This is a genomic window from Ralstonia psammae (assembly GCF_958405935.1).
GTDB classification, from domain to species: domain Bacteria; phylum Pseudomonadota; class Gammaproteobacteria; order Burkholderiales; family Burkholderiaceae; genus Ralstonia; species Ralstonia psammae.
The window spans coordinates 1-54964 of sequence record NZ_CATZBU010000018.1; the positions used below are offsets into that span (position 1 = coordinate 1).

Here is a 54964-nt window from a genome sequence, read left to right on the forward strand (position 1 = left end):
GCGCTGACGGGGGGGGGGGGCTGGGTGGTGGCGTGCGTGTGGGGGGGCGTGGGGGTGGGGGTGGGGGTGCGCAGGGTGGCGCTCAACGGCTTCGATCCGGCGCGCGCCGAGTGGTTGGATGCGGACGTCTTCAAGTCGTTGCGCAACTTCCGCGCAGAAGGCCGCCAGTTTGACCTGATCGTGCTGGACCCGCCCAAGTTTGCGGCGTCGGCGCAGCAGGTCGATCGCGCGGCGCGGGCGTACAAGGAAATCAACCTGGTCGGCATGCAGTTGCTGCGCCCGGGCGGGCTGCTGTTTACGTATTCGTGCTCGGGCGCGATCGACGCGGACCTGTTCCAGAAAATCGTCGCGGGCGCGGCCGCCGATGCCAAGGTGACGGCGCGCATTCAGCGCCGGCTGGCCGGTGGCGTGGACCACCCGCTGCTGACGAGCTTCCCGGAAGGCGAGTACCTCAAGGGGCTGCTGCTGCAAGTCGGCTAGCAATTTGTCGCAATTTTTGGCTTGTCCCGGCAAGCCGCCATTGCGAAGATGCGGTCCTTCGTTTTCCGCATCACGTCGATGGCATCCAATGCTGCCCATCACGCGACGGGCTGGGCGGCAGGTTTGATTGCCGCCGCCCTCGTCGCACAGGCTTCCCACACCTCTGTCGAGCATCTCGGCAGCATCCTGGCGTTTTGCGCGGCGGTTGCCGGCAGCACCGCGCCTGACTGGATGGAGGTTGCCTGGTGGACCCGTGCACGCCGCCTCTGGATCACGCACCGCACCGCCACCCACTGGGGCGTGGGCTGGGTCGCGGTGCTTGTTCTGTCGTACCAGGCGCTCGGCCACGCTCACCTGTGGGCGCCGCTCCTGTTCGGCTTCGCGTGCGGCGGACTGATGCATTTGCTGGCGGATTGGCCCAATCCGTTGGGCGTGCCCTGGATCTGGGGGCGCCATTCCCTGAATTTATGGAAGAGCGGCCGCTGCGACCTGATCGTGGTGATCCTGGCATGGGCCGCGGCATGCTGGCTGGTGCGGCCGCTGTGGGCCGCGACGGCAACTCGGGTAGTTGGATGGTTAGCGCACCAGGCGCGATGAGGCGACCGTATCGGCATTGTCCGATGGAAGCCGGGCCCGCGAACGACTAAGTTGGAACCGCCGGACGCCACGCGTCCGAACTCAACTCCGTTTGCGCAATGCTTGCGCAAACGCCCTCACCGGGAGTCGTCGATGACACTGGATGTGACGCGCCAGGACCCTCGCTACAACACGCTCAAACATGGTTTCAACCTGCGCTGGCCGGCGACGGATGCGCAGGCCGCCAGCCGCATCGCGCTCATAGAAAAACCCGACGATGTGGCGCCCGCCGTGCAGCGCATCATCAACGCGGGCCAGCGTCCGACGGTGCGCAGCGGCGGGCATTGCTATGAGGATTTCGTCTCCAACAACCCGGACGGCACGATCGTCGATCTGAGCCTGCTCGCCATGCCCGAGGTGCTCGCCGACGGCTCGGTGCGCATTCCGGCCGGCACGCAGAACTGGAACGGCTATCTGGAGCTGTACAAGCGCCGCAACGTGACGCTGCCCGGCGGCTCGTGCTATTCGGTGGGTGCGGGCGGGCATATCTGCGGCGGGGGGTATGGGCTGCTCTCACGGTTGCAGGGGCTGACGGTGGATTGGCTCTCGGCCGTCGACATCGTCACGGTCGACAAGACGGGCAAGGCGGCTGCCCGCACGGTGGATGCCGTGCACGAGCCGGATCTCTTTCGTGCGTGCCGCGGCGCAGGCGGCGGCAACTTCGGCGTCATCACCGGCTACACGTTCGCCAGGCTGCCCGAGGCGCCACGGGAAGTGGCGCTCGCCACCGTGGCCTTCGACTGGGCCACCATGACGCCCGGGCGCTTTGCCGAACTGCTGCGCATCTACGGCGAATACTGGGAGACGCGCGGCAAGGAACCCGACACGTGGGGCATGTTCTCGCTGCTCAAGCTCACGCACAAATCGTCGGGGCAGATCGTCCTGCTCACGCAGTTCTGCAACCCCGATGGCACGTGCCGCGATCTCTCCGTCCTCAATGATTTTCTGAGCCGCTTCCAGGCCTGCGCCCCCACGCCGGTCAAGGGACGTCCGCCCGGGTACGGCCCCGCGCACAAGCAGGGTGTGGGGCAACTGCTCTGCTCCAAGCCGCACACCATCGTGCAGTACGACTGGCTGACCGCCACGCAGTATCTGAACGGTTCGGGTGCCAATCAACGCGGCAAGTACAAGTCGGCCTACATGAAACGCGGCTTCACCGCGCGCGAGGCGCAGCGCATCTACACGCACCTCACGCGGACGATGCCGGGCGTGGACCTGAGCCAATCGCTGCTGCAAGTTGATTCGTACGGCGGCGCCGTCAACAAGGCCGAGCGCATGGGCGATACCGCTGTGCCGCAGCGCGCGTCCATCATGAAGCTGCAATACCAGACGTATTGGGGTGCCCCCGCCGATGACGCCGGCCACCTGCGCTGGATCAGCGATTTCTACCGCGACGTCTACGGCGCGCCTGATGTGCCCGCACCGCACAGCGGCACGCCATACCCCGGCGACCGGTACGAGGGCTGCTACATCAACTACCCCGACGTCGACATGCTCGCCTACCCGTTCTGGCCGCAGCTCTACTACGGCAGCGGTGACCTGTACGCGTTTCTGCAGGATGTGAAGCGCCGGTATGATCCGAACAACATCTTCCACCACGCGATGTCCGTGCGTGTTTGATGGAGCCATCCCATGACCAATCGTCTTCGTCGAACTTTCATGCAGTGGACTGGTAGCTTGCCTTTGCTGGGCGCTCTTCCCAAAACCGTCACGGCCCAGGCGGGTGAGCAACCCGCCGCGTCGGGGGCGCAGCCCGCGGGCAGCGTCCGCCCTCCCCGCTTCGCCTATGTCGGCACCTACACGTTCAACGCACCTGGCGGCACCGCCGGTGGCCCCGCAGCACTCGGCATCTATGTGCTCGCGCCGCGCGGAGATGCGTGGACGCAGGTGCAGGTGGTCGAGAGCGCCAATCCGTCGTTCCTGGCCGTGCACCCAAATCAGCGGTTCCTGTACGCCATCAATGAGCTTGAGGTCTACGAGGGCCGCCCGAACGGCAGTGCCGAGGCCTACGCGATCGACCCGCACGACGGCAAGCTGATGCTGCTCAATCGCCAGCCGCTGTCGCTGTCGGGAACGAACCCCGCGCATGTGGTCGTGTCGCCGGATGGGCGGCACCTGTGCGTGTCGATCTACAGCGGTGGCGCGTACAATCTCCTGCCGATCGGCGAGGACGGCAAGCTCGGCACCGTATCGGGCATCTTCAAGGACACCGGCTCCGGCCCCCGCCCGGAACAGGAAGCGCCGCACGCGCACATGATGCTGTTCGACACCACCGGCCAGCACGTGATCGGCACCGACCTGGGTACCGACCGCATCAACGTGTTCGCCATCGAGGGGGGCAAGCTCGCTCCGCGGGATCGCGCGCAGCTCAAGCCCGGCAGCGGCCCGCGCCACCTGGCGCTGCATCCGCAAGGCAAGCTGCTCTACGTCATCAATGAACTCGAGGGCTCTGTCGCCTGCCACGGTTACGACCCCGCCACCGGCCACGTGCTGGAAGAACGCCAGCGCATCTCCACCACCCCCGCCGACTACACCGGCCAGAAGAGCGGTGCAGAACTGCTGATGCATCCGTCGGGGCGCTTTCTCTACGCCAGCAACCGCAAGCTGAAGTCCGACCACCCCCTGGCCGACAGCGTGGCGGCCTTCAGCATTGACGTCTCGGGCAAGCTCGCGCCGCTTCAGTACTGGAGTGAAGGCGTGCGCTTCCCGCGCGCGATGACGATGGCGCCCGACGGCAGTCACCTCTACGTGCTCAACCAGAAGGGCGACACGATCCTGCGGCTGCGCATCGACGGGCAGACCGGCAAGCTGGACCAGCCCGTGGTCGTGGCGAAGGTGCCGACGCCAGTGTGTCTGGCGTTTGCGGCATAAGCGGAAACCAAACGCAAAGAGAAACACTGGGCGGTGCCGGGCCGCCCAATTGCAACTCAATTGCAGCAACCGGCGCCCCGTGGGACAATCCCGCGCATGAACACCCCGGCCTCGCGCGACGATCTCGCCACTTCGCATTCCCATTCGCCTGAAGAGGCTGCCCGCGCGCGTCTGCGCGGCCTGGGCAGCCGTGTGACCGAGCCCCGCGTGCGCGTGCTGGCGGTGCTGATGCAGGGCGCCGATCCGCTTTCGCACCAGGCCGTGTGCGACGCGCTGCCGGACGATTCCGGCATCGACCGCGTGACGGTCTACCGCGTGCTCGACTGGCTCGTGGCAGGTGGCATCGTTCACAAGACGGCGGGGGCGGATCGTGTCTTCCGCTTCAGCCTGGCCGAGCACGACGCCGCGCGCGAAGCGGCGCACCGCTCGCATAGCCACTTCCACTGCATGCAATGCGGGCGCGACTTCTGCCTCGAAGCCGCCGAGCCGCCGGCCATGCCGAAGGCCGCCCTGCCCGCCGGCTTCGCGGCCGATCATGCCGAACTCACCATCAAGGGCGCTTGCGCGGATTGCGCGCATCTCGCGGCCCATCACAAGACAGGAAACCCATCATGTCCAAAATGATCCCGGTCACCATCCTGACGGGCTTTCTCGGCAGCGGTAAGACCACGCTGCTCAAGCGCATCCTGACCGAACAGCACGGCATGAAGATCGCCGTGATCGAAAACGAGTTCGGCGAAGAGAACATCGACAACGACATCCTCGTGCAGGACGGCAACGAGCAGATCGTGCAGATGAGCAACGGCTGCATCTGCTGCACCATCCGGGGCGATCTGGTGGCGGGCCTGTCGGATCTGCTCACGCGCCGGGACAAGGGCGAAATCCAGTTCGACCGCGTCGTCATCGAGACCACCGGCGTCGCCAACCCCGGCCCCGTCGCCCAGACGTTCTTCATGGACGACGAAATCGCGAGCCGCTATCTCCTGGATGCCGTCATCACGCTCGTCGACGCCAAGCACGGCAACATGCAGCTCGACAAGCAGGAAGAAGCGCAGCGCCAGGTGGGCTTTGCGGATGCCATCTTCATCACCAAGAGCGATCTGGTTTCCGCCGACGATGTGGATGCGCTGCGCCACCGCCTGCTGCACATGAACCCGCGCGCCCCGATCCGCACTGCCAATTTTGGCGACACGCCGATCGACACCATCTTCGACCTGCGCGGCTTCAACCTGAACGCGAAGCTGGAGATCGACCCCGACTTCCTGCGCGAAGACGATCATGACCATCACCACGATCATGATCACGACCATGCCTGCTCGACCGACTGCGATCACGACCATGGCCATCCCCATGGGCAGGGCCACCACCATCACCACGGCCATGCGCACCACACGGACCGCATCGCCTCGTTCGTCTTCCGCAGCGAACGGCCGTTCAATTACGCCAAGCTGGAGGAGTTTCTCTCGGGCGTGCTGAACATCTATGGCGAGAAGCTGCTGCGCTACAAGGGCGTGCTCTATATGGAAGGCGTCGACCGCAAGGTGGTGTTCCAGGGCGTGCACCAGCTCATGGGCAGCGACGTGGGCGGAAAATGGGACGGCGAGACCCCTTCCAACCGGATGGTGTTCATCGGCGTGGACCTGCCGCGCGAAACGATTCTGAAAGGATTGGAGAACTGCCTGGCCTGATCCTGCCGTTTTCCCCCTCCTTTTGGGTGGCCCCGCCGCGCGCTTTCAGGCAGAATCCGGGCCGGATTTTCTGTCCGTGTTTCTCCGATAGTTCGGTTAATATCGTTCAGCTACAATAGATTGATTTAGAAGCACGTCGTCCGAAGCACGTCCGGTAAGGAGAGCAGGCGATGGTGACTAAGACCAAGGAAGGACGCGGCGCCAACGGTGGTACCGGGCGGTCCGTAATGGAGTCGGCAGCAGCCCAGGCTGCGCCAGCCACCCGAAAAAAAGCGGCAGGGGGCGCCGCTGCGGGAGAGGCAAAAGGAGGCGCGCGGGGCGGCAAGTCCGCCGCCAGCCAGAATGAGTCCGGCGCATCCCCGCGCAAGGACGACGCGATAGCCGAGACGGCGCGCGATTTACCAGGATCATCTGCAGCAACCATGAGCAGCAAGAAACTACTCACCGAAGCCGAAATCCTGAAGATGAGCGACAAGGATTACATGAACGAGGCGCAGCTCGCCTTCTTCAAGGACCGGCTTGTAAAAATGCGCGACGAAATTCTCGCGAACGCCAACCAGACCACCGAGCACCTGCGCGAGACTGTGATCGTGCCGGACCCGGCTGACCGTGCCACCATTGAAGAGGAGCACGCGCTGGAGCTGCGTACGCGCGATCGCGAGCGCAAGCTGCTCAAGAAGGTCGAGCAGTCGATCGCCCGCATCGATGCCAATGACTACGGCTACTGCGACGAAACCGGCGAGCCGATTGGCATTCCGCGCTTGCTGGCTCGCCCGACGGCCACTCTGACGCTGGAGGCGCAGGAGCGCCGCGAAAAGCGCCAGAAGTTGATGGGTGACTGACGCGCGCGTCGCATTTGTTTGAATCTTGCAGCCCGGTAACTCACCGGGCTGTTTGCTTTGTTTGGCCACAAACCAAGGCCACTGATCATGTCCCGTCCGCTTCCCGTTACCGTGCTGTCCGGCTTTCTGGGCGCCGGCAAGACCACGCTGCTCAACCATGTGCTCGCCAACCGCGAGGGCAAGCGTGTGGCCGTGATCGTCAATGACCTGTCGGACGTCAACATCGACGCGCAGCTCGTGGGCGACGGCACGGCCACCAGTGCGCAGCTCTCCCGCACCGATGAGCGCATGGTGGAGCTGTCCAACGGTTGCATCTGCTGCACGCTGCGCGAGGACCTGCTCGACGAGATCGCGCGCCTGGCCCGCGAAGACCGCTTCGACTATCTGCTGATCGAATCGACCGGCGTGGCCGAGCCGCTGCCGATTGCCGAGACCTTTACGTTCGAGGATGTTGAAGGCGACGTGCTGTCCGACCTCGCGCGCCTGGACACCATGGTCACCGTGGTCGATGCCCAGCACTTCCTGGCCGACTACGACGCCGCCGATTTTCTGTCCGATCGCGGTCAGGCGCGCGATGAAGACGACGACCGCACCGTCGTCGACTTGCTGATCGAGCAGGTCGAGTTTTGCGACGTGATCGTGCTCAACAAGGTCGACCTCGTGAGCGATGCCGAGCGCGAGCGCCTGGCTGGCATCCTGCATTCGCTGAACCCGCGGGCGCGCATCGTGCACGCATCGTTTGGCGCGGTGCCGCTGGATGAAATCCTCAACACGCACCGCTTTGATTTTGATGCTGCGTCCGCCGCGCCTGCATGGCTTGCCGAGCTGCGCGGTGAACATGTGCCCGAGACGGAAGCGCTCGGTATCCGCAGCTTCGTTTATCGCCGACGCGTGCCGTTCCATCCGCAGCGCCTGTGGGACCTGATGCACACCGAATGGCTGCATGAGCATGGTCGCGTACTGCGCTCGAAGGGTTATTTCTGGCTGGCGTCGCGTATGGACACGGCCGGCAGTTGGGGTCAGGCCGGCGGCGTGATGCGCCACGGCGGCGCCGGTGCATGGTGGGCTGCGGTTGATGAAGCCGAGTGGCCCGACGAAGAAGAAGCCCGCGCGGACATTGCGGACAAGATGCACGACAACGGTGCGCCCGCGCAGTGGGGCGATCGTCGCCAAGAACTTGTGTTCATCGGCACGGACCTGGATGAAGCCGCGCTCGTAGCGCAGCTCGATGCCTGCCTGTTGACCGACGCCGAGATGGCTGCCGGCCCCGAAGCGTGGGCTGCGCTGGCAGATCCTTTCCCCGCCTGGGCCTACGACGACCACGACGATGACGACCAGGGCGACGACCATGACCACCAACACGGTGACGACTGCGACTGCGGGCACCATCACTGAGCACGCAGACCCCCTGCTTCATCGACGTTGACACCGGCGTCGTCCGGTCCTGACAATCCCCGAACGTTTTGTTTTCGTCATGAACCATCGGGGAGTCGTCATGCCGGTCCTGCGTCTGCTGCGCGCCGCGAACCTGGTCGCCGCGCTGTCTCTTGCCACGGCGCTCTCGGCGCTCACACCGATTGCGGCGCATGCCCAGCCGGCATCCACGCTGGTGATTGGGTTGTCGAGCGACATCACTTCGCTTGATCCGCATTTCCATAACGTCACGCCCAATTCGAACGTTGCCGAGCATATGTTCGAGGCGCTGATCGCCAAGGACGAGCGGATGCGCCTCAAGCCAGGCCTTGCCATGTCGTGGAAAGCCCTGAGCGACACGCTGTGGGAGGTCAAGCTGCGTCCCGGCGTGCATTTCCATGACGGCAGCGAGTTCACCTCGGCCGATGTCGTCTATTCGCTGGCGCGCCCGGCCACCATCAAGAACAGCCCATCGCCATTCACGATCTACACGCGTGGCTTCAAGGAGGTGACAGCGGTCGACAAGCTGACCGTGCGCATCACCACCAACGGCCCGTACCCGCTGGTGCCGAACGACTTGTCGACGATCTACATGGTGTCGAAAAAGGCCGTCGAAAAGGCCGGCCCGGACGACTTCAACAATGGCCGCGCGATGGTCGGCACAGGGCCGTACAAGTTCGCCTCGTTCACGCGCGGCGATCGGGTGGAACTGACGCGCTTTGACGGCTACTGGGGCAAGAAGCCGCAATGGCAGCACGTGACGCTGCGCATCCTGACGGCGGACGCCCCGCGCGTGGCGGCGTTGCTGGCGGGCGACGTGCAGGTCATCGAGAACGTGCCGAGTTCGGACATCAAGAAGCTGTCGACCAACCCGGCGGTGTCGGTGTTCAAGATGCCGGTGTTCCGCATGATGTATCTGCACATGGATTCGAACCGCGATGTGTCGCCGTTCGTGACCGACAAGGCAGGCAACCCGCTGCCGAAGAACCCGCTCAAGGATGCACGCGTGCGCGAGGCGATCTCGCTGGCGATCTCGCGCTCAGCCATCGTCGACCGCGTGATGGAAGGCGCGGCTGAGCCGACCGGCCAACTTGTCAACAGCGCACTGTTCGGCCACGTGCCTGGCCTGAAGGCTCCGGTTGCAGACCCGGCCGCAGCGAAGAAACTGCTCGCCCAGGCCGGCTACCCCGATGGTTTTGCGATCACGCTGCACGCCACCAACAACCGCTACCCGAACGATGATCGCGTCGCTCAGGTGATCGCTTCGATGCTTTCGCGGGTGGGCATTGCGACCAAGGTCGAGACGCTGCCGTCAGCGTCGTTCTTCACGCGGGCGAACAAGCTGGATTTCTCGTTCCTGCAAGCCGGCTGGGGCGCAGATACAGGCGAAGCCAGTTCGAGCCTCAAGGCGCTGCTGGCGACCTATGATCCGGCGCGCGGCTGGGGTGCATCCAATCGCGGGCGCTATTCGAACCCGGCGCTCGACGCGAAGCTGGCCGAAGCCCTGCAGACCCTCGATGACAGCAAGCGCGAGAGGCTGCTGCAGGAAGCTACGGAAATCGGCATGCGCGATAGCGGCGTGATTCCGCTCTACTTCAATATCAACGTGTGGGCGGCGCGCAAGGGCTACACGGTGGTGCCGCGTCTGGATGAGCGTACCTACGCGTTCGATGTGACGCACTGAAACGGTAGAAGCCCAGAAAAAAGCGGTTTTCGACGCACAAAAAGTGTGCGTTGTGGAGGAAAACAGGCTTGAAATCCTCCGGGCTGGCGTCAAGTATGAAGTTCTTTGGCCGGCCCGCTGGGGGCCGCGCCAAGCCGGACCCCTAGGAACAAGCGCATGGAACAGTATCACGGCACCACCATCGTCAGCGTGCGGCGCGGCAATCAGGTCGCCCTCGGCGGCGATGGCCAAGTCACGCTGGGCAACATCGTGATGAAAGGCTCTGCCCGCAAAGTACGCGCCATCTACGATGGCAAGGTGCTGGTCGGCTTTGCCGGCGCGACCGCCGACGCCTTCTCCCTGCTCGACCGTTTTGAGGCCAAGCTGCAGAAGCACCAGGGCAACCTGCTGCGCTCCGCCGTTGACCTCGCCAAGGACTGGCGTACCGATCGCGCCCTGCGACACCTTGAAGCGATGCTGATCGTCGCAGACCGCGACACCACGCTCGTCATCACCGGCAACGGCGATGTGCTCGACCCGGAAGGCGGCATTGCTGCCATTGGTTCGGGCGGCTCGTATGCCCAATCAGCCGCCAAGGCGCTGATGGAGAACACCGACCTCGCGCCGCGCGATGTGGTGGAAAAATCGCTGCGGATCGCCGGCGAGCTTTGCATCTATACCAACACCAATTTCGTGATCGAGACGCTCGAATAAGCGAGCCCCCTCATCGACAGGATTCCCATGTCTGAAACCATGACGCCGTCGGAGATCGTCTCCGAACTCGACAAGCACATCATTGGCCAGCACAAGGCCAAGAAGGCCGTGGCCGTGGCGCTGCGCAACCGCTGGCGCCGGCAGCAGGTCGGAGACCCGCTGCGCCAGGAAATCACGCCCAAGAACATCCTGATGATCGGACCGACCGGCGTGGGCAAGACCGAGATTGCGCGGCGCCTGGCCAAGCTGGCCGACGCACCGTTCATCAAGATCGAAGCGACCAAGTTCACCGAGGTGGGCTACGTCGGCCGCGACGTCGACACCATCGTGCGCGATCTGGCCGAGATGGCCGTCAAGCAGACGCGTGAATCCGAGATGAAGAAGGTGCGCGCCAAGGCCGAAGATGCGGCCGAAGACCGCATTCTCGACGTCCTGATCCCGCCGCCGCGCGACATTGGCTTTGCGCAGCCGGAAGAAAAGGACTCGACCGCGCGCCAGACCTTCCGCAAGAAGCTGCGCGAAGGTCAGCTCGACGACAAGGAAATCGAACTCGAAGTGTCGGCTGGTACGCCAAGCATGGACATCATGGGCCCGCCCGGCATGGAAGACATGACCGAGCAGATCCGCTCGATGTTTGCCGGCCTGGGCCAGGGCAAGAAGAACCGTCGCAAGATGAAGGTGAAGGAAGCCTTCAAGCTGCTGATCGACGAAGAGGCCGCGAAGCTCGTGAACGAAGATGAGCTGAAGCAGAAAGCGGTGGCCAACGTCGAGCAGAACGGCATCGTGTTCCTGGACGAGATCGACAAGATCGCCAGCCGCAGCGAACACGGCGGCGGCGAGGTGTCGCGCCAGGGCGTGCAGCGTGACTTGCTGCCGCTGGTGGAAGGCACGACCGTCAACACCAAGTACGGGATGATCAAGACCGACCATATCCTGTTCATCGCGTCGGGCGCGTTCCATCTGTCCAAGCCGAGCGACCTGATTCCGGAACTGCAGGGCCGCTTCCCGATCCGCGTGGAGCTGGATTCGCTGTCGGTGGAGGATTTCCGCGCGATTCTCACGCAGACGGACGCCAGCCTCACCAAGCAATATCAGGCGCTGCTGAAGACGGAAGGTGTCGATCTCGTATTTGCCGAAGACGGCATCCGGCGCCTGGCCGAGATCGCATGCTCGGTCAACGAGAAGGTCGAGAACATCGGCGCACGCCGTTTGTACACGGTGATGGAGCGGCTGCTTGAAGATCTGTCGTTTCACGCGCACAAATCGTCCGGCGAGACGGTGACCATCGACGCTGCGTACGTCGACGAGCGCTTGAACGAGCTGTCGGGCAACGAAGATCTGTCGCGCTACGTGTTGTAAGCATGTAAGCAACGCATTCCATATGCCCTGCGGGCCGCATCGGAGACGATGCGGCCCGTTTTGTTTGGGCGCCCGCCAAGCCAAGCCCCGCAAGGGTTTGGTCAGGATCGTGCGTGGTCAGGTCCGTTATCTGCTGAAGAAGGTGGTGCCGCACAGACAATGCGCGCTGCGCACCTAGCGTGCGCGATTCCAACCACGACAAGGAGAGAAGCGTATGAAACCGATCCAACGCCTGGCCCTGTGTTGCGTGCTCGCCTGCGCCCCGTTGGGCATCGCCCACGCCCAGCTCACGCCCGCGCCAACCACGCACACCGGGGCCTCAGCACCGAACGATGCGAAGCGTGCCGCTTACGACAGTGCCGTCAAGCAAGCCGATGCCAATTACAAAGCCGCCAAGGACAAGTGCGATGCGATGAAGGGCAATGATCGCGATGTCTGCCGTGCCGAGGCCAAGGGCGAGTACAACGTCGCCAAGGCCAATGCGGTGCTGGAGCGCGATGGCACTGAAGCCGCCCGCAACCGCGCCGCCAAGGAAAAGGCCGAGGCCGACTACGACGTCGCCAAAACCAAGTGCGATGCCCTGAAGGGCAATGACAAAGACACCTGCGTGAAGGACGCCAAGGCCGCCTACACCCGTGCCAAGGGCGGTGACGAGGTGAGCCACGCCAAGGCCACGGGCACGGCCAAGGACGTCAGCGAAGCGCGCCGCGATGCGGCCAAGGACACCAACGACGCCAACTACAAGGCCGCCAAGGAACGATGCGATGCCCTGTCGGGCGATGCCAAGACGAAGTGCCAGAACGACGTCGCCGCCAAGTTCAAGAAGTAAGCCGCACGGAACTGTCCACATGGGGGAGGCCTGCGGGTCGCCCCTGCTTTATCTCAATCGCAATGGAGGACGTATGAACTGGGACCAGATCGAAGGTAAATGGGATCAGGCCAAGGGCAAGGTCAAGGAGAAGTGGGGCCAGCTCACGGACGATGACCTGACCGTGATCCGCGGCAAGCGCGACCAGCTTGCCGGCAAGATCCAGGAACGCTACGGCTATACGAAGGAACGCGCCGAAGACGAGCTCAAGGCGTGGGAGCGCGATACGCGCTGGTAATGCGGCGCTGATGTCGCTCCAGGCGGCGGGTCGCTTATTTGGCGACCGGCCGCTTGCCGAGCTTGCGTTGCAGCGTGCGCCGGTGCATGTTGAGCGCCCGCGCGGTGGCGGAGATGTTCCCGCCGTGCTCGGCCAGCACGCGCTGGATGTGTTCCCACTCCAGCCGCGCGACCGACAGCGGCGCGGGGTTTTCCATCGTCTGCTCGGCCACGGCTTCAGACACGCCCACCTGCAGCGCCAGCAGAATCGAATCGACATTGGCCGGCTTGGCCAAGTACTCGTCCGCCCCCAGCTTGACGGCCTGCACGGCGGTGGCGATGCTCGCGTAGCCTGTGAGGATCAGCATGCGCGCGTCGGGCAGCGCCTGGCGCAGTGGCGTAATCCAATGCAGACCCGAATCCGTGCCGCCATGGGGCATCAGGCCCTTGTCACTGGCGGCCAGATGCAGATCGACGGTGACATACGAGAAGCGCGTCTGGCGTGCCAGGGTCAACGCTTCGCCGCCGGTGTGGGCAATCTGCGGAGCGAAGCCGCGACGCGTGAGCGCGCGTGCCAGCGTCTGCGCAAAGACATCGTCGTCATCAAGGATCAGAAAGGGGGCGGGTTGCTGCATGGTGTTCTCCGGGGCCGTACGTGCACGGGGGCGGCGTCAGGCGATCTCGTTATGTGAAGAGGGTGGGCGCGCCGATGATGGGCGCCCCCGCGTGTTCCATCGGACCGCCAACCGGCAGTCGGAGTTCGGCAATGGCGCCTTGGGGCGGGTTCGGACGTAGCACCACGGTACCGCCCAGGCGGCGCGCGGTGGTGGAGGCCAGATACAGCCCGATGCCGTGACCGCCGTGCCGGCTTCGTACCGGCGTGCGGCCGAGCGAGGTCCGCAGGTCTTCCGGCAAGCCCAACCCTGTATCGACGATGGACAGCACGATCTGGGGCGGCATATCGCGGAGCACGTCCGGGTTGGCGTCGATCTTGGCGGTCAGCAGCAGCGGCACCAAATCGCGCCCTGCATGCTGCTGGCTGCGAGCAGCGTTGTCCAGCAGGATGGTGAGGATCTGGCCGACGTTCACCGCATCCAGTTCCACCGCTTGCGCCGCGGGCGACGTCTCCGTGTGGAGGCGGATGTCTGGATGCCGCAGCTGCCACGTCTGCGTGAAATCCGGTAGCCATTGGCCGAGCGGCTCTGGCGCGCCGTCGTTGGGTTTGCGCTGCAGGCGCGCCAGCGCGGCGCGGCACAGTTCGAGTTGCTGTTCGATGGCGCGCAGGTCTTCGCGGTACGGGGCGAGTGGGGAATCGGGCTGCTTCGCGTCGTGCTGCAGCTCGCCGGCGATGACGGCCACGGTGGACAGCGGCGTGCCCATTTCGTGCGCCACGCTCGCGCCTTGCGACATCAGTGCTTCGATGCGCTGCTCGCGCAGCAATCGCTCGCGTGCCTCGGTCAACTGCGCATCGCTCTCGCGCAGCGCGGCGGACAGGCGTGCCGTAAAGCCGGCGATCATCGCGCTGCTGGCCACGAAATCGATCCACATGCCCGCCAGGTGATACGCCACCGCATCGGCCGGGTTTGCCAGCTTCAGCGGGATGTAGTTGCCGAGCATCATGCTGTAGGCGGCCAGCGCGTACAGCGTCAGGCCCACCACGTGTGCGATCGGCAGCATGGCCGCTGCAATTGCCAGCGCGGGCAGGTAGAACGATACGAATGGGTTGGTTGCGCCGCCTGTGAAATACAGCAGGGCGGACAGCGCGGTCAGGTCCACCATCAATTGAACGGTGATCTCGATATGCTGCACGGGCCGGTTGCGCCGCACGCGCCATCCGGTCAGCAGGTTGAACAGCGCATGCAGGCCCATCACGCTCAGCAGCGGCAGCACCGGCAGTTGCACGCCAAACACCAGCGGCGCGAGCAACATCAGGACCAGTTGGGTGGTCAGCAGGCTCCATCGCAGCCAGAAGAGGCGGCGTAGACTGGATGCGTCCAGCAGCGGCGCGGCAAGAGACAGGGTGGAAAGCATGGTGGACAAGTGTAAACGTGCGCACCGCGCGGCTCTCGGTGCGGCGATGCGTCAATCAGCCGCACAATTGTGCACCCAACCGATCTCCCCACAGGCGCTGTGCTTTAATGCGCAGCACGTTTGTCCCCGACAGGAGCCCTTGATGATGACGTCCCGATCGATCCGTTCTTCCGCTCGCCTGGCTGTGCTCACTGCAGGCCTGCTCGCCAGCGCCGCCGCTTTCGCACAGGTCACGGTGCAAGACGCCTGGGTGCGCGGCACGGTGCCCGGCCAGACGTCCAGCGGCGCGTTCATGACGCTGCAATCGGCCGAGGGCGCCAAGGTGGTGGGCGTGAGCACGCCAGTGGCGGGCACGGCAGAGATTCACGAGATGAAGATGGAGGGCGACGTGATGCGCATGCGCGCGATGCCCTCGCTGGAGTTGCCCAAGGGCCAGACCGTGCAGCTCAAGCCGGGCGGCTACCACGTGATGTTGATGAATCTGAAGCAGCCGCTGGTGAAGGACACCACCGTGCCCATCACGCTCAAGGTGGAGCTGGCCGACAAGCGCGTCGTCGAACAGAAGGTGGACGCCCGCGTGCGCGACCTGACCGCCGGCAACATGTCCGGCATGAACCACGGCGGCGGACACAAGCATTGATGGCTTGCGGCGAGTGTCGCTTCAAGCCACGTAAGGAAACCCTCCCATGGCGAACAAGACACTGGGCACTCGCCAGAAACTGACTTTCCGCATCGAGCCTTCAACGCGGGCCGGCACTGCGCGCCCGCGCAACGTTCTGGTACCGCTCGCCCGCGGCCGCAAGGCCGGCGCTCACACCGAAGGCGGCCACGCTGAACGCCAGCGCGGCCGGGCCGACGTCCGCCGTGCACTGCGCACGCTGGACGACGACAGCCAGGACAACGACTGATCCGTTAGTTGGATTCAGCGGCTGCCCGTGCCTGCGCAATGGCTTCGCGCAGGCAGCGCTGGCAGCGGCACCCCTGCCCTGGGCGCCGCGCGCTGGCAGGCAGCGTTTCTTCGGTCATGCACCAGCACGTCGCGTCGGGCTGCGTGCCGTCACCGATGGCCGCGCAGCGCAACGCCGCGCCGCAGATTGCACACACGGTGTTGGCGGCCGACGGGGTCACGCGTGGTTGCTCCCGTCGTCGTCTTGCCCGAGCTTGTGCATTGCCTGGCGCAGCAACCCCAGCTGGTGCGAGAACCGCGTGCATGCATCGCACGCAAACAGGTGCACGCGCAGGCGCAGGCGTTCACCCGTGCGCAGGTCGCGGTCCATTCCGCTTACCAGCACGCGGTGCGCTTCCTTGCAGGTCAGCATTCCCCAACGGTTCGGCATGTGGTCTTTCTCGGTGGTGCAACAGATAAGCGACTCAGGCGGCGGCCGGCTGATTGCCGAACCAGTGCAGGTCAAGGCACTCGCGCAGGCGCATGCGGGCGCGATAGAGCAGTGCCCAGGCATTGGTCGCGGTGATCTGCAATTCCTGACAGATCTCCTCCGTCTCCAGCTCCAGCCATTCGCGCATCATGAAGACGCGGCCAACGCGCGGCGGCAAGCGATCAACGCACATTTGCAGCACGTCGAAGAACTCGCGCCGTGACAGCGCGGCATCGGGGTCACCCCAATCGGACGGCGGGCGGCTGTAGTGGCCGTCGGCGGCGAACAGGCTGTCGAAGACGGCTTCGTCGGAACGCAGGCCGGCCTCGTCGGATTCGCCGCCCGCAAGCAGCGAGACGCGCACTTCGCGCCGCCCCGAGCGGATCGCATCGATGATCTTGTGCTTGAGGATGCCGATCACGTACGTCTTGAGCGAGGCGTTGCCGGCAAAGCGCTCCGGATGTTCGAGCACCGCCAGAATGGTGTCAGCCACCGTGTCTTCGGCCAGGGCCGTGTCACGCAATTGCAGTTGCGCAAAGCGCAGCAGGTGAGGGCGCAGCGCGTCGAGTTGGTCGGGTGCGATGGCCATGTTTCCCCTGGGTGTTCTTTCGTGGCAACGGTATGGCAGGCACGCAAGGTGCGCTACCAGACCGTAGCGCCTTTTCTTGTAAAATCGCGCCTGCCGAAAATGGGCTGCTTCGTTTTTTTTGTAGCACGCGACATTCGGCGCTCCATCATACCCGCCCAACCGGATGTCACCGTCATGACCGCTTCTGCTGCCCCCGACCCTGCTGGCCTCGCCCCCGAACTCGCGCATATCGCGCCTGCGCTGAAGGCCGAGATTCTCGCGCAGGCGCTGCCTTACATTCGCAAGTTCCACGGCAAAACCATCGTCGTCAAGTACGGCGGCAACGCCATGACGGAGGAAAAGCTCAAGCACGGCTTCGCGCGCGACGTGATCCTGCTCAAGCTTGTCGGCATGAACCCGGTGGTGGTGCACGGCGGCGGCCCGCAAATTGACGAAGCCCTGAAGAAGGTCGGCAAGCAAGGCACCTTCATCCAGGGCATGCGCGTGACCGACGAAGAGACCATGGAAGTGGTCGAGTGGGTGCTCGGCGGCGAAGTCCAGCAGGACATCGTCATGCTGATCAACCAGTACGGCGGCCAGGCGGTCGGCCTGACTGGCAAGGACGGCGGCCTGATCCGTGCCAAGAAGCTGAAGATGCCGGATCGCGAACGTCCGGGCGAGTTCATCGACATCGGTTTCGTGGGCGACATCGAGGCGATCAACCCGGCCGTCGTCAAGGCGCTGCAGGACGACGCGTTCATTCCGGTCATCTCGCCCATCGGCTTCTCCGATGACGGCCAGGCCTACAACATCAACGCGGACGTCGTGGCCGGCAAGATGGCCGAGATCCTGAAGGCCGAGAAACTGGTCATGATGACCAACATTCCGGGCGTGATGGACAAGCAGGGCAACCTGCTGACGGACCTGTCGGCGCGCGAGATCGACGAGCTGTTTGCCGATGGCACGATCTCGGGCGGCATGCTGCCGAAGATTTCGTCTGCGCTGGATGCTGCCAAGAGCGGCGTGAACTCGGTGCACATCGTCGATGGCCGGATCGAGCACTCGCTGCTGCTGGAAATCCTGACCGAACAGGCGTTCGGCACGATGATCCGCTCGCACTGATGCGACCCGCCCGAGCGGTGCGGGTGCGCCATGCTGCGCGCACCTGGCCGCGCGAGGTGCCGGCGGGCTCCGAGCCCGCCCGGCAGCCGGTCTGGCTGTTCGACCTCGACAACACTCTCCACCACGCATCGCACGCGATCTTTCCGCAGATCAACCGGCTGATGACGGCGTATGTGGCGCGCGTGCTCGGCACGGACGACGCCACCGCCAGCCAGGTACGGGTGGACTATTGGCGCCGCTATGGCGCGACGATTCTCGGCATGGTCCGCCATCACGGTGTCGACCCCGATGATTTCCTGGCCGAGGCCCACCGCTTTGACGACCTGCGCGCCATGGTGCGCGCCGAGCGCGGCCTGGCCCAACTGCTGCGCGCCCTGCCGGGGCGCAAAATCTTGCTGACCAACGCGCCCGTCGCTTATGCGCGCGAGGTGCTGCGGCTCATTGGCCTGAAACGCGCGTTCTTGCGCGAAATTGCCGTCGAGCACATGTGGGTGCACCGGCGCCTGCGCCCGAAACCCGACCCGCTGATGCTGCGCCGGCTGCTGGCGCGCGAGCGGATTGTGCCGTCGCGTGCCATTCTGGTCGAAGACACGCTTTCGCACCTCAAGCGCTATCGGCGCCTGGGGATCGGCACGGTATGGGTGACGGGCTATCTTCGGCGCGTGGCACCCGGCGTGCAGCCGACTTCCGCTGCCGATGCATTGCATCCAATGCAAGCGGCGGCAATGGACGCGCGTGCAAATTCGCCACATCAACCGACCGCCACACCGATTTTGTTCGCCAACCGGCCCGGCTATGTGAGCGTGAAAGTAAAATCGGTGCTTCAACTAAAACGAAGGCTTGTTCGACGCGGCTAGGCAGTGGTAACTCCGCGCTCGGAACGGGAGAGGGGCCAGGAAGTCATGAGCAACGCGCAAACGGAGTTTCCGACCGCCGAGCCGGTCGCGGACGTCGCCATAGAGGCACCACCGGTACGCAAACGACCCCGCCCGGGCGAGCGCCGCGTGCAGATTCTGCAGACGCTCGCCGGCATGCTCGAGCAGCCACGTGGCGAAAAGATCACAACCGCAGGATTGGCCGCGCGGCTGGACGTCTCCGAAGCGGCGCTCTACCGCCACTTCGCCAGCAAGGCGCAGATGTTCGAAGGGCTGATTGAATTCATCGAGCAGACCGTCTTCGGCCTCATCAACCAGATCACGCTGCGTGAAGAGCATGGCCTGCGCCAGGCGCACGCCATCGCGCACATGCTGCTGTCGTTTGCCGACAAGAACCCGGGCATGACGCGCGTGCTGGTGGGCGATGCGCTGGTCGGCGAAGACGAGCGCCTGCCCGAGCGCATGGCGCAGTGCCTGGACCGCATCGAGGCGTCGCTCAAGCAGAGTCTGCGCATGGCGGTCACGCAGGGCGCCTGGCCGGCAGATACCGACATCGCTTCGCGCGCCAACCTGCTTGTGTGTGCGGTGCTGGGGCGCTGGCATCGGTATGCCAAGAGCGGTTTCCGGAAGTCTCCGGTGGAAGGTGCAGATGCGCAGTTGCGGGTGCTGTTGGCCTGAGTGCGCATCGCTCAAGCAAATGGCAAAGAGGCCCCGCGGTGCGGGGCTTTTTTGTGGGTACAGCGTGGGCTAGCCAATGGTGCGCACCGCCTCCGCCAGCGTATGGAACCGCGCCGCAATCTGCTCCGTTTCCACATGGCCATAGCCAAGCAGCAGTCCGGGCAGGCGGCGCGCATCGTCCTGATAGTAGCGAGAGAGCGGGCGCGTGACCACGTCATTGGCGAGTGCCAGGTCAGCCACGGCCACATCGTTGGTGCCGGCCGGTAAGCCGAGCACGAGATGCAGGCCCGACGCGCCGTCATGCACGGGCAGCGCGTCGCCGAACTCGCGGCCGATGGAGGCCAGAAGCGTTTCGCGCCGCTGCGCGTATACGCCGCGCATGCGCCGGATGTGGGAGACGAAATGGCCCTCCGCAATGAAGTCCGCCAGCACGGCTTGCGTGAGGATCTGGCCGCCGCGGAACATCTCCGACAGCCCCGTCGCAAACGCATCGGCCAGCGCGGGCGGCACGACCAGATAGCCAATCCGCAAGCTGGGGAACAGCACTTTCGAAAACGTGCCCATGTAGAGCACGCGCCCGCCTTCATCCAGCCCTTGCAATGAAGGCAGCGGGCGGCTGCCGTAGCGGAATTCGCTGTCGTAGTCGTCTTCGACAATCCACGCATCGGTGGCGTGGGCGGTGGCCAGCAGCGCGCGGCGTCGCGCGAGGCTCATCACCGAACCCAACGGGTATTGGTGCGAGGGCGAGACCACCATGAGCTTCGGCGGCTTGCTGCGCTGGCGCCCGCGCGAGGGGATGTCGAAGCGCATGCCTTCGTCGTCCACCGGCAGCGGCACGGTGCGCACGCCTGCGGCGGTGAGTACGCTGCGCACGCCCCAGTAGCCCGGATCTTCGATCCACGCGGTGTCGCCGGCGTCGCACAGCAGTTGCGCAATGAGCTGGAGCGACGGGTGGATGCCTGCAGTGATGATGATCTGCTCGGGCTCGCAGCGCACGCCACGCGCGGTGCGCAGGTAATCGGCCAGTGCGGTGCGCAGCGGCAGGTAGCCCGCGCCAACGGGATACGTCAGCAGCGCGGGCGACGGTTTGCGCAGCAGCCGGTTGTGCAGGCGCGACCAGATGCGCGCCGGAAACATCCGCACCTCGGGCACGCCCGGCATGAAGGCGCCCCACTGGCGTGAGCTGGCGCCTGCATCGCGCACCAGCGCACGGCCGCGCGTGGAGAGCATCGGCGCCGACGGCGTGGCCGCTTCGGTCATCAGCGCGGCCGGCACGGCGGCAACCGCCGCGGCCGGCGCGGGCGCGGCGTCCAGCCGGTCCGGCGCGGTATCGGCGACGAACGTGCCGCTGCCCACGCCCGCCGAGACGTAGCCTTCCACGCCGAGTTGTTCATAAACGTGGATGACCGTGTTGCGCGCAATGCCCAGCTCAGTGGCCAGCTGCCGCGATGACGGCAGGCGGGTGCCCGGCTGCAACTCGTCGCGCAGGATGCCCTCTTGCAGCACGCGATACAGGCGGCGGTGGTCGGGTTCACCGCCCGGTTCTGCTCGGTCGAATCGGCGCTGCAGATAGTCGACCAGCATGCTGGCGCGGTGGGTGGGGGCGTGATCGGCCATGGTGTGCGATGGAACCGAAGTGGTTCCAAAAGAAAAACCTGATTGGGTCTTATTGTATAGAGCCAATGACGCCACACTGGCTCGCATCGCATCTTCTTGACCCAACGCACACGACCGCCATGAACGCCCGAGACCCGCAACAGAACGCCCAATGGAATGCCCGCCGCCTGGCCGCTACGCCGCGTGGCGTTGGTGTGATGACCGACCGCTACGCCGAGCGTGCCGAGAATGCCCTGTTCTGGGATGTGGAGGGCCGCCGCTACATCGACTTCGCGGCCGGCATTGCCGTGGTCAACACGGGCCATCGTCACCCGCGTCTGGTGCAGGCCGTGCGCGAGCAGCTGGATCACTTCACGCACACCGCCTTCCAGATCGTGCCGTACGGCTCGTACGTCGAGCTGGCCGAGCGCCTGAACGCGATCACGCCCGGCTCGCATGCCAAGAAGACCGCGTTCTTCACCACCGGCGCCGAGGCGGTGGAAAACGCCATCAAGATCGCCCGGGCGCACACGGGCCGCCCAGGCGTCATTGCGCTCACGGGGGCGTTTCACGGTCGCACGTTCATGGGCATGTCGCTCACGGGCAAGGTGGTACCGTACAAGACGGGCTTTGGACCGTTCCCGGGCAGCATCTATCACGTGCCGGCGCCGGTCGCGCTGCATGGCGTGAGCACGCAGGACGCGCTCGATGCCATCCAGCGTCTGTTCAAGGCGGATATTGATCCGCGCCAGGTTGCGGCCATCATCTTCGAGCCGGTGCAGGGCGAGGGCGGCTTTTACCAGATGCCCGCCGATTTCGTACGCGCTGTGCGTGCGCTCTGCGATGAACACGGCATTGTGATGATCGCCGACGAGGTGCAAACCGGCTTTGCCCGTACCGGCAAGCTGTTCGCCATGGAGCACACCGGCGTGCTGCCGGACATCACGACGATGGCCAAGGGCCTGGCCGGTGGCCTGCCGCTGTCCGCCGTCACGGGCCGCGCGGAGATCATGGACGCGCCTGCGCCCGGCGGGCTCGGCGGCACCTACGCCGGCAACCCGTTGGCGGTGGCGTCCGCACATGCGGTGCTCGACATCATTGCCGACGAGAAACTCTGCGAGCGCTCCGCCGCCCTGGGTGCACGCCTCGTCGATGCCCTGAACGCTGCCAAGGCCACGCAGCCCCGCATTGCCGAAGTGCGTGGCGTAGGCGCGATGGTTGCTGTTGAGTTCAATACGCCGGACGGCAAGCCCGACGCCGATTTCACCAAGCTCGTGCAGCAGCGCGCGCTCGAAGCCGGCCTGCTTCTGCTGTCGTGCGGCGTGTACGGCAACGTGATCCGCTTCCTGTTCCCGCTCACGATTGAAGACGCGGTATTCGAAGAGGGCCTTGCGATCCTGCAACGCGCACTGGAGGGCTGACACCATGACCCGCACCGATTTGCCGAGCGCGCCGGTTACGCCACCTATCGCACTGAAAGACCCCGGCCTGTGGCGCACGCAGGCGTTCCTCGCCGGCACATGGGCCGATGCCGATGGCGGCGCCACGCGCGACGTGACGGACCCTGCCACCGGCCGCAAGATCGGCACCGTGCCCGGCATGGGCGCTGCCGAAACGCGCCGCGCCATCGACGCCGCACAGGTTGCGCAACGCGCCTGGCGCAAGGTGAGCGCACGCGATCGCGCCAAGATCCTGCGCAAGCTGGCTGATTTGATGATGGAGCATCAGCAGGATCTCGCCGCCATCCTCACGGCTGAGCAAGGCAAGCCGCTGCCGGAAGCCGCCGGCGAAATCGCCTACGCTGCCTCGTTCATCGAATGGTTTGCGGAAGAGGCCCGACGCATTTACGGCGACACGATTCCCTCGCCGCAGGGCGATCGCCGTATCGTCGTGCAGAAAGAGCCGATTGGTGTGAGCGCGGCCATCACGCCATGGAATTTCCCCATCGCGATGATGACGCGCAAGGTCGGTCCGGCGCTGGCGGCCGGCTGCTCGATGGTGGTCAAGCCTGCGCTGGAAACGCCTTACTCAGCGTTGGCGTTTGCCGAGCTTGCGGCGCGCGCCGGCGTGCCGGCGGGCCTGCTCTCGATCGTCACGGGCGATTCGCAAGCCATTGGCGGCGAGCTGACGTCCAACCCCATCGTGCGCAAGCTCAGCTTCACGGGCTCGACCGCCGTTGGCCGCTTGCTGATGCGCCAGTGCGCCGACGACATCAAGAAGCTCTCGCTCGAACTGGGCGGCAACGCGCCGTTCATCGTGTTCGACGATGCCGATGTCGATGCGGCCGTGGAAGGCGCGATGGTCGCGAAGTACCGCAACGCGGGCCAGACCTGCGTGTGCGCGAACCGCTTCTACGTGCAGCGCGGCATCTACGACGCGTTTGCTGCCAAGCTGGCTGACGCTGTGCGCGCGCTGCGCGTGGGCAACGGCACGGAGCCCGGCGTGCAGCAGGGCCCGCTGATCCACATGCGCGCGATGGACAAGGTGCAACAGCACCTGGACGACGCCGTGCGCCAAGGCGCTCGCGTGCTGGCGGGCGGCAAGCCCCATGCGCTGGCCGCGCAGGGCGGCGCGTTTTTCGAGCCGACCGTCGTGGTCGATGCGAAGCCCGGCATGCTGCTCACGCATGAAGAAACGTTCGGCCCGCTGGCTGCGCTCATTCCTTTCGATACGGAAGATGAAGCCGTGGCCGCCGCCAACGACACCGAGTTCGGCCTGGCCGCGTATTTCTACACGCGCGATCTGGGCCGCGCATGGCGCGTTTCCGACGCGCTGGAGTCGGGCATGGTCGGCGTCAATACGGGTCTGATCTCGACGGCCGAAGCGCCGTTTGGCGGCGTCAAGCAATCGGGTCTGGGCCGCGAAGGCTCGAAGTACGGCATCGACGAATACCTGGAGATCAAGTACATCAACATGGCCGGCCTTTGATCTGGCCTTTGACCCAGCGTGTGGCCGGGATCGGACGCATCACGAGGCGGTGATGCGTCCGCCGCCGCTTGCTCTATAATCATTCCCCTCTGGCGCGCCGATTTGACGACTGGCTTGCGGGCGCGCGGGAGTTCAGGCTGCACAAATGTGTCTCTGGGCTCTCATTACAAATGCGGCTAAAGAGGTTCGGTCAGAGCGGAGGTGGTGAAAGCAAGTGCCCCACGTGCGCCACATGAGAACCCGATTGGTTGCGTGAACAGCGTTGCCGGTCGGGTTTTTTCTTTGGTGCCATGACAGATATCCAGGCTGACCCCGCGGTCACCGCAGCCGATGCGGCCCAGGCCGATACATCCTCTCCCACGGCACATCAGGGCAAGCCACCCAACGCCATCGGCCTGGTCGTGCCCGAGCGCATGCACTTTGCCGAGCCACTGCAATTGCGCAACGGCTCGCAGATCAGCGGCTACGATCTGATGGTCGAAACCTACGGCACGCTCAACGCCGACCGCTCCAACGCCGTGCTCATCTGCCACGCGCTCAATGCCTCGCACCACGTAGCGGGCGTGCATGCCGAGGGCGAGGTCGGCTGGTGGGACAACATGGTTGGCCCCGGCAAGCCGGTCGACACCAACCGCTTCTTCGTCATCGGGGTGAACAACCTCGGTTCGTGCTTCGGCTCGACCGGCCCCATGAGTCCGCATCCGGAAACCGGCCTGCCGTACGGCGCGCGCTTCCCCGTGGTGACGGTCGAAGACTGGGTGAACGCCCAGGCGCGCGTGGCCGATCGCTTCGGCATCCAGCAATTCGCGGCGGTGATGGGCGGCAGCCTCGGCGGCATGCAGGCGCTGGCCTGGAGCCTGATGTATCCGGAGCGGCTGCGGCACTGCGTGGTGGTGGCGTCCACGCCCAAGCTGTCGGCGCAGAACATCGCCTTCAACGAGGTGGCGCGCAGTGCGATCTTGTCTGACCCCGACTTCCACGGCGGCGATTACTACGCCCACAACGTCAAGCCCAAGCGCGGTCTGCGCGTGGCCCGGATGATCGGCCACATCACCTATCTGTCGGACGAAGACATGGCCGCGAAATTCGGCCGCGAGCTGAAGGCGGAAGACATCCGTTTCTCGTTCGACGTCGAATTCCAGGTCGAGAGTTACCTGCGCTACCAGGGCGACAAGTTTGCCGAGTACTTCGATGCAAACACGTATCTGCTGATCACGCGCGCGCTCGACTATTTCGACCCAGCGCTGTCTTATGGCGGCAACCTGACCAAGGCCGTCGCGCATACCAAGGCGAGCTACCTCGTCGTCAGCTTCATGACTGACTGGCGCTTTGCCCCCGCGCGCAGCCGCGAGCTGGTCAAGGCGCTGCTCGACAACAAGCATCCCGTCACCTACGGCGAGATCGACGCGCCACATGGACACGATGCTTTCCTTTTGGAAGACGCGCGCTACCACGCGTTGGTACGCGCCTATTACGAACGCATCGCCCAGGAGATCGGCGCATGACAACGCAAACGCTGAACCTCGCTGCGCCGTCCGCGGTGCCAAACATCCTGGCGGACCGCGCGGACTTTCGTGCGATCGCCCGCTGGATTGAACCGCACTCCACCGTGCTCGACCTCGGTTGCGGCGACGGTAGCCTGTTGCGCGTGCTGCAGGATGAGCTCGACGTGCTGGCCTACGGCATCGAGATCGACGATGCGGGTGTGCTGGCCTCCACGCAAAAGGGCGTGCACGTGATCCAGCAGAACATGGAGGGCGGGCTCGCGCTGTTCGAGGATAAGAGCTTCGATACGGTCATTCTCTCGCAGACGCTGCAGACCATACACAACACGGCGCAGGTGCTGCGCGAGATGCTGCGCGTGGGCCGCGAGTGCATCGTGTCGTTCCCGAACTTCGGCTACTGGCCGCATCGGCTCTCGATTTTTCGCGGGCGCATGCCGGTGTCCAAGTCGCTGCCGTACGAGTGGTACAACACGCCCAACGTCCGCGTGCTGACCATCCGCGACTTTGAAGCGCTGGCACCCAAGGTGGGGCTGGTGATTCTCGATCGCGTTGTGCTGCATGAAGGCAACGTGGTGCGCTGGGGTGCCAACTGGCGAGGCAGCGTGGCGGTGTACCGGGTGCGCGCGGGCTGATTGCCTCGGCATCTTTATGCGCCGGCGGTGTGCGGGTTCGTGCGCACCCACACGTCGCAGGTTGGCGCGCTACACTGGGCCATCTTCCGGTGAGGAGCGTGCGATGAGCAGACAGATCCGGCGCAGAAGTCCGCGCATGCTGCAGGCGGTGTTGGTGGTGGCAATGGGCATGGCGATGCCGTTTGCATTTGCCGCAACGTCGCCTGCCGACACACAGGGCGATGCCGCCGCCCTCACCCAGATTGCCATCGCGCACTACGAGAAGAACGATTTCGGCCACGCCTTCAACGAATTTGCCGAGGCAGCGCAGCGCGGCAACCGACTCGCGCAATTCAACTACGCGATGATGCTGATGCGCGGCGAAGGCACCGTCGCCCGGCCCGACGAAGCAGTCAAATGGCTGCACCGCGCCGCCGACAACCAGATGACACACGCGCAGTTTGCCTACGGCGAATTGTTTGAGCGCGGCGAGCTGGTACCGCGTTCCCTGGAAGAAGCCGACAAGTGGTACGAGCGCGCCGCCGCCGGCGGGCATGTCGAGGCGCAGCGCGCGCTGGCCACCAACTACTTCACCGGTCGCGGAGTGCCGCGCGACTATGGGCGTGCGTTCAACTGGTACAAGAAGGCCGCCGAAGGGGGCGATGGTCCATCGCAGTACATCGTCGGCAGCTATTACGAGCGCGGTGAACCCGGCGTGGTGACGCAGGATATCGAGCAGGCCAAGAAGTGGTACGGCAGGGCGGCTGCGCAAGGCGATGTGGGTGCACTCGGCAAGCTGCGCGAGCTGGTGGAGAAGACCTATCGTGCCAAGCATGGCGACCCACCCACTGCGGCACGTCAGTCCATGTAGCACACCCAAGCAAAAACCGCCGTGCATGGTTGCATGCACCGGCGGTTTTGCTTTGCATCGCGTTCAACCGTTCATCAACAGCACCGGCCGACGCGTCCTTGGTAGCGCGCGTCCTGGCGTTCGCGAAAGAAGTCTGCGTACGTCATGACGGCCTGGTCGGGATGGGTCTCCTGCATGTGGCGCACGTACGTGTCGTAGTCCGGCACGCCGACCATCAGCCGCAGCGTCTGGCCAAGGTAGCGGCCGAAATTTTCGAGTTCTTCGCGCATGCCCGTGCTCATGCGCCCAGCGCTTCGTACGGCGTTTCGTTGGCGGTCGGGCGGCTCGCGGCGCGCGCCTTGAGTACCGTGCGCAGGCCATACCAGGCGATGCTGACCACCACGAGAATGAACAGGCCGCACAGGAATGCGTCGATGCGGTCGTTGAGCACCACCTGCCGCATCTGCGCCATCGACTTGGCCGGGGCCAGCAGCTTGCCTTCGCCGATCGCGCTGGCGTATTTGTTGGCGTGCGCCAGGAAGCCGATCTTCGGGTCCGGATCGAACAGCTTCTGCCAGCCGGCCGTGAGCGTGCAGATCAGCAGCCAGATGGTCGGCAGCAGCGTCACCCACACGTAGCGATCGCGCTTCATCTTGACCAGCACGCAGGTGCCCAGCGTCAGCGCAATCGCGGCGAGCATCTGGTTGGAGATGCCGAACAGTGGCCACAGCGTGTTGATGCCGCCCAGCGGATCGACCACGCCCTGGTACAGGAAGTAGCCCCACAGTGCGACGGTCGCGGCCGTGGCAATGAGGTTGGCGACGAGCGAATCCGTGCGCTTGAGCGCCGGCACGAACGTGCCCAGCAGATCCTGGAGCATGAAGCGCCCCGCGCGCGTACCTGCGTCCACGGCGGTGAGGATGAACAGCGCCTCGAAGAGGATCGCAAAGTGGTACCAGAAGGCCATCATGGCCTGGCCGCCCACCACCTGGTGCAGGATGTGCGCCATGCCCACGGCCAACGTCGGGGCGCCGCCTGCACGGGCGAGGATGGTGTTCTCGCCGACGTCCTTGGCGGTCTGGATCAGCACGTCAGGTGTGATGACGAAGCCCCAGGTGGACAGCGTCTGGGCCACCGTGTCCGGCGTGGCACCCACCAGCGCGGCCGGGCTGTTCATCGCGAAGTACACGCCCGGGTCGATGACCGAAGCAGCCACCAGCGCCATGATGGCGACGAACGATTCCATCAGCATTGCGCCGTAGCCGATGAAGCGCGCCTGGCGTTCGTTCTCCAGCAACTTGGGCGTGGTGCCCGACGAGATGAGCGAGTGGAAGCCCGACACCGCGCCGCACGCAATGGTGATGAACAGGAACGGGAACATGTTGCCCGACCACACCGGGCCGCCGCCCCCAGCAAACTGCGTGAGCGAAGGCATCTGCATCTGCGGCGCGACGATCAGGATGCCGATGGCCAGGGCCAGGATCGTGCCGATCTTCAGGAACGTCGACAGGTAATCACGCGGGGCGAGCAGCAGCCACACCGGCAGCACCGAGGCGACAAAGCCGTAGCCGATCAGCATCCACGTGAGGGCCTTGCCGTCGAACGTGAACAGCGGCGCGAGCGCGGCGTTTTCGTGCACGGCCTGACCGCCGATGATGGCCAGCATCAGCAGCACGAAGCCGATGATGGAGATCTCGCCGATGCGGCCCGGGCGGATGTAGCGCACGTACACGCCCATGAACAGCGCGATGGGAATCGTCGCGGCCACCGTGAAGGTGCCCCATGGCGATCCGACCAGCGCCTTCACCACGATCAGCGCCAGCACGGCCAGGATGATGATCATGATGAGGAACGCGCCAAACAGCGCGATCACGCCGGGCACCGTGCCCATCTCGCTCTTCACCAGATCGCCCAGCGAGCGGCCGTCGCGGCGGGTGGAGATGAACAGCACGATGAAATCCTGTACCGCCCCGGCAAATACCACGCCGGCCAGAATCCACAGCATGCCGGGCAGATAGCCCATCTGTGCGGCCAGCACGGGGCCCACCAGCGGACCTGCCCCGGCAATGGCCGCGAAGTGGTGGCCGAACAGCACGTGCTTGTTGGTGGGAACGTAATCGAGCCCGTCGTTGTAGCGCCAGGCGGGCGTTTTGCGGGTGCCGTCCAGGCCGAGCACCTTGTCGGCAATGAAGCGGCTGTAGTAGCGATACGCGATCAGGTAGATGCATACGGCGGCCACCACCACCCATAGCGCGCTGACTGCCTCGCCGCGCGCAAGCGCAACGGTGGCAAAGGCAGACGCGCCAAGAATGGCGACGACCAGCCAGATCAGGTGTTGCCTGACGAAGCTCATGTCGGTCTCCTCGAACCTTGGTCGAAGTTGTTTGCTGAACGCGGGATGTGGGTTCATCCCTGCAGTAAGTCCTGCCCCGTGACAGGGGCGTGTAGTATTTGCCAGCCCTGCCCCGCGCCACAAGCGGAGGACTACGCAGCGCACGTCCGTAGTTCTACGCAGAGGGCGCCACACCTGACCGAGACCGCGCCGCCACCTTGCGATGCCGCAATCCACGCCGCGTTTTGCCATGAAGCTCCGCCAGAAGATCCTGCTGCTCGCCGTCGCACCGCTGACCATCGCCATGCTGGCGATCATGCTGACTGTGCGGCATCAGTCGATTGCGCTGGCGCGGCACGAGCGGCAACTGGTGGAATCGGCCTACCTGCAGGCCAAGGAAACCGAGCTGCGGTCTTACGTAAAGCTTGCGCAGAGCGCCATCGCGCCGTTGCTTGCGTCCGGCCAAAGCGGTGACCCAGCACGGGACGAAGCCACGCGCGATGAAGCCATGCGCACCCTCGCCCGCCTCGACTTTGGCACCGACGGCTATTTCTTTCTCTATGACCTGCGCGGCCGCAACCTGATGCACCCGCGCCAGCCCGAACTGGTCGGGCGCGATCTGTGGGACCTGACGGACTCCGGCGGCCAGCCAACCATCCAAAAACTGGTGGCTGCCGCGCAGGCCGGTGGCGGTTTCGTGCGCTACATGTGGGACAAGCCATCGACGCACCAGAGCGTGCCCAAGCTGGGTTATGTCGAGCCGATTCCGCAGTGGGGCTGGATGGTCGGCACCGGTCTGTACTTGGACGACATCGAACAGACCTTGCGTGAGATTGACCGGCGTGCGCAGACCAATATCGACCAGACGCTGGCCTGGGTGGTTGGCATTGCCGCGATCAGCATCCTGCTGGTGGCCGGCAGCGGTTTGGCGCTGAACGTGAGCGACCATCGCCAAGCCGATGCCAAGCTGCGCCAGCTCGCGCAGCAGGTGGTGAAGTCTCAGGAAGACGAACGCGCGCGCGTCTCGCGTGAGCTGCACGACGGCATCAGCCAGGTGCTGGTGTCGACCAAGCTGCTGCTGGAAACCGCGCACGGTCATCTTGAAGCGGCGCCAGCATCGCCGTCGTCAATCGAACGGGCGGCCGGCATGTTGCGCCGCGCGCTCGATCGGTTGAACGGTGCGCTGGGCGAGGTGCGGCGCGTGTCGCACAATCTGCGTCCCGCCCTGCTGGATGATCTCGGCTTGGCCGCTGCGCTGGAGCTGCTCGTGCGCGAAACGCGCGAGGCGCACGAAGACAGCCAGCCGGGGTTTGCGATCGCGCTAGAACTTGTCGGCCCGCCCGTGCAGTTACCGGACGCGTGCAACACCGCGCTGTTCCGCATTGCGCAGGAGGCTGTCTCGAACATCGAGCGCCATGCCACGCAAGCCACGCGCATCGGCGTGTTGCTTGAAAACGATATCGATGCCGTGCGCCTGTCCGTTCGCGACAACGGCCCCGGATTCGACGTGGAATCCGTGCAGGTGGACCCGCAACACGGCATCGGCTTGCGCAACATGCGTGAGCGCATGGCCGCGCTGGGCGGCACCTGTACCATCGCCTCCGGCCCGCACGGCACCGAGGTGTGCGCCGTGCTGCCGCATGGCGTCATCGCTCAACTGGCTTCTGCCCCCTCTTCTCCGCTCGTATGAATATGCGACCACCCGCGTCCGTCAAGTTGCTTCTCGTCGACGATCACCCGCTCGTGCGCGATGGCGTGCGCGTGCGGCTGGAAGCCGTGCCGCATTTCGAAGTGGTGGGCGAAGCCGGTGACGCCGATGCCGCCCTGCAGGCCGCGCGCACACTGTCCCCCGATCTGGCGCTGATGGACATCGGCATGCGCGGCATGAACGGCATCGCCCTGACCGAGAAGTTTGCCGAGGAGTTTCCCGAGATTGCCGTGCTCGTGCTGTCGATGCACGACAACCTGGAGTACGTACGGCAGGTGATTCGCGCCGGCGCGCGTGGCTACGTGCTCAAGGACGCGCCCGCCAGCGAGCTGGTCGAGGCGATCGACGCCGTGCTGGCCGGCCGACCGTTCTACAGCGCGCAGCTGGCAATGCGCATGGCCGAGCAGGCTGTCATGCCCACGCCGGTAGAGGCGCTGACCCCGCGTGAGCGCGACATTCTCGACGGCATCGCCAAGGGCTATGCCAACAAACGCATCGCCGACGAGCTGGGCTTATCCGTGCGTACGGTGGAATCGCACCGCCTGAACCTCAAGCGCAAACTCGGCATCGAGGGGCAGGCGGAGCTGGTGAAGTTTGCGGTGGAGTTGGGAAAAGGCCGCTAGACGCCCTTCGTGCCATCCACGTAATCGCGCACCATCGCTTCGAACGAGGTGTCGCGGCCAAAGCCCATCGCATCGGCGCGCGAGGTATCGAAGCGTGCCGGCCAGCTTTGCACGATGGCCTTGATGCGCGCGTCCGGCTCCCAGCGGATGCGCGAGACCGGCGCATCGCCCGCCACCTTGCGCAGCGCTTCCACCATCTCACGCACACGCACCGTAATGCCCGGCAGATTCAATGAACGGCGATTGCCCCATGCCGACGCCGGCAGCGTGTACGCGTGCAGCAGCGAGGCCACCACCTGGCGCGGCGAGGCAAGCCACAGTTCGGTCTCGGCTTCCACCGGGCAGATGGCTTCCTCGCCAGACAGCGGCTCGCGGATGATGCCGCTGGCAAAGCTCGATGCGGCGCCGTTCGGCTTGCCTGGGCGGACTGACACCGTCGGGATGCGCACGGCGCGGCCGTCGACGTAGCCCTTGCGCGAATACTCGCCCACCAGGTATTCGCCCATCAGCTTCTGCACGCCGTACGAGGCCTGCGGCGTGGCCGCTGTGTCGTCGGTAACAACGGCGGGCAGTTGACCACCGAACACCGCCACCGAGCTGGCGAACAGCACGCGCGGGGCACGGCCGGTCTTGGTGTGCTGTGCTCGCAGTGCGTCGAGCAACGCGCGCGTGCCGTCCAGGTTCACGCGCATGCCCAGGTCGAAATCGGCCTCGGCGGTGCCGCTCACCACGGCGGCCAGGTGGAACACGCCGCCCACGTTTTCGTCGATTACCTGGGCGATGAGGGCCGGATCGGCGGCATCGCCGGTCACGTAGCGCACGCGCGCATCGGCAATCTGGCCGGCCACCTGGTCCAGCACGATGATGGTCTCAACCGGCTGTACCGAGCCGTCCGCGCCGGGCAGGCCCGGTTGCTCGAGCAGTGCCGCCAGCACGCGCTGGCCCAGGAAACCGGCGCCGCCGGTGATGACGATGTTCATGGTGTCTCCTTGTTGCCTGACGTAAGCCGCCGGGCGTTTTGATCGATGCCTAGGGTAAACAGGGATGAAGCTCTGCGACTCAACTTGTATGATGACACGACGAATTTACGCTTGCCAAGACATCCCCGCCACCATGTTTGAACGACTCGACGCCGCACCCTCCCTGTCCGACCGTGTGGCGCAGACCCTGATGGACAAGATTGACGCGGGCGAACTGCGCCGCGGCGAACGCATGCCCTCCGAAACCGTGCTCGGTCAGGAATTCGGTGTGAGCCGCACGGTGATCCGCGAGGCCATCTCGCGTTTGCGCCATGAAGGCGTGGTCGAAGCGCGCCAGGGCAGCGGCGTGTACGTCACGCAGCAGGCCGGCCTGAAACCGCTGCGTATCGACGCGGCGCAGGCCGGCTCGATCGATGCCGTGCTGCACATCATTGAGCTGCGCCGTGCGCTGGAAGCCGAGGGCGCAGCGCTGGCTGCCCAGCGTCGCACCGATGCACAGATGATCGAGATCGACGCCGCACTCGACGGCATCGACGCTGCCGTGGCGGCCGGCGGTGACGGCGTGGCCGAAGACCTGCGTTTTCACCACGCCATCGCAGCCGCCAGCGGCAATCCGTTTCTGGTGCAGGCGCTCGGCTTCTTCAGCCAATACCTGGAAGAGGCGATCGGCGTGACGCGCAGCAACGAAGCGCGCCGCGAAGACTTCGCGCGCCAGGTGCGCGACGAGCACCGCGCCATCGTCGAGGCCGTGCGCAACCACGATGCACTGGCCGCGCGCACTGCCGCGCAGACCCACATGTTCAATGCCGCACGTCGTTTGGCCGAAGGCCGCGATGCAGCGCAAGACTGATTTCAGGAGCAATTCATGACGCAATCGGCGGTTGATCGGAAGGTCGGCGTGATCGGACTCGGCGCCATGGGTTTGGGCATTGCCAAGACCCTGCGCAACCATGGCTACACCGTGCATGCCTGCGACGCGCGCCCGGGTGCCGCTGCGGATTTCGCCAAGGAAGGCGGCGTCGACTGCGCAACGCCGGCCGAGGTGGCGGCCGGCGTGGACGTGGTGGTCTCGGTGGTCGTCAACGCCGCGCAGACGGAAGCCGTGCTGTTCGGCGAGGGCGGCGCAGCGAGCGCCATGCGATCGGGTAGCACCTTCGTCATGTGTTCCACGGTGGACCCGAACTGGTCGATTGCGCTGGAGGCACGTCTTGCCCAGCAGGGCATCCTGTACGTGGATGGCCCCATCTCGGGCGGCGCTGCCAAGGCCGCGTCGGGCCAGATGACCATGATGACCTCGGCCACGCCCGAGGCGTATGCCGCAGCGGGCCACGTGCTGGACGCCATGGCCGGCAAGGTTTATCGCCTGGGCGACAAGGCTGGCGCGGGCAGCAAGGTCAAGATCATCAACCAGTTGCTGGCGGGCGTGCATATCGCCGCTGCGGCTGAAGCCATGGCGCTGGGCCTGCGCGAAGGCGTGGCGGCGGATGCGCTGTACGAAGTCATCACCCATAGCGCCGGCAACAGCTGGATGTTCGAAAACCGCATGGCCCACGTGCTGGCCGGCGACTACACGCCGCTGTCGGCCGTCGACATCTTCGTCAAGGACTTGGGACTCGTGCTCGATACCGCGCGTGCGACCAAGTTCCCGCTGCCGCTGGCGGCCACCGCGCACCAGATGTTCATGCAGGCGTCCACGGCCGGCTACGCCAGGGAAGATGACTCCGCCGTGATCAAGATCTTCCCGGGGATCACGTTGCCGGAGGGCCAGCCGAAATGAGTGCAGCGCACACTTCCCGCCCGGTCCTCGGTTGCATCGCCGACGACTTTACCGGCGCCACTGACCTTGCCAACATGCTCGTGCGCGCTGGCATGCGTACCGTGCAGACCATCGGTGTGCCACAGGCCGGCGATGAAGCCATCGCCGCCGATGCGGATGCGATTGTCGTCGCGCTCAAGTCGCGCACGATTCCTGCGGCCGATGCCGTGGCGCAGTCGTTGGACGCACTGCGCTGGCTGCGCGCGCAAGGCTGCTCGCGCTTCTTCTTCAAATACTGCTCGACCTTCGACTCCACCGACGACGGCAACATCGGCCCCGTGGCCGAGGCGTTGATGGCCGAACTGGGCGCCGATTTCACATTGGCCTGCCCCGCGTTTCCGGAGAACGGCCGCACGATTTTCCGTGGCCATCTGTTCGTGGGCGACGTGCTGCTCAACGCGTCGGGCATGGAGCACCATCCGCTGACGCCGATGCGCGATCCGAACCTCGTGCCGGTGCTCGCGCGCCAGTGTGCGGGCAAGGTTGGTTTGCTGCGTTACGACACCATCATGCGCGGCGCGCAGGCCGCTCGCGACCAGGCCCAGCAACTGCGCGCCGACGGCGTGAAGCTGGCAATTGCCGATGCCATTTCCAACGATGACCTGATCGTGCTGGGCGAGGCGTTTGCCGATCTGCCGCTGCTCACGGGCGGCTCGGGCTTGGCGCTTGGCTTGCCGGCGCAATACCGCCGCGCGGGGCTGATCACCGCGCACGGTAATGCGGCGCAACTGCCGGCAGTGGCCGATTCGGCGATCGTGCTGTCGGGCAGCTGCTCGCGCGCGACAAACGCGCAGGTCGCGCACTGGCGAGCATCGCGCCCCGCGTTCCAGATTGATCCGCTAGCGCTGGCCGAAGGTGCGCCGGTGGTCGTCGAGGCCCTTGATTTCGTGCACCGCCATGCCGGCCAGACGGTGCTGGTGTACGCCACCAGTGCGCCGGAGCAAGTGGCACGTGTGCAGCAGATGCTGGGCGTGGAGCGCGCCGGCAAGCTGGTGGAAGACGCACTGGGCCGCATTGCACGCACGCTCCATGCCGATGGCGTGCGCCGCTTCGTGGTGGCCGGCGGCGAAACATCGGGCGCGGTGGTGCAGGCGCTCGATGTGCGCGCGCTGCGCATCGGCCCGCAGATCGACCCGGGTGTGCCCTGGACGGCCACCATCGACAACGATCCGGTTGCACTGGCATTGAAGTCCGGCAACTTCGGAACGGTGGATTTCTTCGAGAAGGCGCTCGCGCAACTGGCGCAGGCCACCCAGGAGGCAGCGGTATGAGCGCGGCCGCCGAAAATGCACTGCGTGAAGAGATCGCCCGCGTTGGCCAGAGCCTGTATGCACGTGGTTACACCGTCGGCACGGCGGGCAATATCAGCGCACGCTTGCCAGACGGCTGGCTCATCACGCCCACCGATGCCTGCCTCGGCACGCTGGACCCGGCGCGTATTGCCAAGGTGCTGGCGACCGGCGAGTGGGTCGGCGGCGACAAGCCGTCGAAGACGCTCGCCTTGCATCGCGGCATCTACGACCGCAACGCCGACGCGCATGCCGTGGTACACACGCATTCGACGCATCTCGTGGCGCTCACGCTGGCGGGCGTCTGGCACGAAGCCGATGTGCTGCCGCCCATCACGCCGTACTACGTGATGAAGGTCGGTCACGTGCCGCTCATCACGTATCGGCGACCGGGGCATCCGGATGTGGCTGCGCAGATTGCTGCGCTGGCCAATGACGTGCGTGCCGTGCTGCTCGATCGACTGGGCCCCGTGGTGTGGCACGGCTCGGTGTCGAACGCGGCCTACGCGCTGGAAGAACTGGAAGAAACCGCACGGCTTTGGTTGATGACCGAACCCAAGCCCGCACCGCTGTCCGACGCGCAGCTCGACGAACTGCGCCAGACATTCGGGGCCCGTTGGTAGCAACCGGTAGCAACCGGTAGCGCCCGCTGCACGGCCCACATAACACCTACATCGGAGACCACATGAACACCTCGACCGCTACCCCGGCGGCGTTGCCTTCGCACGCCGTTTCAAAAGAGGACAGCGTCTATGCGCGCGTGTCGCGCCGCATCGTCCCGCTCATCATGCTGTGCTACGTGGTCGCCTATCTCGACCGTGTAAACGTTGGGTTTGCAAAGCTGCAGATGTCGCAGGCGCTGAATTTTTCCGAGACGGTATACGGGCTGGGTGCCGGCATCTTCTTCATCGGCTACTTCCTCTTCGAGGTGCCGAGCAACCTGCTGATGAACAAGATCGGTGCGCGTATCTGGATCGCGCGGATCATGATCACGTGGGGGTTGATCTCGGGCGCATTTGCATTCGTGCAGACGCCCACACAGTTCTATGTGATGCGCTTTCTCCTGGGTTTGGCGGAAGCGGGTTTCTACCCCGGCATCATCCTGTACCTGACGTACTGGTATCCGTCGCATCGGCGCGCACGCATTGTGGCGATGTTCATGGCAGCCATTCCCATCTCGGGCATCTTTGGCAATCCGCTGTCGGGCTGGATCATGAGCGCGTTCCACGGGGCAGGCGCAGGCGGCTGGCAGGGCTGGCAGTGGATGTTCGTGATCGAGGCAATTCCTGCTGTGCTGGTCGGCCTGCTGGTGCTCTGGAAGTTCGACGACAGCATCCGCAAGGCCAAGTGGCTGTCGGAAGACGAGAAGCAGATCCTCGAAGCCAACATCGCCGCCGATAACAAAGGCAAGACCGAACACCCCGGCATCGGCAAGGTGTTTTCCGACCCGCGCGTGTGGATGATGAGCCTGATCTACTTCACCTTCGTCATGGGTCAGTACGGGCTGACGTTCTGGATGCCGACGCTGGTGAAGAACGCCGGTGTGACAGACACCTTCATGGTGGGGGTGCTCTCCGCCATTCCATACGTATGTGCGGCGATCACCATGGTGCTGATCGGCCGCAGTGCCGATGCACGCCGCGAGCGTCGCTGGCACCTGGTGGTGCCGGCGCTGATGGGCGCAGTCGGGTTTGCCGTGGTGGCGACCGCGGGGCACAACGTGGCGGTGTCGGTCGTGTTCCTCTCATTGGCCGCCGCGGGTGTGCTGACGTGCGCGCCGCTGTTCTGGTCGCTGCCGACAGCCTTCCTGCAGGGCACCGCCGCCGCTGCCGGTATTGCCGCCATCAACTCGGTCGGCAACTTGGCCGGCTTCGTGAGCCCCTATATGATCGGTGCGCTCAAGGACATGACCGGCAGCACATCCGCGGGCATGTATGCGTTGGCGGGCGTGCTGGTGCTCGGCTGTATTGCCGTGTTGCGTACGCCGCCGAAGCTGGTCAACAAATAAGCAATCGTATCCAGAGGTTTATCATGCCGCGCTTTGCCGCCAACCTGTCCATGATGTACCAGGAACACGCGTTCCTCGACCGCTTTGCCGCCGCGGCAAAAGATGGCTTCGAGGGCGTAGAGTTCCTCTTCCCCTACGACTTCGATAAGGCGGATATCCGCGCCCGTCTTGACGACGCGGGCCTCGCACAGGCGCTGTTCAATGCCCCGCCGGGCGACTGGGCTGGCGGCGAGCGCGGCATCGCCTCGTTGCCCGGTCGCGAAGAGGAGTTCAGGCGCGGCATTGCGACAGCGCTGGAGTATGCGCAGGTGCTCGGCAACACGCGTCTGCACGTGATGGCCGGCCTGCTGCCCGCCGGTGCAGACCGCGCACGCCATCACGCCACCTACGTGAGCAACGTCGCCTACGCTGCGCGCGAAGCTGCCGGTGCGGGAATCACCATCGTGCTGGAGCCGATCAACACGCGCGACATGCCGGGCTTCTTCCTAACGCATCAGGCGCAGGCGCATGCGGTGTGCAAGGAAGTCGGCGCGACCAACGTCAAGGTGCAGTTCGACCTGTACCACGCGCAGATCATGGAGGGCGATCTGTCGGTCAAGCTCAAGCAGTACGTCGCTGATGTCGGTCACGTGCAGATTGCCGGCGTGCCCGATCGCCACGAACCGGACGAAGGCGAACTGAACTATCCACACCTCTTTGCGTTGCTGGATGCGCTTGGCTACAACGGCTGGGTCGGTTGCGAATATCGGCCGCGTGCCGGCACGAGCGAAGGGCTCGGCTGGCTCAAGCGCTGGCGCGAGCGCCCACGCTGATCGGCATTGCCTCCAACAAGAACGGCCGGAGCTGCATGCGCAGTCCGGCCGTTGTCTTTTGAGGCGCCGCTTACGACTTGCAGGCGCCGAGGTAGCGGCCCTGATAGTGGAAGCCGCTCTTCATCGGCCCGAACTGCGGATGCTGATACTGGCCATTGCCGCTGATGTTGTACGAGGTGGGCGTGAGCGGGCCGCTGGCTTCCAGCACGCCCTTGCCACCCTGCGGGTCTTCGCACGACAGCGTGACCTTGAGCGTGCCCAGCGTGTAGTTCCAGCGCGTGAGCTTGCAGCCTTGCTGGTCGCGGCGGATGGACCGCTCGAACATGGCGCGCACGTCGCCGGCATCGTTCGCGTTCAGGCAGCCGCGTTCGGGGCGGCTCGCCACCTGGCGGCCTTGGTCGTCAAAGTGAGGCAACGGCTTGCCGTTCAGCGTCACGCTCGTCGTGCTTTCCCACAGGCCCGGCGTGACTTCCTGCGCGTGCGCGCCCAGCGTCAGTCCAGCCAGCCCGGCCAGCAGTACACCGCCGCACCACAGCTTCATGTTCGATTCCTTGATAGAGAGAGAGGTCGCGACCATCCCATCGCCGCGCGGCATGCGGGGCGACAGAATGGTCGTCAGGGGATGAGTCAGGCGGGGCGAGTCGCCCCATCCGACCTGGGCTCAGGCGCCCAGGCGCACCGGTTCCTTGGTCAGCGAACGCGACGTCGGCATGTGGCCGTACGACGGCAGCTCGGACTTGCGGGTCGCGGTTTCCAGCTGCATGCCGATCGCTTCGGCAGCATGCAGGGCGGTTGCGCCGCTGGTGCCGACCACGAGGCGATAGCCGCCGCCGCGCACGGTCTGGATCAGGCCATCGCACGGCGTGCCGGCCAGCGCTACGCGTAGCTTGCGCACGTGCACATCCACGGTGCGCTCACCCACGAATACATGGTTGCCCCACACGCGGTCCAGCAGTTGCGTGCGCGAGTGCACGCGTTGCGGGTGCGCGACGAGAAAGTGCAGCAGGCGGAACTCCAGGGGGCTGAGCGGAATGGCGCGGGAGCCCGTTTCGGTGTGCGCGGTCACGCCCAGCGTGAGTGGATCAAGGCGCAGGCCATTGACCTGCAGGATGTCGTCGCCATGCTGATGCGGCGCGCGGCGGCGCAGTACGGCGCGGATGCGGGCATGCAGCTCGCCCGTGTCGCACGGCTTGACGACGTAGTCATCGGCACCGGCGTCGAGCGCGGCAATCTTGGCGCGCGCATCGCCATGACGGGACAGCACGATGACCGGCAGGCCGCGCGTCTGCATGTTGGCGCGCACGGCCAGCAGCATGTCGATCGACTCGCGCTCGGGCCATGTCCACTCCATCAGGAGCAACTCAGGCATGGCGGCCAAGATGGCAGCCTGTGCCTGGCCCGGATGGCTGACCCGTTGAACGTCGTGTCCACCATCACGCAGGGAAAACGACAGACGCTCCCCCTCTGCCTGGTCGTGTTCGACCAGCAAGATCTGAATACCCACTTTGTGATACCTCCCGTCTAACCAGCCGACACACTCCGGCGAGCAGCCTTGCGGCTGCGCTCTGCTGTCTGCGGTGCGCGTTGTTATGAGTGCCATGCGGGCAATTGCGCGTGTACTCGCATGTCGGTTCCTGCGGGCGCTGTTGCCTGGCCGTCGGCCTTGCGCGGATCGTCATGCTGCTGTTCCCGTCGACGATCGCCAGCGGAGCCTCCTGGGTGGCGTCCAGGGTGGTCCTGAGAAAGGTCTGCAAACCCCTCGGTGCCTGCTGCAGCGTGCCGAACCATGCAATCGTTTGCACGGTTTGCGGCGTTGCTTGCGCGCAATCCGAGCCAGCGCCCCCCCGAGCGCCGGTGAAGTGGGGATCCCCCACCTCCGTTGGCATAAGGCTTGTTAGCCCTCTCCCGTTTCCTCTAATCATGAACCCCCCTCTGGCTCAGAGAGAAGGGATTCCGTTTTGCCGGATTATAAGAATCCCGTAGGGATTCGTCACGCAGGAATTTTAAAATTTGGAAATTCATTCAATCCGACACGCATTGGAATCCGCCGGTTGACATGCACTCTTCACAAAGCTATGCCAGGCAACGTTCTTGGCCGATGTCATGCGTGCAATGATTCAAGTCCGGCATAAATGCATGGTGATTATGCTCGCTCCGGCATAATGGCCGCGCTCATGTGCGTTTCGGTATTTTTTACAAAACAATTCAATTCGCTAAAAATCAATTGATCTGTTTTGTTGGAAGGGGTAATTCGCGCGATTTAAAACTTTAGGATTACTGCCCGTTGTTTGGGCAACCTTCGATGGGCGGACGAAAAAAAGCCCGCGCGAGGCGGGCTTCTTGTCCTGGTGCGGAGGCTGGGACAGGCGTCAGCCGTTCAGGCGTTCTTCCAGGCGGGCCTTGGCGTCGGGCAGGGCCTGCGGCAGGCCGTGCGCCAGTTTCGTGAACAGCTCGTCGTGCAGCGCCAGTTCCTGCTTCCAGGCGTCCGCGTCCAGCGAGATCACCTTGGCGAACTGCTCGGCTGTGAAGTCCAGGCCGTCCCAGCTCAGTTCTTCGTAGCGCGGCGACACGCCAAAGACGTGCTCATCGCCCTGCGCCTGGCCTTCGATGCGATCGATCATCCACTTGAGCACGCGCATGTTCTCGCCAAAGCCCGGCCACACGAACTTGCCGTTCTCGTCCTTGCGGAACCAGTTCACGCAGAAGATCTTCGGCAGCGTGGCGCCGCTCTCGGTCAGCTTCTCGCCCACCTTGAGCCAGTGCGCGAAGTAGTCGGCCATGTTGTAGCCGCAGAATGGCAGCATGGCGAACGGGTCGCGGCGCACCACGCCTTGCTGGCCGGCCGCGGCGGCGGTGGTTTCCGAGCCCATCGTCGCGGCCATGTACACGCCTTCGGTCCAGTCGCGCGCTTCGGTCACGAGCGGCACGGTGGTCGAGCGGCGGCCGCCGAAGATGAACGCATCAATGGGTACGCCGGCCGGGTTGTCCCATTCCGGATCGATCGACGGGCATTGCGCGGCCGGCGCCGTGAAACGCGCGTTCGGATGCGCAGCCTTGCGGCCGGTTTCCTTGGCGCTGGCGGGCGTCCAGTCCTGGCCTTGCCAGTCGATCAGGTGCGCCGGCGGCGTGTCGGTCATGCCTTCCCACCACACATCGCCGTCGTCCGTGAGGGCCACGTTGGTGAAGATGACGTTCTCTTTGAGCGTGGCCATCGCGTTGAAGTTGGTCTTCTCGCTGGTGCCCGGGGCCACGCCAAAGTAGCCGGCTTCCGGGTTGATGGCGTACAGGCGGGTCTGGCCGGCGGCGTCCTTGCGCGGCTTGATCCAGGCGATGTCGTCGCCGATGGTGGTCACCTTCCAGCCGCTCAGGCCTGCCGGCGGAATCAGCATCGCAAAGTTGGTCTTGCCGCAGGCAGACGGGAAAGCCGCCGCCACGTGGTACGTCTTGCCTTCGGGCGACGTCACGCCCAGGATCAGCATGTGTTCGGCCAGCCAGCCTTGGTCGCGGCCCATGGTGGAGGCGATCCGCAGCGCGAAGCATTTCTTGCCCAGCAGCGCGTTGCCGCCGTAGCCGGAGCCGAACGACCAGATTTCGCGCGTTTCCGGGAAATGCACGATGTACTTGGTCGGGTTGCACGGCCACGGCACGTCCTTCTCGCCGGCGGCCAGCGGCTTGCCGACGGTGTGCACGCACGGCACGAAATCGCCGTCGGTGCCCAGCACGTCGTACACCGCGCGACCCATGCGGGTCATGATGCGCATGTTGACGGCCACGTACGGGCTGTCCGACAACTCCACGCCAATGTGCGCGATTGGCGAGCCCAGCGGGCCCATCGAGAACGGCACCACGTACAGGGTGCGGCCGCGCATGCTGCCGTCAAACAGGCCGTTCAGCGTCTGGCGCATCTCGGCCGGGGCCGTCCAGTTGTTGGTGGGGCCAGCGTCTTCCTTCTTCTGCGAGCAGATGAAGGTGCGGTCTTCCACGCGCGCCACGTCCGACGGGTCCGACAGCGCCAGGTACGAGTTCTTGCGCTTGGCCGGGTTGAGCTGCTTCATCGTGCCGGCGGCCACCATCTCGGCGCACAGGCGGTCGTATTCCTCTTGCGAACCATCGCACCATACGATGCGTTCCGGCTTGGTGAGCGCCGCCACCTCGCCCACCCACGCGATCAGGCGCGGATGTTTCACGTAATCGGGCACGTTCAATGCGGGCACGCCCTGCATCACGGGTTGATTCATGACCAAAACTCCAATGGAAGTGAGAAAGAAATCGGTGGCGGATCAGCACGGTGGCCGCGCCCAGCGGCAGGGTGGAAAGCGATCGACGGCACCTCAAGGGCAGGCCGGATCAGCGATTTCCAGAGGGAGAGGTAAGGCAGGCGGAGGGACGGTAGCCGTGCTGATTTCACATTCAGTTACAAAGCGGTGCGCTGACGGAACGTGGGTTTTTCCGGGCAGCGGGGGCCGCGTGCGCTAAAGTGGCGGGACCGAGGTCAACAGACCCTAGAACAAGGACTCGTCACCAGCGGGGCAGCGCAAGTTGCGTGCCCGCGGCGGGCAATTCCGAACGTCGACGCGGATTGTCGTGCGACGAGGGATGGGAAGAATACCACCGCGAGGGATCGCTGTTTTTTGCTGCGCACCATTGTTCGAAGTGAGATGTCGATGAAGATTGCCGTACTGGACGACTACCAAGACGCTGTTCGCAAGCTGGATTGCTTCAGCCTGCTGCAGGACCACGAAGTCAAAGTGTTCAACAACACCGTCAAAGGAGTGGGGCAATTGGCCGCACGCGTGGCGGACGTTGAAGCCATCGTGCTGATCCGGGAGCGCACGCGTGTGACGCGTCAGCTGCTCGATCGCCTGCCCAAACTCAAGATCATCAGCCAGACTGGTCGCGTATCGCGCGATTCGGGCAGCCATATCGACCTGGATGCCTGCACCGACAAGGGTGTGGTCGTGCTGGAGGGCAAGGGCTCACCGGTGGCGCCGGCCGAGCTGACCTGGGCGCTGGTGATGGCCGCGCAGCGCCGCATTCCGCAGTATGTGGCGAGCCTCAAGCACGGCGCGTGGCAGCAGTCGGGGCTGAAATCCACGACGATGCCGCCCAACTTTGGCATTGGCCGCGTTCTGAAGGGCCAGACGCTGGGCATCTTCGGCTACGGCAAGATCGGCCAGCTCGTGGCCGGCTACGGCCGCGCTTTCGGCATGAATGTGCTGGTGTGGGGCCGCGAGGGCTCGCAGGAACGCGCGCGCGCCGATGGCTTTACCGTGGCGGAATCGAAGGACGCGCTGTTCGAGCAGTCCGACGTGCTGTCCGTCCACCTGCGCCTGAACGACGAAACGCGCGGCATCGTGACGGTGACCGACCTCACGCGCATGAAGCCGACCGCCCTCTTCGTCAATACGAGCCGTGCCGAGCTGGTGGAAGAAAACGGCCTGGTGACGTCGCTCAACCGCGGCCGCCCGGGCATGGCTGCCATCGACGTGTTCGAAACAGAGCCCATCCTGCAGGGCCACACGCTGCTGCGCATGGAGAACTGCATCTGCACGCCGCACATCGGCTATGTCGAACGCGAAGGCTACGAGCTGTACTTCAGCATCGCGTTCCAGAACATCCTCGATGTCCTGCAGGGCAACGTCGACAGCGTGGTCAATCCGACGGCGCTGGCGCCCGCGCTGATCCGCGCGTAACGCCAGTCGTTCTGCCCGTCGTTTCCGTCAATCAAGCCGCGGTGCGTAGCTGCGGCTGATTGGCGCCCGCGCCGTCAAAACGGAAGCTGTCCATCGCCAGCGATCCGTACGTCACCGTATCGACCACGTGCTGGGCCTGCACGCCGCCCGGCGTAGCCTGGCTCGGCTGGCCCATGGCCGCACCCAGTGCCACGTAAAGCGGCATGAGGTGTTCATCGGTCGGGTGGGCGTGGGCGGCATTCGGGGCTTGCGCGCGGTAATCGCAGAATTGGGTGAAATCACCGCTGCGGATGCCGTCGGTCATGGTCTCGATCATCCACTCGCGGAAGGCCGTCACCCAAGGCTCCACCGGCACGCCGTGCTGCGCCATGCCGGGGCCGCGCATCAGCGCGCGCAGGTTGTGCGTGAAGCTGCCGGAGCCGACGATGAGCACGCCCTCGTCGCGCAGCGGCGCGAGCGTGCGCCCCATCGCCATCTGGCACGCCGGCGACAGGCCTGGCATCAACGACACCTGCACCACGGGAATCTTCGCCTCCGGAAACATCAGCATTAGCGGCACCCAGGCGCCGTGGTCAAGCGGCTGGCGCGGGTCAAGCACGGTGGAGGCCTGTTCTTCCAGCCCAGGGACGATATTGCCGTCGATCAGCGCGCGGATGCGCTCGGCCAAGTCCGGCGCGCCTGGCGGCGCGTATTCCAAGGCGTAGAGCTGCGGCGGGAAACCGCCGAAGTCATGCCAGGCTTCCTGATGGGCGCGGGCAGTGACGGCCGGCCGGCGCGTCATCCAGTGCGGCGAAACCACGACAATGGCGCGCGGCTTGAGGGCAGCCATCTCTTGCCCGAGCGCTGCCAGCATCTTGCCGACAGGGCCCGGATCGGCCGCCAGCATGGGCGACCCATGGGACAGATAGAGCACGGGGAGCATGTCAAATTTCCTGAAGAATATGCCTGACATTCTGCGCCGACGCCGCGCCAGTAACGTGCATGGATTTGCAGTGCGGGATCAGGAAAATTGAATGAGTGCGCTTACATGCCCAGCAATTCCTCGGCCACCGTCGGATGCAGGCCGACGGTCGTATGCAGATGCTTGAGTCGTACCCCCATGCGCACGGCCACCGCGAGCGCCTGGATGATCTCCGGCGCCGCGTTGTCGACGATGTGCGCGCCGAGCACGCGTCCGCTGCGCGCGTTGCACACCAGCTTGATCAGCGATTCCATGCCCGAGCCCGCAAAGCGCTGCTCCAGCGATACAAAGCGGTGGATGATCACATCAATGCGGTCGGCGAGGGCGCGCTTATCGGTGTCTGGTCCGCGTTTGCCCAATTCGGGCCAGCGCGTGCGGGCGTCCGCCTCGGTCAGGCCCACGCTGGCGATGGCCGGATCGCAGAACACGGCCATCGGCACGGTGTTCATGTCGGGCAGCTTCATGCCTTTGCCGAACAGGCGTTCGGCCACGTAGCGGCCCTGGGCGGCGGCCACGGGCGTCAATTGCAGCGGGCTGCCGCCGCAGATGTCGCCCACCGCATGCACGCCGCGGGCGCGTGTGCGGAAGTGGCGGTCGACCGCAATGCGTCCGTGCGCGTCGAGCGTGACGCCCGCGGCGTCCAGGCCCAGGCCCGCGATGTTCGGGGCGCGGCCGATGGCGCTCAGCACACGCTGGGCGCGCAGCACTCGGGGAACGTCGCTGCCGTGGGTGCAAGCGTAGACGGCCACGCCGCCGCCGTTCACGGCATCGCGTTCAACGCGGACCACATCGGCGTTCAGGATCAGGTCGACGCCGCAGTTGGCCAGCGACTGCGCGGCGGCTTCGGCCACCGTGGCATCAAATTCCGGCAGCACGCGCGCATCGCGCGTCAGCACGGTGACCCGCACGCCAAAGCGCGCCAGCGTGGACGCCATCTCCACCGCAATGACGCCGCCGCCCGTGATGATGAGCGATGCCGGAAGCGTGTCCCAGAGGAATACGTCGTCGGAGGTGCAGGCCAGTTCGGCGCCGGGTGCGGGAAGCGGCGTGGGGTGGGCGCCGGCGGCCAGCACGATCTGGCGCGCGCGCAACGTGGTCTTGCCGGTATCGGTTTGCAGGCGGACGATGCCGCGGCCGCGCAGCGAGGCCATGCCGCTCAGCCACTGCACGCCGGCATCGGCCAGGTGGGCGAAATGCGTTTCGTGCAGCCGCGCGACTTCTGCGCGCGTGCGGGCGATCGCATCGGCCCAGGCATCGGCGGCGGGCGCGGTGCGCAAGCAACGCGCCATCGTCTGCGACCAGGCGGCGCCGTAGCCGAGCAGTTTCTTGGGCACGCACCCGCGATTGACGCAGGTGCCGCCCACTTGCGCGCGGTCGATCAGCAGCGTGCGCGCGCCCAGTTGCGCAGATCGGCGCGCGGCCGCGAGCCCGGCCGAACCGGCGCCGATCACGATCAGGTCAAACGCATGTGCAGGGTTTGCGGGCATGAGGTGTCCGTCGAAGAAGCATCGGCCGGACGACCTTGGCGGCACGCCGGCGGGCGCGCCATGTGCAGCAAGCGGAGCGCCCGCCGCCTGTCTTGGAGGAGGTGGTTACGCAGCCACCGCCGTGGCGAACCCGCGTGGAAGTTCGCGCAGGAAGGTTTCGCCGTCATGACGGCCGAGCGCATAGGCGTCGCGCATGGCGCCCGGGCGAGTGTAATCCCAGCTCGAAATGGGGACCTTGCGCGAGGGCTGAACGTAAAAGCGGCGCTGCACGCCGTCGGCCACCTGCACATCCATGCGGAAATACGTGGGGCGCGGGTACAGGCGCGTGACCAGCACCAGCGCGTCGCCGGGTGTAGCGTCCAGCGCGTGCACGGGCACGTTGTCGACCATGCCGCCGTCGAGAACCGGCCGCCCACCGCGTCGCAGCACCGGCGTAAACGGCGGAGTGGACGCCGATTGCAGCAGAAGATCCGCCAGGTCCTCGGGCGTGGCGCAATCCTGCGCGCGCACGATCTCCGGCGTGAAGCCGAGGCGTTTGCCCAGCGTCGGGTGCAGCGTCTTGCGAACGTGCTTTTCGATGTTGTAGGCGATCAGCCCCGCCGCCACCGCAGAGCGTGCGCCCAGCCAGCGCGGGATATGCGCCACGCCGATGCGGATTTCAGGCGCCTGCGCCAGCCGCCCGAAGCGGCCTTCGCCGAAGACCGTCAGCAGCGCCGTGCGGTACATGCCGTAGTGCGGGAACACACGCTCGCCGCGCAGCAGGTTGCCCCAATGGGCGTTGCGGGTGTTCTGGCGCAGGGCCTCACCGTAGTAATCCATCAGGTCGGCGGAATTCCAGGTATGCAGCATGCACGCCGTCGACGCACCCGCCGAGATGCCGGCAATCACGCGCGGCGCCAGGCCCAGTTCGGGCTGCACGACGTCCCACCAGCCGGCCTGCCACCAGCACCGGTTGCCGCCGCCGGCAAAGACGATCTGATCGAACGCGGGCGTGCTCATGCCGAGGCCTCGGTACGGGCCGCAGTGGCCGCCGCCGGCTCCAGGCGCAGCGACGGCGCGTATTTGAGGGTGTCGATGCACGCATCCAGCAGGCGTTCGCGCTTGGTGGCGAGGCTGGAGGCGTCCGGATAGAAGAGGTAATCGCCCATGATGCCGTTGAACGTGGCATGGAAATGCGCCACGGCCAGGGGGATGTCGAGGTCGGCCGGCAACTGTCCGCGCCGCGTCGCCTGCTCGATGATGCTCGTCAGATGGGTCATGCCCTCCTCAAACGATTCTTGCTGGCGCTTGAGGATGGGGCTCGTGTCTTCCACGAACTCGCACTTGTTGAACATGATCTCGAAGACCTTGCGCCAGTGCGCATCCTCCACGAGTTGCCGCAGCAGGAAGTTGCCCACGGTGCGCAGTTCACCCAGCGGGTCATCGGCCTCCACCCCCAACGGGGTGCACATGGTCTCCATCGGCAGTTTCACCCGCTCGCACATGGCGGCGAACACGTCGGTCTTGTTGCGGAAGTGCCAGTAGATGGCGCCGCGCGTCACGCCTGCGGCCTGGGCGATATCCGATAACGATGTGCGTGCCACGCCGCGCGCATAGAACACGTCTTCCGCCGCATCCAGAATGCGGTTACGTGTTTCCAGTGCTTCTTCCTTCGTTCGTCTGACCATGATCTTCCAGAGGAACGCCGGGGCACCTCCTGCCGGCGTTCTTTCGATTGGCTTTTGTGCAACGCACAATTTCCGGCAACGCACTATTGCGTTCCGCACAACGCGGCAGCAGGCCTGTTGGCTGACAATGCTTGTCGCAGCGCGGTATCCGCAGCATCTTTGCTGAGTCTCCGTCATTGCTACGAACTCCGGAAAGGTGTCAACGGAGTCCCTATTCTTCAATGGCGTGACTTACATACATACGCGAACGTATCTATAATAGCGCGCACTCCGTCGCTTGCCCATGGCCGTATGCGCCACATTCGTGCGGGCACGTGATCTGGGGCCGTCTTTGTGTCTGTCGGCTGCCAGGTTCGGAAATCGACTGCCGATCGCTCCTGCGTCTTAGCATTCTGGTCCGAGTTGTTGCGAGTTCGTCGCAAAGGCCATATCGCGTGCCGCCAGATGCGGCTAGCATCGGACGTTTTCGTTTTGTATTTTTTGGTTTCGCTGACGGTCTGCCGGCGTCGCACTCGTTTGCGCAGCGCTGCGGCACCCGGCATTCCGCTTATCGCACATGGGGTCATCTATGACGAACACCCGCCGTTATCACCAACTCGCTGCCGCCGCATTTTTGGTGGCGGCACTTGCAGCCTGCGGCAACAAGCAGGCACAAGGGCCGGGCGGCGCCGGCATGCCTCCGACCGAAGTCGGCGTTGTGACGGTGCAGCCGCACTCCGTTGGGTTGACCAGCGAGTTGCCGGGCCGCCTGGAGGCCACGCGTGTGGCGCAGGTGCGCGCGCGGGTTGCGGGCATCGTGCTCAAGCGTACCTACGCTGAAGGCAGCGACGTGAAGGCCGGCCAGCCGTTGTTCCAGATCGATCCGGCGCAGTATCAGGCGTCGCTCGACAGCGCCAAGGCACAGCTGGCACGTTCGGAAGCCACGCAAACGCAGGCGCAACTGAAGGCCGAGCGCTACAAGCCGCTGGTTGCCACCAACGCCATCAGCAAACAGGACTACGACGACGCCACTGCCGCCGCCAAGCAAGCCACCGCTGACGTGGCCGCCGCCCGCGCTGCTGTGGAAACCGCCAAGCTGAACGTGGGCTACGCCAGCGTGACTTCGCCCATCTCCGGCCGTGCCGGTCTGGCGCAGGTTACCGAAGGCGCGCTGGTGGGCCAGGGCGAAGCGACGCTGCTGACGACCGTGCAGCAGATCGACCCGATCTACCTGACCTTCACGCAGTCGAGCACCGAAGTGCTGCGTCTGCAGCAAGCGCTCAAGGCCGGCAAGCTGGCCAAGGCCGGTGGGGATGCGGCCAAGGTCACGCTCGTGACCGAAGACGGCCGTGCCTATGCACAACCGGGCAAGCTGTACTTCTCCGACCTGACGGTGGACCCGGCCACGGGCACGATCACGCTGCGCGCGATTGTCCCGAACGCTGATCGCACGCTGCTGCCGGGCATGTACGTGCGTGCCCGCCTGGAGCAGGCCGTGGACGAGCAGGCCATCACGGTGCCGCAGCAAGCAGTGTCGCGCAGCCCCGACGGCGCTTCGGTCATGGTGGTCGACGAAAAGGGCATGGCTGCCGTGCGCCAGGTCCAGGCCGATCGCTCGACCGGTACGGAATGGATTGTCTCCAGCGGCCTGAAGGCCGGCGACAAGGTGATCGTCGACGGCCTGCAGAAGGTCCATCCGGGCGCACCGGTCAAGGCCGTGCCGTGGCAGCCGATGGTGGCAGGCCAGGGCAAGGCCCCGCAGGGTCAGGGTGGCCAGGGTAGCGGCGCAGCACCCGCACCGGCAGCCAGCGCCCCTGCTGCAAGCACTCCCGCTGCCAGCGCACCGGCAGCCAAGCAGTAAACAAGGAGCCATCGCATGGCAAAGTTTTTTATCGATCGCCCGGTCTTTGCCTGGGTGCTCGCGCTGTTCATCATCCTTGCCGGGGCGATTTCGATCACCCAGCTGCCGATCTCGCAGTACCCGACCATTGCACCGCCGTCCGTCATCATCACGGCAACGTATCCGGGTGCAAATGCGAAGACGCTGGACGAGTCCGTCACCAGCATCATCGAGCAGGAAATGAACGGTGCGGACGGCCTGCTCTATATGGAGTCGGTCAGCCAGGGCGGTAACGGCCAAGCAACCATCACCGTGACGTTCAAGGCCGGTACCGATCCGGCGTTGGCGCAGGTGGACGTGCAGAACCGCCTGAAGCGCGTGGAGGCGCGTCTGCCCTCGCAGGTGACGCAGCAGGGTGTGCAGGTCGACAAGGCCCGCTCGAACTTCCTGCTGTTTGCCACGCTGGCATCCACCGACGGCAAGATGGACCCGGTGGCCCTGGGTGATTACATCTCGCGCAACGTGCTGAACGAAATCAAGCGCGTGCCGGGCGTCGGCCAGGCGGTGCTGTTCGGTACGGAGCGCGCCATGCGCGTCTGGATCGATCCGGCCAAGCTGGTCGGCTACAAGCTGACCCCGACGGACGTCTATAACGCCATCCGCGCACAGAACTCGCTGGTCTCGGCCGGTACGATCGGCGATCTGCCGTCTGTCTCCGATCAGCCGCTCGCGGCAACGGTCGTGGTGGAAGGTCAGATGACGACCACCGAGCAGTTCGGCAACATCGTGCTGGTCTCCAAGCCCGATGGTTCGCTGGTGCGCGTGAAGGACGTCGCGCGCCTGGAGCTGGGCGGCCAGACCTACTCGACGTCTGCGCGGATCAACGGCCAGCCGATCTCGGCCATTGGTGTGCAGCTCTCGCCCACGGGTAACGCGCTGGGCACCGCCAAGGCCGTGAAGGCCAAGCTGGAAGAGCTGTCCAAATACTTCCCGGCGGGTGTGGAATACAAGGTGCCGTACGACACCTCGAAGTTCGTCCAGATCTCGATCGAGGAAGTGGTCAAGACGCTGTTCGAGGCCATGGTGCTGGTGTTCCTGGTGATGCTGCTGTTCCTGCAGAACATCCGCTACACGCTGGTGCCGTCGATCGTGGTGCCGATCTCGCTGCTGGGCGCGTTTGCCGTCATGAACGCGATGGGCTTTTCGATCAACGTGCTGACGATGTTCGGCCTCGTGCTGGCGATCGGTATTCTCGTTGACGATGCCATCGTGGTGGTGGAAAACGTCGAGCGGATCATGGCCGAAGAAGGCCTGCCCCCGCGCGAAGCGACCCGCAAGGCCATGGGCCAGATCACGGGCGCCATCATCGGTATTACGCTGGTGCTGATGGCCGTGTTCATCCCGATGGCGTTCTTCTCGGGCTCGGTGGGCGCGATCTACCGCCAGTTCTCGCTGTCGATGGTGTCGTCGATCTTCTTCTCGGCACTCATGGCGCTGACGCTCACGCCGGCACTGTGCTCGACGCTGCTCAAGCCGATCGAGAAGGGTTCACACCACGAGAAGAAGGGTTTCTTCGGCTGGTTCAACCGCATGTTCAGCAGTACCACGACGCATTACCAAAGCTTTGTGGCCAAGATGCTTCAGAAGACCTTCCGCTACATGGTCATCTACGGTGCGCTGATCGCCGCGGTGGTGTTCCTGTTCCTGCGCTTGCCGTCTTCGTTCCTGCCGACCGAAGACCAGGGCTACATCGTGACCAACATCCAGTTGCCGCCCGGTGCATCGGCCAACCGCACGCTGGAAGTGATCAAGCAGGTCGAGAACTACTACAAGCAGGATAAGGCCGTCGAAAACATCGTGGCCGTGCAGGGCTTCAGCTTCTCGGGTAACGGCCCGAACGCCGGTATCGTGTTCACCCCGCTCAAGGATTGGAGCGAGCGTAAGGGCAAGGATCAAACCGCTGATGCTGTGGCCGGCCGTGCCTTCGGTGCGCTGTTCGGTGGCATTCGCGATGCCATCGTGTTCCCGCTGAACCCGCCGCCGATTCCTGAACTGGGCAACGCCACCGGCTTTACCTTCCGCCTGCAGGATCGTGCTGGCCTGGGACATGACGCTCTGATCGCAGCCCGCAATCAACTGATGGGGATGGCGGCGCAAAGCAAGGTCATTACGGGCATGCGCCCGGAAGGTCTGGAAGATTCGCCGCAGTACCAGGTGGATATCGATCGCGAGAAGGCCAACGCGCTGGGCGTGACGTTCTCCGACATCAACGCCGTGCTGTCGACGGCGCTGGGGTCTGCGTACGCCAACGACTTCCCGAACTACGGTCGTCAGCAGCGTGTGATCGTGCAAGCGGACAAGATCAACCGCATGCAGCCCGAAGACATCATGAACCTGTACGTGCGCAACGGGCAGGGCAACATGGTGCCGATGTCGACCTTTGCGAAGGGCCACTGGATCGTTGGGCCGGTGCAACTCGTGCGCTACAACGGCTATCCGGCTGTTCGCCTTTCGGGTGCGGCCGCGCCGGGTGCCAGCTCGGGTGACGCCATGGCCGAGATGGAGCGTTTGGCGGCCAAGCTGCCGGCTGGTATCGGCTACGAGTGGACGGGCCAGTCGCTGCAGGAAAAGGCCTCGGGCTCGCAGGCGCCGGCACTGTACGCGCTGTCGCTGCTGGCGGTGTTCCTGGTGCTGGCTGCGCTGTATGAGAGCTGGTCGATTCCGGCGGCGGTGATTCTGGTGGTGCCGCTGGGTGTGCTCGGCGCACTGCTGGGCGTGACGCTGCGCGCGATGCCGGATGACGTGTACTTCAAGGTTGGCCTGATTGCGGTGGTGGGGCTGTCCGCCAAGAACGCGATTCTGATCATCGAATTCGCGAAGGACTTGCAGGCGCAAGGCAAGGGCCTGATCGAAGCGACACTGGAAGCGGTGCACCTGCGGTTCCGCCCGATCATCATGACGTCGTTCGCCTTCATCCTGGGCGTGCTGCCGCTGGCGATTGCCACCGGTGCCAGCTCCGCCAGCCAACGCGCCATCGGTACCGGCGTGATGGGCGGGATGATCACCGCGACGGTGCTGGCCGTGGTGCTGGTGCCTGTGTTCTTCGTGGTGGTCCGCCGCATCTTCAAGGGCAGCGAGCGTCAACGTCGCCTGGATGCCGCGCACCGTCCGCTGGACGAGGAAATCTGAACATGCAGAAAACGATGACCTTTCGAACCCCTGCGCTGCTGCCGGCGCTCCTGCTGGCCGCTGGCGTGCTGTCGGGCTGCTCGCTGGCGCCGAGGTATGAGCGCCCGGATGCTCCGGTAACCAGCACCTATCCGCAGGCACCGGCCGGCTATGCCGTGCCGGCAGACTCCGCCAAGCCTGGCGAGAATGCGCCCCGCGCGATCGAACTGGGCTGGCGCGAGTTCTTTCCCGATGCGCGCTTGCAAAAGCTGATCGGCCTGGCGCTGGAGAACAACCGCGACCTGCGCGTGGCCATGCTCAACGTCGAGGCGGCGCGTGCGCAGTACCGCCTGCAGATCGCCGACCTGCTGCCGCCGGTGAACGCATCTGCCACGTACACGCGTAGCCACACGCCGCCGTCGATCTCGACGACCGGCGGTGACATCTACACCAAGCAGTACCAGCTTGGCGTGGGCATCAGCAACTACCAGGTGAACCTGTTCAGCGTGGGCGACGTCACGTCGTCTGCACGTGCGAGCTATCTGGCGACGGACGAAGGCCGGCGTGCAGCGCAGATCAGCCTGATCTCGCAGGTGGCCAAGGCCTACCTGAACGAGCGCGCCTATGCCGAGCAGTTGGACCTGGCACAGCAGACCCTGAAGGGCCGCGAGGACTACTACAAGCTGGCCAAGCAGCGCTTCGACGTTGGCGCTTCGTCGGCGCTGGACCTGCGCCAGACCGAGACGCTGGTGGAGTCGGCCCGCGTGTCGGTGGCTCAGCTCACGCGCCAGTACGCCCAAGCGACCAACGCCCTGGTGCTGCTGGTCGGGGCCCCGCTGCCGGCCGACCTGCCTGCGCCGACCACGGTGTCGTCGGAAAAGATCGTGGCCGACATTCCGCCGGGCGTGCCGTCGGAGCTGCTGGAGCAGCGCCCGGACATTCGCCAGGCCGAGCAGAAGCTGATTGCCGCCAACGCCAACATTGGCGTGGCACGTGCCGCGTTCTTCCCCAGTATCGGACTGACGTCGAATATCGGTACGGCAAGCACGGCGCTGCACGATCTCTTCAAGAGCGGAACGGGGCTGTGGTCGTTCGTGCCGAACCTGACGCTGCCGATCTTCAACTGGGGCACCAACATCTTCAACCTGGACTTGACCAAGACCAACCAGAAGATTGCGGTTGCCAACTACGAGAAGACGATCCAGACCGCGTTCAGGGAAGTGTCCGACGCCCTCGTGGCGCGCGGCACCCTGGAAGAGCAGGTGGCGGCGCAGAAGCGCTTCCGCGATGCCACGGCCGATCGCCTGACGTTGTCTGATCAGCGCTATCGCAACGGCGTGTCGAGCTTCCTCGATGTGCTCGATGCGCAGCGCGATCTGTTCGGCGCGGACCAGACGCTGGTGCAGACGCGCCTGGCTCGCCTGACCAACGCCATCGATCTGTACACGGCGCTGGGCGGCGGCTTGCAGGAGCACAGCACCACCGTAGCCGCACAGCAGGCTCAGCCGACGGCTGCGCCGGGCGTTGCCCCCGCCACGCAGGACATGACGCCGCAGCAATCGAAGTAAGCCGCGTGTCTGCGCGCTCGAAAGCCCGCCTTGTTCAGGCGGGCTTTTTTTTGGTTCTTCGAAGAATTCCGTGGGCCGAATCTCCACATTCCGTATGCTGGCGCCGACAAGGGCAAGTGTTCGGAGGCGGAATGCTGGATCGC

At 65.1% G+C, this 54964-nt stretch carries 51 protein-coding genes; 35 read left to right on the forward strand and 16 right to left on the reverse strand.

Annotation, left to right across the window (positions count from 1 at the left end; translation table 11 throughout):
* The 13 genes from R2N16_RS23170 to R2N16_RS23230 form a co-directional block, all read left to right on the forward strand.
* Positions 1 to 480, forward strand: a 480-nt coding sequence (locus R2N16_RS23170) for a class I SAM-dependent methyltransferase (RefSeq protein WP_316669013.1), incomplete at its 5' end; no start/stop codon positions are given.
* A gap of 78 nt (positions 481 to 558) precedes the next feature.
* Complete coding sequence (locus tag R2N16_RS23175; protein ID WP_316669105.1) at positions 559 to 1077, forward strand: metal-dependent hydrolase; 519 nt, start codon at positions 559 to 561, stop codon at positions 1075 to 1077.
* Positions 1078 to 1209: 132 nt separating this feature from the next.
* Positions 1210 to 2736: an FAD-binding oxidoreductase gene (locus tag R2N16_RS23180; RefSeq protein ID WP_316669014.1), complete on the forward strand. Its 1527-nt coding sequence runs from the start codon at positions 1210 to 1212 to the stop codon at positions 2734 to 2736.
* Between the two features lie 12 nt (positions 2737 to 2748).
* Positions 2749 to 3987, forward strand: a complete 1239-nt coding sequence (locus tag R2N16_RS23185; protein WP_316669016.1) for a lactonase family protein — start codon at positions 2749 to 2751, stop codon at positions 3985 to 3987.
* A gap of 96 nt (positions 3988 to 4083) precedes the next feature.
* Complete coding sequence (locus tag R2N16_RS23190; protein WP_316669017.1) at positions 4084 to 4611, forward strand: Fur family transcriptional regulator; 528 nt, start codon at positions 4084 to 4086, stop codon at positions 4609 to 4611.
* On the forward strand, positions 4599 to 5675 hold the full coding sequence (locus R2N16_RS23195) for a CobW family GTP-binding protein (protein WP_316669019.1): 1077 nt from the start codon (positions 4599 to 4601) through the stop codon (positions 5673 to 5675). The genes R2N16_RS23190 and R2N16_RS23195 overlap by 13 nt, the downstream gene beginning before the upstream one ends.
* Positions 5676 to 6097: 422 nt before the next feature.
* Complete coding sequence (dksA, locus tag R2N16_RS23200) at positions 6098 to 6517, forward strand: RNA polymerase-binding protein DksA (protein WP_024977044.1); 420 nt, start codon at positions 6098 to 6100, stop codon at positions 6515 to 6517.
* Between the two features lie 87 nt (positions 6518 to 6604).
* Complete coding sequence (gene zigA, locus R2N16_RS23205) at positions 6605 to 7912, forward strand: zinc metallochaperone GTPase ZigA (protein WP_316669021.1); 1308 nt, start codon at positions 6605 to 6607, stop codon at positions 7910 to 7912.
* Between the two features lie 100 nt (positions 7913 to 8012).
* On the forward strand, positions 8013 to 9614 hold the full coding sequence (locus R2N16_RS23210) for an ABC transporter substrate-binding protein (RefSeq protein WP_316669023.1): 1602 nt from the start codon (positions 8013 to 8015) through the stop codon (positions 9612 to 9614).
* A 156-nt stretch (positions 9615 to 9770) separates the two neighbouring features.
* Positions 9771 to 10307, forward strand: coding sequence for an ATP-dependent protease subunit HslV (gene hslV, locus R2N16_RS23215; protein ID WP_316669025.1), 537 nt, complete (start codon positions 9771 to 9773; stop codon positions 10305 to 10307).
* Between the two features lie 27 nt (positions 10308 to 10334).
* Complete coding sequence (gene hslU / locus R2N16_RS23220; RefSeq protein ID WP_316669027.1) at positions 10335 to 11666, forward strand: ATP-dependent protease ATPase subunit HslU; 1332 nt, start codon at positions 10335 to 10337, stop codon at positions 11664 to 11666.
* Between the two features lie 214 nt (positions 11667 to 11880).
* The gene (locus R2N16_RS23225; RefSeq protein WP_316669029.1) at positions 11881 to 12495 is read left to right on the forward strand and encodes a hypothetical protein; all 615 of its coding nucleotides are present in this window, start codon (positions 11881 to 11883) and stop codon (positions 12493 to 12495) included.
* A gap of 73 nt (positions 12496 to 12568) precedes the next feature.
* Entirely contained in the window at positions 12569 to 12772 is a 204-nt protein-coding gene (locus R2N16_RS23230; RefSeq protein ID WP_024977038.1) for a CsbD family protein, read from the forward strand.
* Between the two features lie 34 nt (positions 12773 to 12806).
* Here the strand turns inward: R2N16_RS23230 and R2N16_RS23235 are convergent, their stop codons facing one another.
* Both R2N16_RS23235 and R2N16_RS23240 read right to left on the reverse strand, forming a co-directional pair.
* Positions 12807 to 13385 (reverse strand): response regulator transcription factor, encoded by a 579-nt coding sequence (locus R2N16_RS23235; protein WP_316669031.1) that lies wholly within the window; start codon positions 13383 to 13385, stop codon positions 12807 to 12809.
* Positions 13386 to 13434: 49 nt separating this feature from the next.
* Positions 13435 to 14781 carry an ATP-binding protein gene (locus tag R2N16_RS23240; RefSeq protein ID WP_316669032.1) on the reverse strand — a complete coding sequence of 449 codons (1347 nt, stop codon included), beginning with the start codon at positions 14779 to 14781 and terminating at the stop codon, positions 13435 to 13437.
* A 145-nt stretch (positions 14782 to 14926) separates the two neighbouring features.
* Between R2N16_RS23240 and R2N16_RS23245 the strand changes: the two genes are divergently transcribed.
* A complete protein-coding gene (locus R2N16_RS23245) occupies positions 14927 to 15421 on the forward strand; it encodes a copper chaperone PCu(A)C (protein WP_428984157.1) in 495 nt (164 codons plus the stop codon).
* A 46-nt stretch (positions 15422 to 15467) separates the two neighbouring features.
* On the forward strand, positions 15468 to 15689 hold the full coding sequence (locus R2N16_RS23250; RefSeq protein WP_316669036.1) for a hypothetical protein: 222 nt from the start codon (positions 15468 to 15470) through the stop codon (positions 15687 to 15689).
* A 4-nt stretch (positions 15690 to 15693) separates the two neighbouring features.
* Here the strand turns inward: R2N16_RS23250 and R2N16_RS23255 are convergent, their stop codons facing one another.
* From R2N16_RS23255 to R2N16_RS23265, 3 genes are read right to left on the reverse strand one after another with little or no spacing between them, the layout of a single operon-like run.
* Positions 15694 to 15909 carry a cysteine-rich CWC family protein gene (locus R2N16_RS23255; protein WP_316669039.1) on the reverse strand — a complete coding sequence of 72 codons (216 nt, stop codon included), beginning with the start codon at positions 15907 to 15909 and terminating at the stop codon, positions 15694 to 15696.
* Complete coding sequence (locus tag R2N16_RS23260; RefSeq protein WP_316669041.1) at positions 15906 to 16118, reverse strand: zf-HC2 domain-containing protein; 213 nt, start codon at positions 16116 to 16118, stop codon at positions 15906 to 15908. The genes R2N16_RS23255 and R2N16_RS23260 overlap by 4 nt, the downstream gene beginning before the upstream one ends.
* A gap of 34 nt (positions 16119 to 16152) precedes the next feature.
* Positions 16153 to 16746, reverse strand: coding sequence for a sigma-70 family RNA polymerase sigma factor (locus R2N16_RS23265; protein WP_316669043.1), 594 nt, complete (start codon positions 16744 to 16746; stop codon positions 16153 to 16155).
* A gap of 174 nt (positions 16747 to 16920) precedes the next feature.
* Here R2N16_RS23265 and argB point away from each other — a divergent pair, with 174 nt between their 5' ends.
* From argB to slmA, 3 genes are read left to right on the forward strand one after another with little or no spacing between them, the layout of a single operon-like run.
* Positions 16921 to 17847: an acetylglutamate kinase gene (argB, locus tag R2N16_RS23270; protein ID WP_316669045.1), complete on the forward strand. Its 927-nt coding sequence runs from the start codon at positions 16921 to 16923 to the stop codon at positions 17845 to 17847.
* Positions 17847 to 18704 (forward strand): HAD-IA family hydrolase, encoded by an 858-nt coding sequence (locus R2N16_RS23275; RefSeq protein WP_316669047.1) that lies wholly within the window; start codon positions 17847 to 17849, stop codon positions 18702 to 18704. The genes argB and R2N16_RS23275 overlap by 1 nt, the downstream gene beginning before the upstream one ends.
* Positions 18705 to 18749: 45 nt before the next feature.
* Positions 18750 to 19400 (forward strand): nucleoid occlusion factor SlmA, encoded by a 651-nt coding sequence (gene slmA / locus R2N16_RS23280; RefSeq protein WP_316669049.1) that lies wholly within the window; start codon positions 18750 to 18752, stop codon positions 19398 to 19400.
* A gap of 69 nt (positions 19401 to 19469) precedes the next feature.
* On the opposite strand, the gene pdxR is transcribed toward slmA, so the two are convergent.
* Positions 19470 to 20984 (reverse strand): MocR-like pyridoxine biosynthesis transcription factor PdxR, encoded by a 1515-nt coding sequence (gene pdxR, locus R2N16_RS23285; protein WP_316669108.1) that lies wholly within the window; start codon positions 20982 to 20984, stop codon positions 19470 to 19472.
* Positions 20985 to 21136: 152 nt separating this feature from the next.
* On the opposite strand from pdxR, the gene gabT reads away from it, so the two are divergent.
* From gabT to R2N16_RS23310, 5 genes are all read left to right on the forward strand, one after another.
* Positions 21137 to 22417: a 4-aminobutyrate--2-oxoglutarate transaminase gene (gene gabT / locus R2N16_RS23290; protein WP_316669051.1), complete on the forward strand. Its 1281-nt coding sequence runs from the start codon at positions 21137 to 21139 to the stop codon at positions 22415 to 22417.
* A gap of 4 nt (positions 22418 to 22421) precedes the next feature.
* Entirely contained in the window at positions 22422 to 23924 is a 1503-nt protein-coding gene (locus R2N16_RS23295) for an NAD-dependent succinate-semialdehyde dehydrogenase (protein WP_316669053.1), read from the forward strand.
* A 290-nt stretch (positions 23925 to 24214) separates the two neighbouring features.
* Entirely contained in the window at positions 24215 to 25429 is a 1215-nt protein-coding gene (metX, locus tag R2N16_RS23300; RefSeq protein WP_316669055.1) for a homoserine O-succinyltransferase MetX, read from the forward strand.
* The gene (gene metW / locus R2N16_RS23305) at positions 25426 to 26061 is read left to right on the forward strand and encodes a methionine biosynthesis protein MetW (RefSeq protein WP_316669057.1); all 636 of its coding nucleotides are present in this window, start codon (positions 25426 to 25428) and stop codon (positions 26059 to 26061) included. Before metX ends, metW begins: the two co-directional genes overlap by 4 nt.
* A 103-nt stretch (positions 26062 to 26164) precedes the next feature.
* Entirely contained in the window at positions 26165 to 26911 is a 747-nt protein-coding gene (locus tag R2N16_RS23310; RefSeq protein WP_316669059.1) for a tetratricopeptide repeat protein, read from the forward strand.
* A gap of 74 nt (positions 26912 to 26985) precedes the next feature.
* Here the strand turns inward: R2N16_RS23310 and R2N16_RS23315 are convergent, their stop codons facing one another.
* The gene (locus R2N16_RS23315; protein WP_316669061.1) at positions 26986 to 27180 is read right to left on the reverse strand and encodes a YbdD/YjiX family protein; all 195 of its coding nucleotides are present in this window, start codon (positions 27178 to 27180) and stop codon (positions 26986 to 26988) included.
* 8 nt (positions 27181 to 27188) lie between these two features.
* On the reverse strand, positions 27189 to 29243 hold the full coding sequence (locus R2N16_RS23320; protein ID WP_316669063.1) for a carbon starvation CstA family protein: 2055 nt from the start codon (positions 29241 to 29243) through the stop codon (positions 27189 to 27191).
* A 229-nt stretch (positions 29244 to 29472) separates the two neighbouring features.
* Between R2N16_RS23320 and R2N16_RS23325 the strand changes: the two genes are divergently transcribed.
* Both R2N16_RS23325 and R2N16_RS23330 read left to right on the forward strand, forming a co-directional pair.
* Positions 29473 to 30912 (forward strand): cache domain-containing protein, encoded by a 1440-nt coding sequence (locus R2N16_RS23325; RefSeq protein ID WP_316669065.1) that lies wholly within the window; start codon positions 29473 to 29475, stop codon positions 30910 to 30912.
* The gene (locus R2N16_RS23330; RefSeq protein ID WP_316669067.1) at positions 30909 to 31553 is read left to right on the forward strand and encodes a response regulator; all 645 of its coding nucleotides are present in this window, start codon (positions 30909 to 30911) and stop codon (positions 31551 to 31553) included. Before R2N16_RS23325 ends, R2N16_RS23330 begins: the two co-directional genes overlap by 4 nt.
* Here the strand turns inward: R2N16_RS23330 and denD are convergent.
* Complete coding sequence (denD, locus tag R2N16_RS23335) at positions 31550 to 32533, reverse strand: D-erythronate dehydrogenase (RefSeq protein ID WP_316669070.1); 984 nt, start codon at positions 32531 to 32533, stop codon at positions 31550 to 31552. The two genes, R2N16_RS23330 and denD, sit on opposite strands and share 4 nt — an antisense overlap.
* Before the next feature lie 133 nt (positions 32534 to 32666).
* On the opposite strand from denD, the gene R2N16_RS23340 reads away from it, so the two are divergent.
* The 6 genes from R2N16_RS23340 to otnI all read left to right on the forward strand — a co-directional run bounded on the left by R2N16_RS23340 (position 32667) and on the right by otnI (position 38458).
* Positions 32667 to 33383 carry a FadR/GntR family transcriptional regulator gene (locus R2N16_RS23340; protein ID WP_316669073.1) on the forward strand — a complete coding sequence of 239 codons (717 nt, stop codon included), beginning with the start codon at positions 32667 to 32669 and terminating at the stop codon, positions 33381 to 33383.
* A gap of 15 nt (positions 33384 to 33398) precedes the next feature.
* On the forward strand, positions 33399 to 34310 hold the full coding sequence (gene ltnD / locus R2N16_RS23345) for an L-threonate dehydrogenase (protein ID WP_316669076.1): 912 nt from the start codon (positions 33399 to 33401) through the stop codon (positions 34308 to 34310).
* Complete coding sequence (otnK, locus tag R2N16_RS23350; RefSeq protein ID WP_316669078.1) at positions 34307 to 35620, forward strand: 3-oxo-tetronate kinase; 1314 nt, start codon at positions 34307 to 34309, stop codon at positions 35618 to 35620. The genes ltnD and otnK overlap by 4 nt, the downstream gene beginning before the upstream one ends.
* The gene (gene otnC, locus R2N16_RS23355; protein ID WP_316669080.1) at positions 35617 to 36261 is read left to right on the forward strand and encodes a 3-oxo-tetronate 4-phosphate decarboxylase; all 645 of its coding nucleotides are present in this window, start codon (positions 35617 to 35619) and stop codon (positions 36259 to 36261) included. Before otnK ends, otnC begins: the two co-directional genes overlap by 4 nt.
* Positions 36262 to 36323: 62 nt before the next feature.
* A complete protein-coding gene (locus tag R2N16_RS23360) occupies positions 36324 to 37646 on the forward strand; it encodes an MFS transporter (protein WP_316669082.1) in 1323 nt (440 codons plus the stop codon).
* A 23-nt stretch (positions 37647 to 37669) separates the two neighbouring features.
* On the forward strand, positions 37670 to 38458 hold the full coding sequence (gene otnI, locus R2N16_RS23365) for a 2-oxo-tetronate isomerase (RefSeq protein ID WP_316669084.1): 789 nt from the start codon (positions 37670 to 37672) through the stop codon (positions 38456 to 38458).
* Between the two features lie 70 nt (positions 38459 to 38528).
* Here the strand turns inward: otnI and R2N16_RS23370 are convergent, their stop codons facing one another.
* The 3 genes from R2N16_RS23370 to R2N16_RS23380 form a co-directional block, all read right to left on the reverse strand.
* Entirely contained in the window at positions 38529 to 38999 is a 471-nt protein-coding gene (locus tag R2N16_RS23370) for a DUF3617 domain-containing protein (protein WP_316669109.1), read from the reverse strand.
* 120 nt (positions 39000 to 39119) lie between these two features.
* A complete protein-coding gene (locus R2N16_RS23375; RefSeq protein WP_316669085.1) occupies positions 39120 to 39962 on the reverse strand; it encodes a winged helix-turn-helix domain-containing protein in 843 nt (280 codons plus the stop codon).
* Positions 39963 to 40827: 865 nt separating this feature from the next.
* A complete protein-coding gene (locus R2N16_RS23380) occupies positions 40828 to 42696 on the reverse strand; it encodes a phosphoenolpyruvate carboxykinase (GTP) (RefSeq protein WP_316669087.1) in 1869 nt (622 codons plus the stop codon).
* A gap of 426 nt (positions 42697 to 43122) precedes the next feature.
* On the opposite strand from R2N16_RS23380, the gene R2N16_RS23385 reads away from it, so the two are divergent.
* On the forward strand, positions 43123 to 44151 hold the full coding sequence (locus R2N16_RS23385; RefSeq protein WP_316669089.1) for a D-2-hydroxyacid dehydrogenase family protein: 1029 nt from the start codon (positions 43123 to 43125) through the stop codon (positions 44149 to 44151).
* A gap of 31 nt (positions 44152 to 44182) precedes the next feature.
* On the opposite strand, the gene R2N16_RS23390 is transcribed toward R2N16_RS23385, so the two are convergent.
* The 4 genes from R2N16_RS23390 to R2N16_RS23405 form a co-directional block, all read right to left on the reverse strand.
* On the reverse strand, positions 44183 to 45073 hold the full coding sequence (locus R2N16_RS23390) for a DODA-type extradiol aromatic ring-opening family dioxygenase (protein WP_316669091.1): 891 nt from the start codon (positions 45071 to 45073) through the stop codon (positions 44183 to 44185).
* Positions 45074 to 45174: 101 nt separating this feature from the next.
* Positions 45175 to 46599 carry a dihydrolipoyl dehydrogenase family protein gene (locus R2N16_RS23395; RefSeq protein WP_316669093.1) on the reverse strand — a complete coding sequence of 475 codons (1425 nt, stop codon included), beginning with the start codon at positions 46597 to 46599 and terminating at the stop codon, positions 45175 to 45177.
* A 105-nt stretch (positions 46600 to 46704) separates the two neighbouring features.
* A complete protein-coding gene (locus tag R2N16_RS23400) occupies positions 46705 to 47598 on the reverse strand; it encodes a patatin-like phospholipase family protein (protein ID WP_316669094.1) in 894 nt (297 codons plus the stop codon).
* Positions 47595 to 48266 (reverse strand): TetR family transcriptional regulator, encoded by a 672-nt coding sequence (locus R2N16_RS23405; protein WP_316669097.1) that lies wholly within the window; start codon positions 48264 to 48266, stop codon positions 47595 to 47597. Before R2N16_RS23405 ends, R2N16_RS23400 begins: the two co-directional genes overlap by 4 nt.
* Before the next feature lie 568 nt (positions 48267 to 48834).
* Here R2N16_RS23405 and R2N16_RS23410 point away from each other — a divergent pair.
* From R2N16_RS23410 to R2N16_RS23420, 3 genes are read left to right on the forward strand one after another with little or no spacing between them, the layout of a single operon-like run.
* Positions 48835 to 50106, forward strand: coding sequence for an efflux RND transporter periplasmic adaptor subunit (locus tag R2N16_RS23410; RefSeq protein WP_316669099.1), 1272 nt, complete (start codon positions 48835 to 48837; stop codon positions 50104 to 50106).
* A gap of 15 nt (positions 50107 to 50121) precedes the next feature.
* Complete coding sequence (locus R2N16_RS23415) at positions 50122 to 53274, forward strand: efflux RND transporter permease subunit (protein WP_316669101.1); 3153 nt, start codon at positions 50122 to 50124, stop codon at positions 53272 to 53274.
* 2 nt (positions 53275 to 53276) lie between these two features.
* Positions 53277 to 54821 carry an efflux transporter outer membrane subunit gene (locus R2N16_RS23420; RefSeq protein WP_316669103.1) on the forward strand — a complete coding sequence of 515 codons (1545 nt, stop codon included), beginning with the start codon at positions 53277 to 53279 and terminating at the stop codon, positions 54819 to 54821.
* Positions 54822 to 54964: the final 143 nt, after the last annotated feature.

Excerpts from the sequence above, each read along its gene's own strand:
- R2N16_RS23175 (WP_316669105.1), top strand. The coding sequence starts at position 559 with ATGGCATCCAATGCTGCCCATCACGCGACGGGCTGGGCGGCAGGTTTG.
- R2N16_RS23180 (WP_316669014.1), top strand. The coding sequence starts at position 1,210 with ATGACACTGGATGTGACGCGCCAGGACCCTCGCTACAACACGCTCAAA.
- R2N16_RS23185 (WP_316669016.1), top strand. The coding sequence starts at position 2,749 with ATGACCAATCGTCTTCGTCGAACTTTCATGCAGTGGACTGGTAGCTTG.
- R2N16_RS23190 (WP_316669017.1), top strand. The coding sequence starts at position 4,084 with ATGAACACCCCGGCCTCGCGCGACGATCTCGCCACTTCGCATTCCCAT.
- R2N16_RS23195 (WP_316669019.1), top strand. The coding sequence starts at position 4,599 with ATGTCCAAAATGATCCCGGTCACCATCCTGACGGGCTTTCTCGGCAGC.
- dksA (WP_024977044.1), top strand. The coding sequence starts at position 6,098 with ATGAGCAGCAAGAAACTACTCACCGAAGCCGAAATCCTGAAGATGAGC.
- zigA (WP_316669021.1), top strand. The coding sequence starts at position 6,605 with ATGTCCCGTCCGCTTCCCGTTACCGTGCTGTCCGGCTTTCTGGGCGCC.
- R2N16_RS23210 (WP_316669023.1), top strand. The coding sequence starts at position 8,013 with ATGCCGGTCCTGCGTCTGCTGCGCGCCGCGAACCTGGTCGCCGCGCTG.
- hslV (WP_316669025.1), top strand. The coding sequence starts at position 9,771 with ATGGAACAGTATCACGGCACCACCATCGTCAGCGTGCGGCGCGGCAAT.
- hslU (WP_316669027.1), top strand. The coding sequence starts at position 10,335 with ATGTCTGAAACCATGACGCCGTCGGAGATCGTCTCCGAACTCGACAAG.
- R2N16_RS23225 (WP_316669029.1), top strand. The coding sequence starts at position 11,881 with ATGAAACCGATCCAACGCCTGGCCCTGTGTTGCGTGCTCGCCTGCGCC.
- R2N16_RS23230 (WP_024977038.1), top strand. The coding sequence starts at position 12,569 with ATGAACTGGGACCAGATCGAAGGTAAATGGGATCAGGCCAAGGGCAAG.
- R2N16_RS23235 (WP_316669031.1), bottom strand. The coding sequence starts at position 13,385 with ATGCAGCAACCCGCCCCCTTTCTGATCCTTGATGACGACGATGTCTTT.
- R2N16_RS23240 (WP_316669032.1), bottom strand. The coding sequence starts at position 14,781 with ATGCTTTCCACCCTGTCTCTTGCCGCGCCGCTGCTGGACGCATCCAGT.
- R2N16_RS23245 (WP_428984157.1), top strand. The coding sequence starts at position 14,927 with ATGACGTCCCGATCGATCCGTTCTTCCGCTCGCCTGGCTGTGCTCACT.
- R2N16_RS23250 (WP_316669036.1), top strand. The coding sequence starts at position 15,468 with ATGGCGAACAAGACACTGGGCACTCGCCAGAAACTGACTTTCCGCATC.
- R2N16_RS23260 (WP_316669041.1), bottom strand. The coding sequence starts at position 16,118 with ATGCCGAACCGTTGGGGAATGCTGACCTGCAAGGAAGCGCACCGCGTG.
- R2N16_RS23265 (WP_316669043.1), bottom strand. The coding sequence starts at position 16,746 with ATGGCCATCGCACCCGACCAACTCGACGCGCTGCGCCCTCACCTGCTG.
- argB (WP_316669045.1), top strand. The coding sequence starts at position 16,921 with ATGACCGCTTCTGCTGCCCCCGACCCTGCTGGCCTCGCCCCCGAACTC.
- R2N16_RS23275 (WP_316669047.1), top strand. The coding sequence starts at position 17,847 with ATGCGACCCGCCCGAGCGGTGCGGGTGCGCCATGCTGCGCGCACCTGG.
- slmA (WP_316669049.1), top strand. The coding sequence starts at position 18,750 with ATGAGCAACGCGCAAACGGAGTTTCCGACCGCCGAGCCGGTCGCGGAC.
- pdxR (WP_316669108.1), bottom strand. The coding sequence starts at position 20,984 with ATGCTGGTCGACTATCTGCAGCGCCGATTCGACCGAGCAGAACCGGGC.
- gabT (WP_316669051.1), top strand. The coding sequence starts at position 21,137 with ATGAACGCCCGAGACCCGCAACAGAACGCCCAATGGAATGCCCGCCGC.
- R2N16_RS23295 (WP_316669053.1), top strand. The coding sequence starts at position 22,422 with ATGACCCGCACCGATTTGCCGAGCGCGCCGGTTACGCCACCTATCGCA.
- metX (WP_316669055.1), top strand. The coding sequence starts at position 24,215 with ATGACAGATATCCAGGCTGACCCCGCGGTCACCGCAGCCGATGCGGCC.
- metW (WP_316669057.1), top strand. The coding sequence starts at position 25,426 with ATGACAACGCAAACGCTGAACCTCGCTGCGCCGTCCGCGGTGCCAAAC.
- R2N16_RS23310 (WP_316669059.1), top strand. The coding sequence starts at position 26,165 with ATGAGCAGACAGATCCGGCGCAGAAGTCCGCGCATGCTGCAGGCGGTG.
- R2N16_RS23315 (WP_316669061.1), bottom strand. The coding sequence starts at position 27,180 with ATGCGCGAAGAACTCGAAAATTTCGGCCGCTACCTTGGCCAGACGCTG.
- R2N16_RS23320 (WP_316669063.1), bottom strand. The coding sequence starts at position 29,243 with ATGAGCTTCGTCAGGCAACACCTGATCTGGCTGGTCGTCGCCATTCTT.
- R2N16_RS23325 (WP_316669065.1), top strand. The coding sequence starts at position 29,473 with ATGAAGCTCCGCCAGAAGATCCTGCTGCTCGCCGTCGCACCGCTGACC.
- R2N16_RS23330 (WP_316669067.1), top strand. The coding sequence starts at position 30,909 with ATGAATATGCGACCACCCGCGTCCGTCAAGTTGCTTCTCGTCGACGAT.
- denD (WP_316669070.1), bottom strand. The coding sequence starts at position 32,533 with ATGAACATCGTCATCACCGGCGGCGCCGGTTTCCTGGGCCAGCGCGTG.
- R2N16_RS23340 (WP_316669073.1), top strand. The coding sequence starts at position 32,667 with ATGTTTGAACGACTCGACGCCGCACCCTCCCTGTCCGACCGTGTGGCG.
- ltnD (WP_316669076.1), top strand. The coding sequence starts at position 33,399 with ATGACGCAATCGGCGGTTGATCGGAAGGTCGGCGTGATCGGACTCGGC.
- otnK (WP_316669078.1), top strand. The coding sequence starts at position 34,307 with ATGAGTGCAGCGCACACTTCCCGCCCGGTCCTCGGTTGCATCGCCGAC.
- otnC (WP_316669080.1), top strand. The coding sequence starts at position 35,617 with ATGAGCGCGGCCGCCGAAAATGCACTGCGTGAAGAGATCGCCCGCGTT.
- R2N16_RS23360 (WP_316669082.1), top strand. The coding sequence starts at position 36,324 with ATGAACACCTCGACCGCTACCCCGGCGGCGTTGCCTTCGCACGCCGTT.
- otnI (WP_316669084.1), top strand. The coding sequence starts at position 37,670 with ATGCCGCGCTTTGCCGCCAACCTGTCCATGATGTACCAGGAACACGCG.
- R2N16_RS23370 (WP_316669109.1), bottom strand. The coding sequence starts at position 38,999 with ATGAAGCTGTGGTGCGGCGGTGTACTGCTGGCCGGGCTGGCTGGACTG.
- R2N16_RS23380 (WP_316669087.1), bottom strand. The coding sequence starts at position 42,696 with ATGAATCAACCCGTGATGCAGGGCGTGCCCGCATTGAACGTGCCCGAT.
- R2N16_RS23385 (WP_316669089.1), top strand. The coding sequence starts at position 43,123 with ATGAAGATTGCCGTACTGGACGACTACCAAGACGCTGTTCGCAAGCTG.
- R2N16_RS23390 (WP_316669091.1), bottom strand. The coding sequence starts at position 45,073 with ATGCTCCCCGTGCTCTATCTGTCCCATGGGTCGCCCATGCTGGCGGCC.
- R2N16_RS23395 (WP_316669093.1), bottom strand. The coding sequence starts at position 46,599 with ATGCCCGCAAACCCTGCACATGCGTTTGACCTGATCGTGATCGGCGCC.
- R2N16_RS23400 (WP_316669094.1), bottom strand. The coding sequence starts at position 47,598 with ATGAGCACGCCCGCGTTCGATCAGATCGTCTTTGCCGGCGGCGGCAAC.
- R2N16_RS23405 (WP_316669097.1), bottom strand. The coding sequence starts at position 48,266 with ATGGTCAGACGAACGAAGGAAGAAGCACTGGAAACACGTAACCGCATT.
- R2N16_RS23410 (WP_316669099.1), top strand. The coding sequence starts at position 48,835 with ATGACGAACACCCGCCGTTATCACCAACTCGCTGCCGCCGCATTTTTG.
- R2N16_RS23415 (WP_316669101.1), top strand. The coding sequence starts at position 50,122 with ATGGCAAAGTTTTTTATCGATCGCCCGGTCTTTGCCTGGGTGCTCGCG.
- R2N16_RS23420 (WP_316669103.1), top strand. The coding sequence starts at position 53,277 with ATGCAGAAAACGATGACCTTTCGAACCCCTGCGCTGCTGCCGGCGCTC.